The sequence below is a fragment of the Vibrio sp. B1FIG11 genome, assembly GCF_905175335.1.
GTDB classification, from domain to species: Bacteria; Pseudomonadota; Gammaproteobacteria; order Enterobacterales; family Vibrionaceae; genus Vibrio; species Vibrio campbellii.
The window spans coordinates 749,314-806,984 of record NZ_HG992752.1 but is presented as its reverse complement, the minus strand read 5'-3'; the positions used below and the strand labels follow the sequence as shown (position 1 = coordinate 806,984).

The 57,671-nt window shown below is 44.9% G+C and carries 49 protein-coding genes, 1 tRNA gene and 3 pseudogenes (1 of these 53 running past the window's edge); 28 read left to right on the top strand and 25 right to left on the bottom strand.

All coding sequences use genetic code 11. From position 1 onward, the window contains the following. Positions 1-77, top strand: partial view of a hydroxymethylglutaryl-CoA lyase gene (locus KHO06_RS20505; protein WP_212583270.1) — the 3' end only. It extends 820 nt beyond the left edge of the window; 77 of the gene's 897 nt are visible here — the last part of the coding sequence; its start codon lies off the left edge, out of view; its stop codon occupies positions 75-77. Positions 78-174: 97 nt separating this feature from the next. On the opposite strand, the gene KHO06_RS20500 is transcribed toward KHO06_RS20505, so the two are convergent. Then, the gene (locus KHO06_RS20500) at positions 175-792 is read right to left on the bottom strand and encodes a porin family protein (protein ID WP_212583269.1); all 618 of its coding nucleotides are present in this window, start codon (positions 790-792) and stop codon (positions 175-177) included. 303 nt (positions 793-1,095) lie between these two features. Between KHO06_RS20500 and KHO06_RS26835 the strand changes: the two are divergent. Both KHO06_RS26835 and KHO06_RS20490 read left to right on the top strand, forming a co-directional pair. After that, positions 1,096-1,924 (top strand): annotated as a pseudogene (locus KHO06_RS26835) (winged helix-turn-helix domain-containing protein). Beyond that, positions 1,912-2,391: a hypothetical protein gene (locus KHO06_RS20490; RefSeq protein ID WP_045382571.1), complete on the top strand. Its 480-nt coding sequence runs from the start codon at positions 1,912-1,914 to the stop codon at positions 2,389-2,391. Before KHO06_RS26835 ends, KHO06_RS20490 begins: the two are co-directional and overlap by 13 nt. 195 nt (positions 2,392-2,586) lie before the next feature. Here KHO06_RS20490 and KHO06_RS20485 read toward each other — a convergent pair whose 3' ends face one another. Both KHO06_RS20485 and KHO06_RS20480 read right to left on the bottom strand, forming a co-directional pair. Next, on the bottom strand, positions 2,587-2,886 hold the full coding sequence (locus KHO06_RS20485) for a hypothetical protein (protein ID WP_005532302.1): 300 nt from the start codon (positions 2,884-2,886) through the stop codon (positions 2,587-2,589). Positions 2,887-3,237: 351 nt separating this feature from the next. After that, a complete protein-coding gene (locus KHO06_RS20480; RefSeq protein ID WP_212583268.1) occupies positions 3,238-4,116 on the bottom strand; it encodes a DMT family transporter in 879 nt (292 codons plus the stop codon). 343 nt (positions 4,117-4,459) lie between these two features. Here KHO06_RS20480 and KHO06_RS20475 point away from each other — a divergent pair, with 343 nt between their 5' ends. The 5 genes and pseudogenes from KHO06_RS20475 to KHO06_RS20455 all read left to right on the top strand — a co-directional run bounded on the left by KHO06_RS20475 (position 4,460) and on the right by KHO06_RS20455 (position 9,595). Continuing rightward, positions 4,460-4,630, top strand: a complete 171-nt coding sequence (locus KHO06_RS20475) for a hypothetical protein (protein WP_179125583.1) — start codon at positions 4,460-4,462, stop codon at positions 4,628-4,630. Between the two features lie 385 nt (positions 4,631-5,015). After that, positions 5,016-5,405, top strand: coding sequence for a cytochrome c (locus KHO06_RS20470; RefSeq protein ID WP_045382574.1), 390 nt, complete (start codon positions 5,016-5,018; stop codon positions 5,403-5,405). 15 nt (positions 5,406-5,420) lie between these two features. Next, positions 5,421-6,829, top strand: a pseudogene (gene ccoN / locus KHO06_RS20465) (cytochrome-c oxidase, cbb3-type subunit I). Position 6,830: 1 nt separating this feature from the next. Continuing rightward, positions 6,831-7,442, top strand: a complete 612-nt coding sequence (locus KHO06_RS20460) for a cbb3-type cytochrome c oxidase subunit II (RefSeq protein ID WP_038892584.1) — start codon at positions 6,831-6,833, stop codon at positions 7,440-7,442. Then, positions 7,439-9,595: a c-type cytochrome gene (locus KHO06_RS20455; protein WP_212583267.1), complete on the top strand. Its 2,157-nt coding sequence runs from the start codon at positions 7,439-7,441 to the stop codon at positions 9,593-9,595. Before KHO06_RS20460 ends, KHO06_RS20455 begins: the two co-directional genes overlap by 4 nt. Before the next feature lie 163 nt (positions 9,596-9,758). Here the strand turns inward: KHO06_RS20455 and KHO06_RS20450 are convergent, their stop codons facing one another. After that, the gene (locus tag KHO06_RS20450; RefSeq protein ID WP_045373676.1) at positions 9,759-10,952 is read right to left on the bottom strand and encodes an acetate/propionate family kinase; all 1,194 of its coding nucleotides are present in this window, start codon (positions 10,950-10,952) and stop codon (positions 9,759-9,761) included. Positions 10,953-11,318: 366 nt separating this feature from the next. Here KHO06_RS20450 and KHO06_RS20445 point away from each other — a divergent pair, with 366 nt between their 5' ends. Continuing rightward, positions 11,319-12,857: a bifunctional diguanylate cyclase/phosphodiesterase gene (locus KHO06_RS20445; RefSeq protein ID WP_038892592.1), complete on the top strand. Its 1,539-nt coding sequence runs from the start codon at positions 11,319-11,321 to the stop codon at positions 12,855-12,857. A 50-nt stretch (positions 12,858-12,907) separates the two neighbouring features. On the opposite strand, the gene KHO06_RS20440 is transcribed toward KHO06_RS20445, so the two are convergent. Continuing rightward, the gene (locus KHO06_RS20440) at positions 12,908-14,815 is read right to left on the bottom strand and encodes a DEAD/DEAH box helicase (protein WP_212583266.1); all 1,908 of its coding nucleotides are present in this window, start codon (positions 14,813-14,815) and stop codon (positions 12,908-12,910) included. Positions 14,816-15,194: 379 nt separating this feature from the next. Between KHO06_RS20440 and rnb the strand changes: the two genes are divergently transcribed. Next, on the top strand, positions 15,195-17,198 hold the full coding sequence (rnb, locus tag KHO06_RS20435; RefSeq protein ID WP_212583265.1) for an exoribonuclease II: 2,004 nt from the start codon (positions 15,195-15,197) through the stop codon (positions 17,196-17,198). Between the two features lie 72 nt (positions 17,199-17,270). Further along, entirely contained in the window at positions 17,271-18,065 is a 795-nt protein-coding gene (locus KHO06_RS20430) for an AraC family transcriptional regulator (protein ID WP_005532315.1), read from the top strand. Positions 18,066-18,135: 70 nt separating this feature from the next. On the opposite strand, the gene KHO06_RS20425 is transcribed toward KHO06_RS20430, so the two are convergent. Next, on the bottom strand, positions 18,136-18,492 hold the full coding sequence (locus KHO06_RS20425; RefSeq protein ID WP_105066158.1) for a DUF3024 domain-containing protein: 357 nt from the start codon (positions 18,490-18,492) through the stop codon (positions 18,136-18,138). A gap of 299 nt (positions 18,493-18,791) precedes the next feature. Here KHO06_RS20425 and KHO06_RS20420 point away from each other — a divergent pair, with 299 nt between their 5' ends. Next, a complete protein-coding gene (locus KHO06_RS20420; protein ID WP_045454713.1) occupies positions 18,792-19,619 on the top strand; it encodes a phosphate ABC transporter substrate-binding protein in 828 nt (275 codons plus the stop codon). 64 nt (positions 19,620-19,683) lie between these two features. Here the strand turns inward: KHO06_RS20420 and KHO06_RS20415 are convergent, their stop codons facing one another. Continuing rightward, positions 19,684-20,364, bottom strand: coding sequence for a MaoC family dehydratase (locus tag KHO06_RS20415; RefSeq protein WP_045373688.1), 681 nt, complete (start codon positions 20,362-20,364; stop codon positions 19,684-19,686). A gap of 329 nt (positions 20,365-20,693) precedes the next feature. Between KHO06_RS20415 and KHO06_RS20410 the strand changes: the two genes are divergently transcribed. Further along, positions 20,694-20,784, top strand: a tRNA-Ser gene (locus tag KHO06_RS20410). A 168-nt stretch (positions 20,785-20,952) separates the two neighbouring features. Here KHO06_RS20410 and KHO06_RS20405 read toward each other — a convergent pair. From KHO06_RS20405 to dcuC, 3 genes are read right to left on the bottom strand one after another with little or no spacing between them, the layout of a single operon-like run. Further along, positions 20,953-22,632, bottom strand: a complete 1,680-nt coding sequence (locus KHO06_RS20405) for an NAD-dependent malic enzyme (RefSeq protein WP_212583264.1) — start codon at positions 22,630-22,632, stop codon at positions 20,953-20,955. Next, entirely contained in the window at positions 22,632-23,990 is a 1,359-nt protein-coding gene (locus KHO06_RS20400) for an adenylosuccinate lyase family protein (protein WP_212583263.1), read from the bottom strand. Before KHO06_RS20400 ends, KHO06_RS20405 begins: the two co-directional genes overlap by 1 nt. A 10-nt stretch (positions 23,991-24,000) precedes the next feature. Beyond that, a complete protein-coding gene (dcuC, locus tag KHO06_RS20395; RefSeq protein WP_212583262.1) occupies positions 24,001-25,362 on the bottom strand; it encodes a C4-dicarboxylate transporter DcuC in 1,362 nt (453 codons plus the stop codon). A 644-nt stretch (positions 25,363-26,006) separates the two neighbouring features. Between dcuC and KHO06_RS20390 the strand changes: the two genes are divergently transcribed. From KHO06_RS20390 to modF, 4 genes are all read left to right on the top strand, one after another. Beyond that, a complete protein-coding gene (locus KHO06_RS20390; RefSeq protein ID WP_212583261.1) occupies positions 26,007-27,050 on the top strand; it encodes a porin in 1,044 nt (347 codons plus the stop codon). Between the two features lie 9 nt (positions 27,051-27,059). Continuing rightward, positions 27,060-27,839, top strand: coding sequence for a DUF4886 domain-containing protein (locus tag KHO06_RS20385; protein ID WP_212583260.1), 780 nt, complete (start codon positions 27,060-27,062; stop codon positions 27,837-27,839). Between the two features lie 139 nt (positions 27,840-27,978). After that, a complete protein-coding gene (locus tag KHO06_RS20380; RefSeq protein WP_212583259.1) occupies positions 27,979-28,863 on the top strand; it encodes a MurR/RpiR family transcriptional regulator in 885 nt (294 codons plus the stop codon). A 189-nt stretch (positions 28,864-29,052) separates the two neighbouring features. Beyond that, positions 29,053-30,501, top strand: coding sequence for a molybdate ABC transporter ATP-binding protein ModF (gene modF, locus KHO06_RS20375; RefSeq protein WP_212583258.1), 1,449 nt, complete (start codon positions 29,053-29,055; stop codon positions 30,499-30,501). 4 nt (positions 30,502-30,505) lie between these two features. Here modF and KHO06_RS20370 read toward each other — a convergent pair whose 3' ends face one another. Beyond that, positions 30,506-31,975, bottom strand: a complete 1,470-nt coding sequence (locus KHO06_RS20370) for an EAL domain-containing protein (RefSeq protein WP_212583257.1) — start codon at positions 31,973-31,975, stop codon at positions 30,506-30,508. Between the two features lie 483 nt (positions 31,976-32,458). Here KHO06_RS20370 and KHO06_RS20365 point away from each other — a divergent pair, with 483 nt between their 5' ends. The 3 genes from KHO06_RS20365 (at position 32,459) to KHO06_RS20355 (ending at position 37,452) form a co-directional block, all read left to right on the top strand. Next, a complete protein-coding gene (locus KHO06_RS20365) occupies positions 32,459-33,193 on the top strand; it encodes an IclR family transcriptional regulator (protein ID WP_005442559.1) in 735 nt (244 codons plus the stop codon). Between the two features lie 6 nt (positions 33,194-33,199). After that, positions 33,200-34,039 carry an arginase gene (locus KHO06_RS20360; RefSeq protein WP_212583256.1) on the top strand — a complete coding sequence of 280 codons (840 nt, stop codon included), beginning with the start codon at positions 33,200-33,202 and terminating at the stop codon, positions 34,037-34,039. A gap of 308 nt (positions 34,040-34,347) precedes the next feature. Next, positions 34,348-37,452 carry a polymer-forming cytoskeletal protein gene (locus tag KHO06_RS20355; protein WP_212583255.1) on the top strand — a complete coding sequence of 1,035 codons (3,105 nt, stop codon included), beginning with the start codon at positions 34,348-34,350 and terminating at the stop codon, positions 37,450-37,452. 58 nt (positions 37,453-37,510) lie between these two features. Here the strand turns inward: KHO06_RS20355 and KHO06_RS20350 are convergent, their stop codons facing one another. The 5 genes from KHO06_RS20350 to pcp form a co-directional block, all read right to left on the bottom strand. Next, entirely contained in the window at positions 37,511-38,803 is a 1,293-nt protein-coding gene (locus tag KHO06_RS20350; protein WP_005433606.1) for a DEAD/DEAH box helicase, read from the bottom strand. Between the two features lie 165 nt (positions 38,804-38,968). Further along, a complete protein-coding gene (locus KHO06_RS20345) occupies positions 38,969-40,588 on the bottom strand; it encodes a sensor domain-containing diguanylate cyclase (protein WP_212583254.1) in 1,620 nt (539 codons plus the stop codon). 163 nt (positions 40,589-40,751) lie between these two features. Continuing rightward, a complete protein-coding gene (locus KHO06_RS20340; protein WP_005433589.1) occupies positions 40,752-41,738 on the bottom strand; it encodes a GTP-binding protein in 987 nt (328 codons plus the stop codon). 63 nt (positions 41,739-41,801) lie between these two features. Beyond that, the gene (locus KHO06_RS20335) at positions 41,802-42,065 is read right to left on the bottom strand and encodes a hypothetical protein (RefSeq protein WP_045454738.1); all 264 of its coding nucleotides are present in this window, start codon (positions 42,063-42,065) and stop codon (positions 41,802-41,804) included. Positions 42,066-42,240: 175 nt separating this feature from the next. Then, positions 42,241-42,879 (bottom strand): pyroglutamyl-peptidase I, encoded by a 639-nt coding sequence (gene pcp, locus KHO06_RS20330; RefSeq protein WP_212583253.1) that lies wholly within the window; start codon positions 42,877-42,879, stop codon positions 42,241-42,243. Between the two features lie 262 nt (positions 42,880-43,141). On the opposite strand from pcp, the gene KHO06_RS20325 reads away from it, so the two are divergent. Continuing rightward, positions 43,142-43,390 (top strand): hypothetical protein, encoded by a 249-nt coding sequence (locus KHO06_RS20325; protein WP_005433595.1) that lies wholly within the window; start codon positions 43,142-43,144, stop codon positions 43,388-43,390. A 629-nt stretch (positions 43,391-44,019) separates the two neighbouring features. Here KHO06_RS20325 and KHO06_RS20320 read toward each other — a convergent pair. The 4 genes from KHO06_RS20320 to KHO06_RS20305 form a co-directional block, all read right to left on the bottom strand. Then, entirely contained in the window at positions 44,020-44,304 is a 285-nt protein-coding gene (locus tag KHO06_RS20320; RefSeq protein WP_045420471.1) for a hypothetical protein, read from the bottom strand. Between the two features lie 428 nt (positions 44,305-44,732). Further along, positions 44,733-44,975 (bottom strand): hypothetical protein, encoded by a 243-nt coding sequence (locus tag KHO06_RS20315; RefSeq protein ID WP_005433603.1) that lies wholly within the window; start codon positions 44,973-44,975, stop codon positions 44,733-44,735. A gap of 41 nt (positions 44,976-45,016) precedes the next feature. Next, entirely contained in the window at positions 45,017-45,232 is a 216-nt protein-coding gene (locus KHO06_RS20310; protein ID WP_005433583.1) for a DUF3820 family protein, read from the bottom strand. Positions 45,233-45,244: 12 nt separating this feature from the next. Then, entirely contained in the window at positions 45,245-45,934 is a 690-nt protein-coding gene (locus tag KHO06_RS20305; RefSeq protein WP_045395538.1) for a DUF3313 domain-containing protein, read from the bottom strand. Between the two features lie 161 nt (positions 45,935-46,095). Between KHO06_RS20305 and KHO06_RS20300 the strand changes: the two genes are divergently transcribed. Continuing rightward, positions 46,096-46,404, top strand: coding sequence for a cysteine-rich CWC family protein (locus KHO06_RS20300; protein ID WP_212583252.1), 309 nt, complete (start codon positions 46,096-46,098; stop codon positions 46,402-46,404). 60 nt (positions 46,405-46,464) lie between these two features. Here KHO06_RS20300 and KHO06_RS20295 read toward each other — a convergent pair whose 3' ends face one another. Then, complete coding sequence (locus KHO06_RS20295) at positions 46,465-46,809, bottom strand: HopJ type III effector protein (protein ID WP_212583251.1); 345 nt, start codon at positions 46,807-46,809, stop codon at positions 46,465-46,467. 224 nt (positions 46,810-47,033) lie between these two features. Here KHO06_RS20295 and KHO06_RS20290 point away from each other — a divergent pair, with 224 nt between their 5' ends. Beyond that, positions 47,034-48,803 carry a choice-of-anchor I family protein gene (locus KHO06_RS20290; RefSeq protein WP_212583250.1) on the top strand — a complete coding sequence of 590 codons (1,770 nt, stop codon included), beginning with the start codon at positions 47,034-47,036 and terminating at the stop codon, positions 48,801-48,803. A gap of 275 nt (positions 48,804-49,078) precedes the next feature. Here the strand turns inward: KHO06_RS20290 and KHO06_RS20285 are convergent, their stop codons facing one another. Then, positions 49,079-49,417: a 4a-hydroxytetrahydrobiopterin dehydratase gene (locus tag KHO06_RS20285; protein WP_005433587.1), complete on the bottom strand. Its 339-nt coding sequence runs from the start codon at positions 49,415-49,417 to the stop codon at positions 49,079-49,081. Next, a complete protein-coding gene (gene phhA / locus KHO06_RS20280; RefSeq protein ID WP_212583249.1) occupies positions 49,407-50,201 on the bottom strand; it encodes a phenylalanine 4-monooxygenase in 795 nt (264 codons plus the stop codon). Before phhA ends, KHO06_RS20285 begins: the two co-directional genes overlap by 11 nt. A 221-nt stretch (positions 50,202-50,422) precedes the next feature. Here phhA and KHO06_RS20275 point away from each other — a divergent pair, with 221 nt between their 5' ends. Then, the gene (locus tag KHO06_RS20275; protein WP_212583248.1) at positions 50,423-52,393 is read left to right on the top strand and encodes an acetoacetate--CoA ligase; all 1,971 of its coding nucleotides are present in this window, start codon (positions 50,423-50,425) and stop codon (positions 52,391-52,393) included. 63 nt (positions 52,394-52,456) lie between these two features. On the opposite strand, the gene KHO06_RS20270 is transcribed toward KHO06_RS20275, so the two are convergent. Beyond that, entirely contained in the window at positions 52,457-53,155 is a 699-nt protein-coding gene (locus KHO06_RS20270; protein ID WP_212583247.1) for a class I SAM-dependent methyltransferase, read from the bottom strand. 49 nt (positions 53,156-53,204) lie between these two features. Here KHO06_RS20270 and KHO06_RS20265 point away from each other — a divergent pair, with 49 nt between their 5' ends. Then, a complete protein-coding gene (locus KHO06_RS20265; RefSeq protein WP_005453726.1) occupies positions 53,205-54,083 on the top strand; it encodes a LysR family transcriptional regulator in 879 nt (292 codons plus the stop codon). 175 nt (positions 54,084-54,258) lie between these two features. Beyond that, positions 54,259-55,151 (top strand): annotated as a pseudogene (locus tag KHO06_RS20260) (cation diffusion facilitator family transporter). 579 nt (positions 55,152-55,730) lie between these two features. Here the strand turns inward: KHO06_RS20260 and yddG are convergent. Next, the gene (yddG, locus tag KHO06_RS20255) at positions 55,731-56,633 is read right to left on the bottom strand and encodes an aromatic amino acid DMT transporter YddG (RefSeq protein WP_045373742.1); all 903 of its coding nucleotides are present in this window, start codon (positions 56,631-56,633) and stop codon (positions 55,731-55,733) included. A gap of 129 nt (positions 56,634-56,762) precedes the next feature. Between yddG and KHO06_RS20250 the strand changes: the two genes are divergently transcribed. Together KHO06_RS20250 and elbB are read left to right on the top strand one after the other, a co-directional pair. Further along, positions 56,763-56,909, top strand: a complete 147-nt coding sequence (locus tag KHO06_RS20250) for a hypothetical protein (RefSeq protein ID WP_196298168.1) — start codon at positions 56,763-56,765, stop codon at positions 56,907-56,909. Positions 56,910-56,921: 12 nt separating this feature from the next. Then, positions 56,922-57,572 (top strand): isoprenoid biosynthesis glyoxalase ElbB, encoded by a 651-nt coding sequence (elbB, locus tag KHO06_RS20245; RefSeq protein ID WP_212583246.1) that lies wholly within the window; start codon positions 56,922-56,924, stop codon positions 57,570-57,572. Positions 57,573-57,671 lie beyond the last annotated feature (99 nt).

The window sequence follows — 57,671 nt, the reverse complement described above, 5'->3', positions numbered from 1 at the left end:
AAGCCGGATGGATGATCAGTGAAGAGTTAAACCGTCAGCCGACATCGAAGGTATCGATGGCATTAAAGCAACGTTAATCATAAAACAAAAAGTTCGTTGTAAAACCAAAAGCTGCCTTGCTTAACAAGGCAGCTTTGTCATTTTTAAGTACGATGAGTTTTAAACAAAAAGGCGTTAAAACTTGTAAGTAGAACCAACGTACCAAGAACCAACCGACTGGTCGTAATCTTTAAATGCAGTTTCTAGCGTGTAATGGTCAACTTCATATCCTGCACGGAATGCAAGACCACCTAGCATTACCGGCGCATACTCCAAGCCAACACCTAAACGAACCGTGCCGCCACTCTCGCTTTCCTTAAAGTTGTTGCCCGTGATATTTTCTTTTACTTCGTAGCTGATTGAACCTAAACCAAGCGTTGCAAATGGGCGCAAGCCATTGTCGAACGTGTAGCCTACATTTGCGGCTACGGTAAACGTATCGTGGCTTAGCTTTAAAGCCGAAATATTTTGCACCTTAACATCAGTATCCGCATACTTAGTGTATTGTGCTTCAATAGCAACAATACGGTTGATTTGATAGCCAGCAATCAACTTGTATGCAGAGCCATCCGAATCTGAAGTTAGAGGAACGCTTGCCCCTGAGTGTCGAGCGATTGCGTGGCTTACATCATTCATGTAGCCTGCGTCATCAAAATCGGTATTACCGATGCCCGCACCAAGATAAAAGCCACTCATATCGTTAGCAGATGCAAAACTAGAAACCAGTGCAGTAAGAAGAAAAACCTTTTTCATTTTGAATTATCTTTGCCGTGTTGTTTGAGTCGGCACACTCTAAAATCTCACCCCTTAAATAACTAAACAGAAATCAAATTGTTTTCACATTTATATTTATGCCCTTACTTAAAGCAAGGCTTAAAAAGCCATGAAAAATATCAAAGCCCTGATTTTTAATGATTTATTTTCATTTAAACTGCCAACTTGATTTATAAATTAATCTCGGTAGACTGTGCCGCTTTCAAAATAAATTTAGGTTCCCATAACTTTTTAATCTCACCTAACGAGATAGAAGTTGCCTTCTAAAAAGCCAATTTAGCAATGAAATCGATCCAGTTTTCGAACTTAACTTTAGAATGTGCAACAAGGACGTTACGTAATCAAAACGGAAATAAAGTCGTTCTCAGGCCTCTTCCTTATGAGGTTCTTTTACTGCTCCTGCAAAAAAATGGACCAGTATCCCGAGAAGAACTTTTCAAGACCTGCTGGGAAGGGTTGGTCGTGACCGATCAAGCATTAACCAACGTGGTTTCTGGCCTACGTCGTAACCTGCTTTCTTTAAAAGCCCAAAACGCTGAAATCAAAACCATCAGTAAAGTCGGTTATTTTATTAAGGCCGAATCCATTAAGGCCATCACGCAACCAGTACCTCAAATTGAAGAAACGGGCTCAAAAGCTGTCTGCGATAATCAGAGCGATGAAGTAAGCCTCACCCATCCAATGCGACCGAAAACCAGTACTATCCTTCTAGCTGCGGTTTATGTTGTTGGCACCGTTGTAGCTTTGTTCACCCTTCTAAACTTAAAACCACTTTTCGAGAAGCCAAGCTATATAAAAAAAAGAAAACTATAAACACCTTGTCGTTGGACAAACCAACATCTATTTACATGACGCCACTCCAGGGTTTATTTCGGCCGACAATTTAAAACTGCTACTGAATAAATTACCCCAATCGCAATGTAATGCAGATGTGTACATACGCCTTTTCCCTTCGATCTATGAGGCAAATATGGTCGCTTTGACTATTTGGTTGCAAAAAACGGATGGGAATAAAAACCATATGTATCGCCACTTTAATGTTCAGAGAGAACAATTGGGCGAATATATTGCCGACTCATACTCTAGCAAGGAGGCGATATGCGCATTTTAGCAGTGGTGTTTGCAGCGATTACAACTGCATTTGCCATTTATTGCTGGCAATTTGAAAGTTACGATTTTAGCGGCACCCGATGGCGTTGTTCGGAAACAAAAGCGGGATTTACTTCAGCAGCGTATCGCCAATATCAAAGCATCGAAGAGTATACGACCATCTACTTTCCTTCCAATACCAGTGTGATTTACTACCAGTCAGGCATGCTCAATCATAAGTCGGGATTGAAAGAACCTTTCGAACTTGTGCTCACAGCAACAAATGAAGTCAATGGACAGCGAATCCAGCAAAAGTTTAACAGTGTCGATTGGAACCTGACTCCAACCGAGTCTCCCTTATTTACCAGAGATAAAGACAGCTTGGTCGGTTTTGAGTCTGATTTAAATTACTTTACCCAAGATGAGCATCTCTTCTTCTTTAACACAAACGAAAGCGAAGATGTGAACATTGCCTGCCACAAGGTTTAGGAATCGATGCAAGGTTGCATTTGGAGGAGCTCGGCAAACCGGACGGATGTACAGTAAGAGTTAAATCAGCTAGCCAACCACGAAAGGCACGCCTCTCTAAGGTGATAATGGCGACTTAATCAAAGCGCAGGCAGAAGTTCTTAATTGGGCGCTTATTCAAGCCCGAAAAGCAGACTTCTGCCCAAGCGAGATGCATCAATAATGGCCACCAATATTGATGATCTTAATGCTGTTTGATGACGGGTAGATAAAGGTTACTCGGTCCGTTTGATTCAAGCGTATCGAATAAATTGGATAGGTTTCAAACTTCTTCCCTTTCAACTGCTCATAATGGGAATCCCCCACAGCAGATGCCGCGTCTTTCGGCGAGTAGTTTTGATCAACGATCAATCTGCGCCAATCATGGTATTTCCGCATGCTACTCGGACTCACAGAAACGTGCTTACTTTTGTCGAAACGTGTTCTTTGATCACTGTCGTCAAATTCATAACTCATCGCATGAACTCCCTAAATATTCGTTTTTAATAATCATAGGTTTAGCGATCGCACCAAGTGCAACCTGCCATTTTAGGCAAATCGACCCTAACGCAATCGTACCTTGATGCATAATGACGAAATATAAGGCGAATCTGACGAGTCGAAATGACGAATACACGATACCTATCGGAAAAGAGAGTGTTTTTTAAGCAATGTGAATTTCAAAATAGGTAAGTTGCAAGTTTGAGCACGTAATTCACGTTCTACTTCTGTGAACAACTTCGCATTCATACCTATAAATTAACCGACAGAGACTAGAAAGGCAGAGCCAACGATAGTTATTTAGTTGGCTCTATAAAGTGAATTGAACTAAGCACGTTTTGGAAAACGGAGTTTGCCGCCAGTTCGGTAGATCACCAATGAAAACAAGATAAGTGCACAACCAACCAACTTATTAGCAGTCAAAACCTCACCGTACCAAAGCACACTGAGTATCACAGTCCACACGGGTTCGAGAATCATAATCAGCGCTGCGTTGCCCGCTTGAACAAACTTCTGTCCCATGGTTTGCATCACATAGCGTAAGCTCGTTGCCAAAAGCGTACTAAGAGCAAACCAAATCCAGATAGAAGTCGACACTTCTTCAGGCACCGTTTCCACTAAAGATGAAATCAGTAAACCTATCAAACCCGTGATAAACAGTTGAATACACGTCAGCAACAATACCGGCAATTTCTGCGAGTACTTACTGTTGACGTTGAAGTGCAAAGCGAGCATCAAAGCTGCACCCAAAAACCAAAGTTGGCTAGTAGATTGTTGCCAGCCACCTGCCAAAGACAAACACCCTAAGCCAAGAATCGCGATAGGCAGAGAGATCCAAAAAATTCGCTGTGGTCTTTGACGGAACATTACCCAAGCAACGATTGGCACAAACAGCATCGAAAGACTCATGATGAATGCGCCCTCGCCCAGCGTATCACTGATAGAAATCGCGTAGATCCAGCACATTAATGCGCCACCTAAAAGCACGCCAATCCCCGCAGCTGCAAAGATATCTTTCTTATTAGCGGCACGAAGCGGCTTAATGCATAAAGGCAGTAAGCATAGAGAAGCGATGGTAAATCGCAGACCGATGAATCCGAATGGTGGTAGACCTTGAATGGTTTCTTTAGAGAAAATCCACCCTAGAGCCGCGATCATCGTAGTTGCGACGAGCACGAATGCAGCTTTGCGTTCTGAGTTAAGCATAATTACTCACAAAAAATACCCGACGACGGAATCTTCAGGGTTTATATATCATTGATTTTAATGCGTGGTAGCTGGTTGTATTTTTATCGCAAATGCTGGACTAAATGTGTACTAAAACTGGGGAGTGCTAACGTTTGCGAAACGCTCACAGTATACATTGTGACTTAGCTCTCATCGAGGAAATTACTGTGAAACCCTGTCATTATTTCATGACGTGATGCAGCCAAAACACCCGCTGAACTCTTAGGCAAAAACTCAAACAAAGTAAGGAATAACCTCAATCTAAATTGAGAGCAAAATGCTACAATAACAACGAAGTAAAACAGACGTCAGGAGGTGCTTTATGAGACATTCAACCGTACTCTTTTTCATTCTGATAGCCCTAATTATCATCGCGCCAATCGCACTGGGCTCCCTGTTTAATCTTGTTACTTCCCTACGCTTAAGTTACCTCGAGGCCGACCCAATTTCTGTCACGCACATCTATGACATGATGATCTATCGCGGTCGATAGTTTGTTTCCCAAGCTCTCTTATTCTCTAACCGCTCTTGCTTAAAACCATGAGCGGTTTTCAATTTCTACTGTTCTTTTTAAAACACCCCAAAGACGAACAAATCATACAAAACCCACCATTTTTCAAACACCAAAAGCTAAGCATCTATTTTCACTTTAGTTTTATTGGCGCTGATTTTGTCCAATCCGCTGTGCCAGCACGTATTACTAATAAAATTCATAACTAAATCGGCTTGTACATAGCGATATTGCCAGTACCTGCTTACTCTTTAACTTACAAATATAAGAAACACGCCAGTTCATTCATCTCACAAATAAGAGCGAAGCGCTGGCTTTCATAGCCCAAGTTAGTGAAAAACGCATTCAATTTACTAGGGAAACAGTGATGAGATTAAAGAACACGCATTTCATGAGCACAGGTATAAAGGCGGCTCTCCTCGCCACGATGTGCTTCTCTCCTTTCACTTTCGCATCTGACGCCAAAGTCGACGAGCAATTTGAGGTTGGTAAAGAGAAAGCGAAAGTATGTATGACATGTCACGGTGCTGACGGGATCTCTACCATCGACGCCTATCCAAACCTACGCGGTCAGAAAAAAAGCTACCTGATCTCTTCTTTGAAAGATTACAAAGCGCGGGAGCGGACTAGTGGGTTGGCGGTACTCATGCAGCAGCAAGCCGACGCCCTGTCTGACCAAGATATAGAAGACATCGCGCACTATTATTCGCAGTTAGGGAACGAGCATTCACCGTCAGATAACGAGCCCCAGCCTTAAACGAGGAGCGTTCTTATGGAACAAACAACTACTCAATACAACACTCAAGTTGTGAAGTATTTTGTGTTGGCATCGTTGGTTTGGGCGATTGCGGGGATGATCATCGGTGTCATTCTAGCGGCGCAGTTGTACTGGCCCATTCTGAACTTTGATTCGCAATATTTCCAATTCGGTCTCTGAGACCTCTACACACATCTGGAGTGATATACGGCTTTGTCGTAAACATTTTAATGGGTACTTCGCTCTACATTGCCCAGCGTACTGGCCGTTGTAATTTGTTCAACCAGAGCCTGTCTTGGATGGTGTTCTGGGGATGGCAACTCGTTCTGCTCTTGGCGCTTATTACCCTTCCCGCAGGCTATACGACATCAAAAGAGTATGCGGAGTTGGAATGGCCAATCGACGTATTAATCGTCTTGGTTTGGGTGCTCTATGCCGTGCTGTTCTTTGGCACGATTGCCAAGCGCAAAGTAGACCATATCTTTGTAGCAAACTGGTTCTTTGCCGCCTTCATTATCGTAATTGCGATGATCTTCGTCGTAAACAATCTCGCAATGCCCGTCTCACTGATGAAATCCTATTCCGTCTTTGCTGGTGCACAAGATGCCATTGTCCAATGGTGGTGGGGTCATAACGCGGTAGGATTTTTGCTGACTGCGGGTGTGATTGGGATGAACTATTACTTCATTCCTAAAGCCGCTGATCGCCCTATCTACTCTTATCGTTTGTCTGTAATCCATTTTTGGGGCTTGGTTGGGTTTTACACTTGGGCGGGTACGCACCACTTGGTTTACTCTTCGGTACCGGTTTGGGTGCAAAACATCGGCATCATCATGTCACTCATTCTTTGGCTTCCGTCTTGGGCTGGCGCTTTCAACAGTGCGATGACGCTGCTGCAAAACAAAGAGAAGCTCAAATCTGACTATATTTGCTTGTTCTTCTTCTCAGCAATCCTTTACTACTGCTTAGCCACCTTCGAAGGGCCTCTGCTTGCCATTCGCTGGTTCAACATGTTGGCGCACAACACCGAATGGGTGATAGGTCACGTTCATTCGGGCGCATTAGGCTGGGTGGGCATGTCTGGCATTGCGGTGTTCTACTACTTCATCCCACGTCTGTGGAATAAAACGGAACTGTGGTCGAAGCGACTGATCAAATGGCACTTCTGGCTTGCCCATGCAGGTGTTGCCATCTATGCCATCGCACTTTGGGTTGCCGGTATTGGTGAGGGCTACATGTGGCTCACTCAAAACGAGAATGGTGAGCTAGTATACAGCTTTATCGAAGCCATGAACTTTAAAGCACCATGGTTGTTCTTGCGCTTCTTTGGTGGTGCGCTCTTTGTACTCGGCTTGTTCCTGATGGCATTCAACTTGTACAAGACCGTACGTTCTCCGTCTGTACTGGTAGCGAAGGAGGCATAAGATGAGCAAAGACTTTACGCATTCAGTGATCATCTTGATCATCACCACCGTTGTTGTGGCTTCGTTCTCTCTTGCAGTTTGGGTGGTGCCTAACATCCTGCGTACTGACGACATCGCCAAAGGCAGTTTAGCGAAGCCATTAACCGCGTTGGAGCTTGCTGGTCGCGATATCTACATCAGCGAAGGTTGCCATGTGTGCCACACGCAGATGGTTCGCCCGCTAGAACCCGAAATCAAACGTAACGGACGCGCTAACCAAGAGTCCGATGATATTTACGAGTTTCCTAACTTGTGGGGTTCCAAACGCACTGGCCCAGATCTAACCAATCTTGGACGTAAGTATTCGGACCAATGGCATGTGTTGCATCTTATCGACCCACGCCAAGTGGTTCCTACATCCATCATGCCCGCTTATCCTTGGTTGTTTGAGCAGACTTTGTCTGGTAACGCCATTGGTAACAAGATGGAAACGCTCCGTACGTTGGGCGTGCCCTACACCGACCAAGAGATCTCAGACGCGCGATTACAAATACGCGGTAAAACCAAAGGGGAAGCTCTGATTCGTTATCTTCAAAGCCTTGGTCAAGACACAGCACAGGAGGTGGCACAATGAGCACATTCTGGAACTGGTGGGCAATTGCCGCCACGATTGTCTTCTTCATATTGATGGTTTCTGTCATCGTCAAATATTGGCGTAGCAACCATAAAGCAGACCAAGACCATACCATCGCCTCCTTTGATGGCATTGATGAAAAAGACGCACCGCCACCCAAATTACTGTTTGCCAGTTACGCGGTCGCATTTCTGTTGTCAGCAGGATACCTAGTCTTATATCCGGGCTTGGGCGAATGGAAAGGTTTGGCAAATTACGATCAAAGTAACGATAAACTCAGCGCACCGTCAACGACGCTTGATGAACAATTTAGCCAAGTTACGGACATGTCGCTCGACGCATTGGCACAAAACAACGATATCGTCCGCTCTGGTCGAATCCTGTTTCAAACCCATTGCGCCGCTTGTCACCGAGACAACGCTCAGGGCCAAAAGCATTTCCCTAACCTGATCGACAAAGAATGGATGTATGGCGGCGATGACGATGCTCTAATTCACTCTATCGCCAAAGGTCGTAACGGCGCCATGCCGGGTTGGGTAGAGGTCATGAGGAAAGACGAAGTCGATAAGGTCGCCTATTACCTTGCATCCCTTAATCAACGTCACAGTGACGTACCAGAAGTGAAAGTTGAATTAGGTAAGAGTTTGTTCGTCGAATATTGCTCGTCATGTCATGGTGACGGCTCTATAGCAAATCAACAAACGGGCGTGCCTGACCTATCAGACAGTGTCTGGCTACATGGCGGGAGCATCGAGGAGATTCAACACACCATCAATTACGGTTTAAACAACTTAATGCCTGCGTTTGAAAGCCAACTTTCTGAGCACGAAATCCTCGCACTGGGAGCCTACATCCGTAAAGCGGGTGAAGAGCAAGAGCAGAAACTCGCAGCGCTTAATGCTGAGTCAGTGAAACGCGGTGAGTACCTTGCCCATGCAGGGGACTGTGTGGCTTGTCACAGTGCTGAAGGTGGCGAACCTTTTGCAGGCGGTCTGCCGTTCGTTACCCCATTCGGCACCATCTACTCCACTAATATCACGCCCCATGCCAGCGCAGGTATCGGTGAGTATGATTATGATGACTTCCGAGATGCTCTTGTGAAGGGGAAAGGCAAACATGGCTACCTGTACCCTGCTATGCCCTACACGTCTTATCAATACCTCACGGAACAAGATATGACGGATTTGTGGGAATTCATGCAATCTATCCCTGCGGTAGCTCGTCGTAACGATGAAAACCATATGATGTTCCCATCTAACATCCGTCTTGGTTTGCTGGGCTGGAATATTGTCTTTATGGATACCGACCCAATCGACTACAGCTTGCCTCAAGAACTTGAAGGACACGTGGAAGATGTTGAGAAGTGGCAGAAAGGCAAATATTGGGTAGCAGGCTTAGGACACTGCTCAGAGTGCCACACACCGCGCAACATTGCTCAAGCCCTAATTCCTGAGCGTATCTTCCAAGGTAACTTGATAGACGGCTGGAATGCGCCTGACATTACCTCAACAGAGTTGTACGTTGGCGGGTGGGATGAAAAGACGTTGACCGACTTCTTACACACTGGTCATTCAGACAAAGGCACCGTGTTTGCTGGGATGGCGGATGTCGTGAAGAACAGCTTGAGTTTAATGACGCGTGAAGACATTGAATCCATGTCCTACTACTTGCTCAGTGGCGATGTGAACAACTTTATTGCCGCCGACGCAGTACCACTAGAACCTAAAGGGTTCGATGACGACGCCTATCAAGATCCAATCTACACCGTCTACAAACAGACTTGTGGCGCTTGTCACGGCAACGATGGTAAAGGGCGAGATCCAATAGCGCCAACATTGCTAAATAACGGCATCATCATGCACAGCGACCCGTTCAACACCATTGCGGTAACGGTGCGAGGCTTGCAACCTACCTACATTGATCCAGAGCGTAATTTCATGCCGATGGCGAGCTTTGAGGACATCCTCTCCGACGCGCGTTTAGCAGAGTTAATTACCTTTGTGCGTAAACACCTCGGAGACCAACAAGAAGCAGTTACTGCCACTGACGTACAGGAAGTACGTGAGACGCTAGAAGCCGCTGGATACGCAGGAGGGCTGCATACAACGCCTGATATGTACGATAGACGCGATAACAACATCAATATCCGCTAGTTACTGTTGAGGTGAGTTGTTGCCGAAGAAAATTGTTGATGAAGCGCATTGTTGTTTAAACGACCTATTGCTGTTTAAACAAACTATTGTTGAATTTCGTCCACAAAAAAAGCCCTTTCCAACCGGAAAGGGCTTTGACTTAGTTCCCAAAATTTTTGCCGTTTTACAGCAGTTCCACCGACTGTTGAGCGATAACCCACTCTTCATTGGTAGGAATAACTAGCGCTTTCGCACCAAGTAACTCAGATGTAGCAACAACACCTGCGTTACCAAATCGTGCATCTTCGTTGCCTTTCACATCTTCAACGAAACCAAGCAGTTTTAGGTTGCTTAGGATTTCGCGACGGATTGGCATAGAGTTTTCACCGATACCGCCTGTGAAGATGATGCCGTCGAATGAATCAAGAGCAGCAAGGTAAGACGCAATGTATTTAGATACACGGTACGTGAACACTTGGAATGCTAGAGCAGCGCCTTCGTGGCCCTCTTCCATCGCTTCCAAAATACCGCGTGCATCGCTTGTTAGGCCAGACACACCTAAGAAGCCAGAAGCTTTGTTCAATGAGTTGAACACTTTCTCTTGAGACCAACCTTTCTTTAGAAGGTACTCAATGATGCCAGGGTCTAGGTCACCACAACGTGTGCCCATCATTAGACCAGACAGTGGCGTGAAGCCCATAGATGTATCTACAGATTCGCCGTTGTTGATTGCACAAACAGAAGCACCGTTACCTAGGTGAACAGAGATGAAGCTCGATTCTTCAACCGGCTTGTTAATCATCTTCGCAGCTTCGCGACTTACAAAGTAGTGGCTAGTGCCGTGGAAACCGTAACGACGGATACCGAAGTCTGTGTAAAGTTCTTTCGCGATTGCACCTGTGAATGCACGTTGAGGCATTGTTTGGTGGAACGCAGTATCAAACACAGCAAACTGAGGAAGGCTTGGAAACGCTTCAACAGCAGCACGGATACCGATAGCACCTGCAGGGTTATGTAGTGGAGCAAGATCCGCAAGTTTTTCGATTTCCGCAGTAACTTCTTCAGTGATACGCACAGTTTGAGTGAATTTCTCACCACCGTGAACGATACGGTGACCCACAGCAACGATGTCTTGAGCTAGACCTAACTCTTCGGTTAAACCAACCAGCTTACCAATAGCGATCTTGTGATGGCTATCGTCGCCTTCGATTGTAATTTCCTTTTTCTCACCGTTGAATTTCCAGCTCATACGAGCGTCTGATAGACCAAAGCATTCGCCCAGACCACTTAGCACAGCATCGCCTGATTGAGAGTCGATTACTGCAAATTTTAGTGATGAGCTACCTGAGTTGATCACCAGTACAAACGAATTAGACATGAAATAGTTTCCTGTTGTGGAGCAGAGGTTTTGTAATTGCGCTTCCGCGCTGCGTACTTCTTGTTTGTGCCTTCTATTATTCAATAATTTTTTAATCTTTCAACTATCTTTTAGTGTTAGTTATTTAGTTGGACATTTTTTTGTTGATCTATGACAAGTTTAGATTTTATTTGAAGACTAAAAAATATCTGTTGTTACAACAAATGTATGAATACTCATATTTGTACAAAACCAAAAGTATGAGCTACGTTGTTTATTGGGGATTCAGAAGTTACAAACATATCAATAATTCGGAATAATAACGTGCCCACATTTGCCTTTGTACTAGTTATCATAGGTCTACTTTTGCTCTGCTGGGGATGGCAGATGACAAAAAATATTTGCTCGAAAACCGACGTTCCGGGATGGATTGTACTGTTGGTTTTGATTACTGGGTTCATATTTGCCTATGCTGCTTTTCTTCACGAGATCATTAACAAGCCTGTTGCTACCTTGTTAGAAACGGGGCTTGCGCTACTGCTGCTAGGTGGCAGCATCTTTGTCGTGCTCGTTATCAAATGGAGTAATGATTCGATACACGAGCTACATGCAGTCGCGGAGCGAGAAAAACACAACGCTGTTCATGACGCCCTTACTGGCCTACCAAACCGAAAGTTTTGCTTTGAACAAATCGATAACCGAATCCAAGAAAGCGCCCCCTTCTCTGTCATACTTTTTGATGTAGTCAACTTCAAACAGATTAACGATGCCATGGGGCATTTCAGTGGGGACCAGCTACTCATCCAAATCGGTCAGAGATTACAAACTGAGTTGAGCGGAGATGACCAGATTTTCAGAGTCGGTGGCGACGAATTCGTGATTCTCACTTCGTGTGCTGAGTATGGTGCAGGTTCAAACTTAGTTGAGCGGTTAGATAGTGCGATGTCTCAACGCTTCAATCTCGGTGAATTTCAGGTCTCTTCTCGCGTGGTTTTTGGTTTGAGCACCTTTCCTTTTGATGCGGAGTCAAACGATCTTCTTATCAAGTGCGCTGACATCGCCATGTACCATGCAAAGCGTAATGGGCAGTTAATGGCGTTCTATAACGAAGACATGAACGTCGGTGCCAAATATCAGCTTGAGATTTCCTCTCGAATTCAATGCGCTTTAGAGAAAGAAGAATTCCAGCTATATTACCAACCCCTAATCGATGCCCATACCAGCCTTGCTGTAGGCTTTGAAGCGGTAATTCGATGGCGAGATGGTAATGGTAAAAACATCTCCCCTAACGACTTTATTCCAATCGCTGAGCGGAGTAATCAGGTACATAACATTACAATGTGGGTACTAGACCAAGTAGAGAGGGATTTACTGAGCTTAATCGAGCAAGGTATCCGACTGCCCGTACACGTTAACTTATCAGCCAAAGATCTCTCCTCAAACCTCCTTTTCTCAAGGCTTGAGCAGATGCTTAGCGACAACCCCAGCTTTGAGAACCTGATTAGCCTTGAGATCACAGAGACGATGGCGATTGATCGTGTCTTAGAACTCAACCCGCTTATCAACCAAATTAAGGGGCTGGGTATCAAGATTAGCTTGGATGATTTTGGTACCGGCTATTCTTCTCTCTCCCTATTGCGAGACTTACCTGTCGATCAGATCAAAATCGACCGTTCTTTCTTGAGCACTGCAAGCAAAACCGAAGGCACCCGCTCTATTGTCGAGAACACCATCGCCCTCGCCCACGGCTTAGGCTATTCGGTAGTCGCAGAAGGTGTACAAGATATGGATACATTGCATTTCTTGCGCAGCAGAGGCTGTGACATCATTCAAGGCTACCTATTTTGCCCTGCACTGCCGCTGAATGAAGTCATTAACTGGGTAAACAATCACGACGAAGAACAAACTCGTATTCGACGCGCATAAAAAAACCGAGCACTTGGCTCGGTTTTTAAATTCATCTAGCGATTAAGCAATTATGCTTCTTGTGAGCGACGACCACGGCCGTGACCACGTTCACCACGGTGTGCACCACGGTGATCACCACCACGGTTGCGGTCGAAACGACGTTCGCCATCTTCACGGTTACCACGGAAGCCACCTTCGCGACGACCGCCTTCACGACGACCACCTTCGCGGTTGCCATCACGGTTACCACGGTAACCGCCGCCATCACGACGACCGCCATCGCGACGACCACCGTCACGGCGACCACCACGAGACTCACGGAAGTCATCGAAGTCACATACTACAGCACCAACATCTTGTTGACGGATACGTAGCTTGCTTAGTTTGTTCGCAGCGTCTGAAGTCATTGCTTTAGGTAGCTGTACGAATGTGTGACCTTGCGCTAGCTTGATCGCACCGATAGAACCTTTGCCTAGACCTAGTTCGTTTGCTAGAGCGCCAACGATGTCTTTAACTTGAACGCCTTGCTCGCGACCAACTTGAAGCTGGTAAGTATCCCAGTCTTGGTTGTTGAAGTTACGACCGCCGTCACGACCACCTTCACGGCGCTCTTTACGACGTTGCTTGTCACGTTCAATCGCTTCTACCATTGGGTCTTCGCCAATGTAGAATAGAGGACGTTTACCTTGCTGACGCTTAAGAAGCATTGCAGCAAGCATCGCTGGATCGATTTCTAGAGAAGTTTGTAGTTTCTCTACAAGCTCAGCGAACTTGTCTAGTGCTTTGTGCTCTTTCTCTGCTTCCAGTTCAGCCGCTAGCTTGTTTAGACGAGCTTCTGCAACTTGGTCACGTAGAGGAAGTTGGATTTCTTCCATAGATGACTTAGTTACGCGTTCGATAGTGCGAAGCATACGGATTTGGTTAGTGCGAACTAGAAGGATCGCTTTACCTTTACGTCCAGCACGGCCAGTACGACCGATACGGTGGATGTAAGATTCAACATCGAATGGGATGTCGTAGTTAAATACGTGAGTAATACGTGGAACATCAAGACCACGAGCTACAACGTCAGTTGCAACTAGGATGTCGATAACACCTTGTTTGATGTGATCAACAGTACGCTCACGTAGAGACTGAGGAATATCACCGTGCAGTGCAGCAGCTTTAAAGCCACGTGCAGATAGCCAATCAGCTAGACGCTCAGTGTCTTGACGAGTACGTACGAATACGATTGACGCGTCAGTTTCTTCAGTTTCAAGAAGACGAGACATAGCTTCATCTTTCTCTACACCCTTCACTACCCAGAACTGTTGTTGAACTTTGTCAACAGTGTGGTTTTTACCAGCAACGTCTACCGTTACAGGATCACGTAGGAAGCGCTCAACAATGTTTTTCAGCATTGGAGGCATAGTTGCAGAGAACAGAACGCGTTGAGCTGATTCAGGAGCGTGCTCCATGATCGCAGTTACGTCGTCCACGAAACCCATGTTTAGCATTTCGTCCGCTTCATCAAGTACGAAAGTATTTACTTCGTCTAGATGTAGACGTTCACGGTTGATAAGGTCTTGAACACGGCCAGGAGTACCAACAACAACGTGAGCACCACTTTTTAGTGCACGCATTTGATCCACGATAGATGCACCACCGTAGATCTCTAGAACTTTAAGACCCTTGATGTTTTTACCAAGGTTTTTCATTTCAGCCGCAACCTGAATCGCTAGCTCACGTGTTGGAGCAAGTACGATTGCTTGTGGTTTGCGTTGGCCAAGATCTAGCTTGTTTAGAAGAGGCAGAGAGAATGCTGCCGTTTTACCTGTACCCGTCTGTGCTTTACCCAGCGCGTCAGCACCTTCCAACAGGTGTGGGATTGCCGCAGCCTGAATTGGAGTTGGTGACACGAAACCCATTCCGTCTAGAGCAGAAAGGATAGAATCATTCAGAGATAAATCGCTGAATTGAATAACAGAATCTTGCATTGGGATCCTACTTAATTAAACAAAAAAACAGTCCCATATGCTCTTCCAATTCGATACTGATCCATCCGTTTACTAAATCCGTTCAGACAGGAGCTAGTACAGTACACAACCGCGATAAGCCATTAGGGACGACTAAGGGAGGCGGATTATTCCTTAAATGCATAAAAAAAGCTAGAAAAAATTGAATTACATCACAATTTATTCTCACTAATGGTATTATTCGCATAAATTTCCACCTCTCCCCCCATTCTCCGGAGAGAAAAGCACCAGTACGCCGTTCAATTCATCAATAATTCACAGCGAATTTGTGTGCTTTAGGTAGTAATAATAGTGCGCAATGATTATAGTGTGCCCAATTCCATTGGTAAGTTAAGAAAAGATGTTTCAAGATAACCCGCTATTAGCTCAGCTTAAGCAGCAAATCCAAGAAAACCTGCCTAAAAAAGAAGGCTCAATCAAAGCAACCGATAAAGGCTTTGGCTTCCTGGAAGTGGACAGCAAAACCAGCTTCTTCATCCCACCAGCGTACATGAAAAAGTGCATGCACGGCGACAAAGTCGTTGCCATTATCCGCACTGAAAACGAACGTGAAGTCGCAGAACCACAAGAGCTGCTAGAACAAGCCGTAACTCGCTTTATTGGCCGAGTAAAAATATTCAAAGGCAAGCTAAACGTTGCACCTGATCACCCACAGCTTAAAAAGCTCTCTCTTAAAGCGAAACTAAAGAAAGGCCTAAAACCTGACGAGTTCGTAGAAGGTGATTGGGTTGTTGCGCATCTTATTCGCCACCCGCTTAAAGGCGATAACTCCTTCTTCGTAGAAATTTCTGAGAAGATTACCGATGCAAACGACAAGATTGCGCCTTGGTGGGTAACGCTAGCACAAAACGATCTACCAAACTCTGAGCCAGCAGGCATCGAGAACTGGGAACTAAAAGACGACGCGGATCTAGAACGCGTAGACATGACTCACGTTCCTTTCGTGACTATCGATGGTGAATCAACCAAAGATATGGACGATGCACTGTACGCGAAGAAAACAGAATCTGGCGACTTCGAACTCACTATCGCAATCGCAGACCCAACAGCGTACATCACACCTGAAGATGATATGGATAAAGTCGCGCGTGAACGTGGCTACACTATCTACCTACCAGGTCGTAACATCCCAATGCTGCCTCGCGATCTAGCGGACAACTTGTGCTCTCTAATCGAAGGTGAAATCCGCCCTGCTATCTGCTGTACAGTAACAGTAAATAAAGATGGTGTGATTGGTGATGACATTAACTTCTTCGCAGCCAACATCAAATCACATGCTCGTCTAGCATACGACAACGTATCTGACTGGCTAGAAAACGGCAGCTCGGATAAATGGCAACCGTCAGAAGAGATCGCGACTATCGTTCGTGACCTATACGATTTCTCTCGCGCCCGTGCTGAGTGGCGTGAAAAGAACGCAGTTGTGTTCCCAGACCGTCCTGACTACCGCTTCGAACTAAGCGAAGACAACGACGTTGTTGCGATCCACGCTGACATGCGTCGTAGCGCAAACCGCCTAGTTGAAGAGTCAATGATCACAGCAAACATCTGTGCGGGTCGTACACTACGCGAGAAATTTGAAACAGGCGTATTCAACACACACGCTGGCTTCAAAGCTGAGAAAATTGAAGAAGTGGTTGAACTGGTAAACCCAGAGGGCGCACTAGAGTTCACTGCTGAATCTATCGCAACACTAGAAGGCTTCGCAGCACTTCGTCGTTGGTTAGGTGAGCAAGAGACCTCATACTTAGATAACCGCATTCGCAAGTTCCAAACGTACAGCGAAGTGGGCAATCAACCTCTTCCTCATTACGCAATGGGTCTTGATATCTACGCGACTTGGACTTCACCAATCCGTAAATACGGTGACATGATCAACCACCGCATGCTAAAAGCCGTCATTTTGAACAAAGAACCTGTTCAAAAACCAGACGATGAAGTGGGCGAAGAGCTGGCTCTGCACCGTAAACATCACAAAATTGCCGAGCGAAACGTATCAGATTGGCTATACGCACGTACTCTTGCGGAAGAGCCAAGCAAACAAACGTGTTTCACAGGTGAGATTTTTGATATTAATCGTGCTGGTGCACGTGTTCGACTTCTCGAAAATGGCGCAGCGGCCTTTATTCCTGGTAGCTTGATTCTTGATAATAAAGAAAGAATTGAGTGTAACGGCGACAACGGTACCATTTCTATCGATAAAGAAGTGGTATACAAGTTAGGTGATACATTGGAAATCGTTCTAGCGGACGTGAACCAAGAGAACCGCAGCATCGTTGCAAAGCCAACCCAGGTATTTGCTGATAAACCAGCAACACAAGCAGAAGAAACTGTAAGTGAATAATACCGATTGAAGTTTAAAGGCGCTCAAGTGAGCGCCTTTTTTATACGTCATGCAAGAAAGATAAGAACGAATATGCCGAACATTGAGATCATTCGCTTTAATCACTTCACTGCTCGCAAAAGTGAACGCTACACCGCCACCCACAATGGCTTATATGTTGTTGAAGAAGGCTCACTCATCATTAACCAGCCAAGTGGTGAGCGAATTGAATTAAACGCCGGAGACTTCACCCTTTATAACTCCGCAGACCTACGCAGTGCCGAAGCCAAGCCCGGCGTGTTCAAGGCCGTAGCGCTAGTGTTTGATATTGGCTTGTTCAGCGAGTTTAAATCTGCCCATCCGGGCGTACAGTCAGAAACAGAAGAACGCCGCTTCTACCCTTTTTCTTCTGAAAACCAATCCTCGATTGCAAAGCTTAAAGACACGTTAATTGAGTTAGCGGACAATAAAGCACCGCAATACGCTCAAGGTCATATTGCGCTTTCACTACTATCACTGATGGTCGAATTACAGCCAGACATTCTATCTATCATTGATGACGCAAGCAGCCTCACCGCGTCTCAGAAGGCGATTAAGTACATTGAGAAGAACATCGAGAAAGACATCACATTAGAAGCGCTAGCAACGCACATGAGCATGTCTATCGCGACATTGAAACGCAGACTGGCAGCCGAAAACCTTTCTTTCTCGCACATATTGAAGGTGAAACGCATCAACCACGCAGCAACGCAACTGCGTGTGTCACAGAAGTCGATTACTCAAATTGCATTTGAATCCGGCTTTAAGAGTGCCGCACACTTTAGTACCGCGTTTAAATCGATATACAGCATTACGCCTAAAGAGTTTCGTAGCCAAATTGCGAAGTAACGCATGGCATGGCATGGCACGAAACGGTGACAGGGTTAACGGATAGAGGATTAACAGATAGAAACGGCTGTTAGTCCCAAAAACACGCTTGAGGATCGCTCTCTAATTCGGCGAGAAGCACCTCAAGCGTTTTACTCATAGGTAGCCTTTCATAAGGTACCCACACCAGATCTTCTCCACGATACGTTGGCACGTAGAAACACCAAAGCTGAGTGTTGGCATCAAACAGGATTTTAGCAATGGGAGACGTATATTCACTATGCTGTGAATCAAGCAAGAAGTGCGCATGATAAAGCTCAACACCGTTCTCTATGGGCTCGTACAAGCACTTGCCTAGCGCTTCTACCGGCAAATTGACATTGCGCCTAGCGCAGAGCGTTTGAACCAATTTGTGCAGACGACTGGTCGCCATTTGAGACACGGACATGAGCCTACTCCTGATATGTTGTTCTTAGTATATACCCAAGAACCTGAGAGAGGCAGAAATCACCATCGAGGCATGCGCTCGCTCAAGGCTAGAATAACACTCCATTTAACGACGAAAAGCTAACTGCGTCACCTCTTGTGTTTCAAATCGGTAAGAGCTGCCCTTCGCATATTATTGATAGCTATCCGTTTAAAGCGAGAGCAATCGATCATTCACTATGGATATCGATACACATTCACAAAAGTGTAACCTGAACGAAATATGATGAGCGCTGCTTTATACCGTATTTGGAGTTCAATATGTTACGTCTTTCTGTGGCGACCTTACTAGCCATGGCTCTGTCCCTTCCTTCTGCTATGGCAAAAGAAGTCAATATTTCCGGTTCTACCTCTGTTGCACGCGTAATGGATGTATTGGCTGAAGAATATAATAAAACGCATCCTGACGATTACATTGCCGTACAGGGCATTGGCTCAAGCGCTGGTATCACTATGGTGAACAAGGGCGTGGTTGAGATTGGAATGAGCTCGCGCTACTTAACAGAAAGAGAGAAAGGCGAAGACCTCAACGTATTCCCTATCGCTTACGATGGCCTTGCTGTTGTTGTTAACCGCACTAACTCTGTCACTAACCTTTCGGAACAACAACTGTTTGATATCTACAAAGGTAAAATCGACAACTGGAAACAAGTCGGCGGTGCAGACCAACCCATTGCCGTGGTAACACGTGAAGCATCTTCCGGCTCTCGCTACAGCTTTGAAAGCTTGCTAGGCCTTACTAAGATCATCAACGACCGTTTGGTATCGGACATCAACCCAAACAACCTAGTGGTAAACAGCAACAGCATGGTAAAAACCATTGTTAACCACAACCCGCACGCTATCGGCTTTATCTCCGTCGGCTCAGTGGATCGCTCAATAAAAGCGATTCAGTTTGAAGGTACCGATCCAACCGCAAGCAACATCGCCAACCACAAGTACAAACTGGCTCGCCCTTTCTTAGTTCTGTACAAAGTAGATGGTTTGGATAACGCAGGCAAAGCGTTCGTGAAGTTCCTGAAATCGGAACAAGGCCAAAAAGCGATTGCCGATTACGGCTACACACCAGTGAAAAGCTTTAATCAATAAAACGCAAACATAAAAAAAGAGAGCCAAATCCGGCTCTCTTTTTTGTTTGAATCTTTGAATTCGATTAGAAGTGCAATTGAATCACTGACACAACTACAGCACCAGGTCGACGCACACCTTCGATTTCTACTTTGATTTCACGCTCGATCTCAAGACCTTTCTTGATTGGCGTGATTTTAGTTAGCGTACTTGATGCACGAACGTTGTTACCCGCTTTCACTGGGTAAGGGAAACGCACTTGGTTCAGACCTAGGTTCACCACTAGCTTCGCCGTTGGGAACATTGGGTTTGATGGATCAACAGAGTCTGTCAGCTTAGGCAACAGCGCTAGTGTTAGGAAGCCGTGTGCGATCGTCGTTTTGAATGGAGACTCAGAAGCCGCACGCTCAGGATCCGTGTGAATCCATTGCATATCTTCAGTTACAGAACCGAATTGGTTAATACGCTCTTGAGATACATGAACCCAATCACCCACGTGGATCACTTCACCCACCTTGTCGCTTAGCTCATCAAATAGAACTTGCGCTTCTGGCTTAAGCACGATCGGCTCAGGTTGAGGGATCACTTCTTCGTTCACAGCAGGTTGCTGGTGATCGCGTACTTTAGAAAATAAGAAGCTGCTTTGTGCTCGACCTAAGAAGTCACTCCAGTAATCGCGTAGCGTTGGAGACATCCAATTCATAAACTCTGATTGGTGAGCAGAAATCGCACCAACTTTGTCTTTAAATAGATTAGTGACTTTCATAAAAACCCTTAGATAAATTCAGCACAACTGGCTATACCAGTTAATTTTGAATTAGTTCACAATATGTTGCAAACACTTTCGGGCGAACACATGTTTACTCAAAGTCATTTAGTTCTTACTTTTCATAAGGATAGCAATAAAACGCTATTTTATTAAGTAACTACAACATAAAGTAAATACTCTACAAAATGCTGTAACAATCGCCCTTTTGGGCATTCCATCGCACTGCCTCCGTCTTTAGGTGTGACCACAAAACAAGCAATCAGTTCTTTTTCATTAAAACAATGCTTTACAACGTTTCTGCCTCACCCTATTATACGTCCCGCAACGGAGAGATGGCTGAGTGGTTGAAAGCACCGGTCTTGAAAACCGGCATACGTTAATAGCGTATCTAGGGTTCAAATCCCTATCTCTCCGCCACATTTAGAAAGCCTGTTGAGAAATCAACAGGCTTTCGTCGTTTTAGCATTTGGAAAATACGGGATTTCTAAATCCCTAGTCGTGTGCGACCCCAGCACTCCGCCACATTTCAGTAAAAGGCCCGCTAAGAAATTAGCGGGCCTTTTCATATTTCAGAGGTTTAAAGGGTTACGATGCGATCCTACGATATTCACAATATTGAGCAGCCCAAAATTCTTCATTAATTCTTTCTTGCAACCGCTCCTCCGTCCTATCGCTAGCCTTACCCTGCTCGACTGCCTTTTTCGCCACCTCTAAGGCAATATTTCTCGAAACAGTTTGAATATCACTAAGCGGCGGCAATAATGAGTTTTTCCCTTTTAGCATGGGTGACATTGAGGCCAATGCAATGCTCGCTTGCTGTAGCATTTCATTTGTAACACGTTTGGCATTTGCACTGATCACACCAAGTCCTACGCCAGGGAAGATATAACTGTTGTTACATTGAGCGATAGGGTAACGCTTACCTTCGAATACCACATCAGCAAATGGGCTACCCGTCGCAACAATTGCTTTGCCTTTCGTCCACATGATGATATCACTTGGCTTCGCTTCTACTCGGCTGGTTGGGTTTGAAAGTGGCATCACAACAGGTTGCTCACACCCTTTTGCCATGCCTTCAATAACCGCTTGGTTAAACAGCCCTGGTACGCCTGTAACACCGATCAGAACATCCGGTTTGGCATGCTGAATTACGTTAAGCAAACTGATCTCATTATTTGCTTGAATTCCCCACGTTTTTCTAACGGAGACAGGTTGAGAGAGATTCTTCTGGAAAGCAAGTAATCCCGTCATGCCTTGCTCTAGCATTCCCCATCGGTCGACCATAAAAACTTGGCTACGCGCTTGTTGCTCTGTTATACCCTCAGCCATCATTTGAGCAACTACAGCTTCGGCAATGCCGCACCCCGCAGAACCAGCACCTGCAAATACTACTCTCTGTGCTGAGAGCTTTTTACCTGTGGCATTCGCCGCAGCGAGTAATGTCCCTACTGTGACAGATGCGGTTCCTTGTATGTCATCATTAAAGCAGCAGAACTTATCTTTATAGCGAGTGAGCAAAGGCATCGCGTTTGTTTGTGCGAAGTCCTCAAACTGAATCAGAGCATCAGGCCATCGCTGACGAATGGCTTTTAAACAATCATCAACAAACTCATAGTATTGCTCGCCAGAAATACGAGGATGACGCCATCCCATGTACATAGGGTCAGAAAGAAGAGCAGAATTATTAGTGCCCACATCCAACACAATTGGCAAAGTATGTTCGGGGTTGATGCCGCCACACGCTGTGTATAACGCTAACTTCCCAATAGGGATGCCCATACCTCCAATGCCTTGGTCACCTAACCCCAGAATGCGCTCTCCATCCGTAATGACGATAACTTTAACATCAGTATTCGGTGCATTGTTCAACAGCTCTTCAAGCTCACCTTGATCTTCATAACTCAAAAATAAACCTCTGTTACGACGGTAGATCTGAGAGAACTTTTGACATGCATCTCCCACAGTTGGCGTATATATGATAGGCATCATCTCTTCAATATGCTGATTGATGAGTTTGTAGTAGAGCGTCTCGTTCGTGTCTTGAATATTGCGTAGATAGATGTGTTTATCCATCGAAGAAACAAACAACGAGAACTGCTCATAAGCTCGACTAACCTGCTCATCAATACTCTCGATGTTGGCAGGTAAAAGCCCTGTAAGGTTAAAGCTCTTACGTTCTTCTAATGAAAAAGCACTACCCTTGTTTAGTAATGGTGTATTGAGTAGTGTATTGCCCGCTTGTCGTATAAAAAGTTTCTTTAACATTAGCCTGCCACCTTTCGGTATAATTCTATCGCTTCGTCTATTAGCGCTTCGTTACAGCCTAAGTAATGCTTAGGGTCGCACGCTGCATCAATTTCGTCTGAAGAAAGTATCGCTGAAATACCTTGGTCTCTCTTGAGGACATTTGCGAGTTCACCCTGCTCTGGCGCATTCGCAATAGCTGCTTTCACTTTGTTGTAGCCATCACCTCGACCCAACTTTTCTGCCACCTTCATCATTACCGCTTCAGACATAATGAAGTTGCGAGAAGCTGAGAAGTTCTCCAGCATTTTGCTTTCATTAACAATAAGGTTTGCCATCAGACGATCAGCTCTTTCTAATGATGTCGACAACGCAAGTGATGCCTCTGGAACTAAACTCCAGTTCAACACACGCATAGAAGCAGAACGAACATCTTGCTGATCCATTAGATTTGGTGCTCCCGAAGCGTACATCCACCCCATTCTAGATAGAGTTTGAATCATATTGGCTGCGCGCGGGTTAGCTTTGTGAGGCATAGTGCTAGAACCACCGCCCGCTTCGCCCTCACGGACTTCACCAATCGATGCCCTTCCCATGGTTTCGATATCATTCGCGATACGACACAAGGAGCCATGCACTAGTGCAAAGTACTGGATGAGCTCCGCGATATGATCTAGGCTCGCATTCCTAAGCCCTTTTGGCTCTGTTAGCTCCAATTTCGCAAACAAGCGCTTACGAACGTGAAGCCCCTCTTCTCCAATCGAAGACAAATTACCCACCGCTCCACCATACATTCCCGTTGTTGCTCTAGGGTAAATCTCATCAAGGCGGACTAGATGACGAGTGACCTCCTGAAGGTAACTGCTCACTTGAAGCCCCCAAGTTGTCGGCAACGCATCCATCGCATTGGTTCTTGCAACCATTACCGTTCGTTTGTGTGTTAACGCCATCAGTTTTAACTGATTGCCTAACGTGATTAATTGCCCACGAATAATGTCCAGAGTCTGCTTAACTCGCATTGCTAGACTTGTATCGAGCAAATCCTGCGTCGTACATCCCCAATGTAAGTACTTTTTGACGTCATCATCACCACGTTCAGCAAGTTGATCTACAAGCGGTTTGATTGCCATACCGACCTCTTGAGTCTCTAGCGCTAATCGTTCCCAATCTATATTTTGTAAATTACATATGCGCTCAATCGAGGCGACAGCAGAGCAAGGAATCAACCCTAACTCTGCTTGCACCTCAGCAATCGAAACCTCAAAAGTTAGCCAAGTACGAATCAAGTTTTCATCTGACCAAACTCGTTTCATTTCGATCTGTGTGAACAGTGGCGAGTAAAGTGTCGAGTCAAAGACGGAAGCGTTTGAACCATGCATATCTTCTTTCCTATGCGCCAATAAATGTAATTAGAAGAACAGTAATCAAACCGCCCATCATTGGAATCGCGGTACGTTTGACTAACTCTGTGGGAGGAATGCCCGCCACACCAGCACATGCAATCACAACGCCAGCAACAGGAGAGAAAGAACGGAAAATACCAGCGGACAGTTGCATTGGTAGTGCAAGAGCAGCAGTTGAAACACCAACGTGTGTCGCTACATCCGGAGCTAAATTGGAAAAACTGAAGAACGCCGCGTTACCTGAGCCCGACATCAATGCTGTAACACCGATGATAGCGACTAGCATAATCACCATCATGGTATAACCAAAACCAAGGTGCGTAGCGACACCCAGCATGCCGGAAATAAAGCCGATTGCTTTGAGTCCCACAACGAAAGTTTGCGCGGCGATAATTAGTGATACGACACCAGCAAACACATCGCCCATACCTTGTAAGTAAACCTTAAGTGAGGCCGCAACCGCCTTGCCATCTTTTGAATAAAGGTAATCGCACGCCATCGCAACCGCCAAGCTGATAAACATTGCTGTGACGACATCAATCTTAATTGAGGTAATCGCGAACTTGCTGAAGGTCAAAAGTAGTACCAGAGGGAGTACAGGCAAAACAGCAAACCATATTGGAGCTTCACGAGAAGTATCTTCTTTTGCTTGCAGCTCGTATGAGACACCATTAACTTCATCACGTTTATCAAACCATTTTTGACAAACAAAATGCAAAACAGCAATCACAAGTGCCGTACACACACCGACAAACAGCTGATGCTCCACAAAGTAAGAGGCGGCATCAATACCAATCACTTCTGCGGCTTTGTTGGACGCACCAGAAGCAGGCCCTAAGTCCAAACATGCGGTTGTGGCAAGCACAGCAGCTACCGATGCTGGAGTGCAGCCAATGCCCACCAAAACTGGATATAAGGCAACCAACAGCAACATAGCCAACCCAACGGCGCTTGGAATAAATACGTTCAAAAACTGGCCTAAAATATACGCAAGAGCGAGGATGATGTATGGGTTATTTATCACAGAGAGCGGTTTTGTCGTCACTTTAACCAGCGCATTTGCTGCACCGATGTATCCCATGTATTTGGAGAAACCACCTACCGCCATGATGATTAAACCAAGCTTGGCCAATGTTGAAGAAGAAATTGATTTAATCACCAAAAAGAAGTCAACCACGGTAGCCCCTGAAGAACTCACCCCTTTTGGTAAGAAATCAGGACCACCGGCAATGACCCCAACCAGCATCATTAAAATACCAGAGCCGAACAATACTGCTTGCGTATTGTACTTCTTGATGATTAGAAATCCTGCCCCGAAAACAATCGGCAGAGCGAGCAGAGCGACCATATGTTTCACCTTTTTTTTAAGTATTGAGTCACCGCTATCTTGCTTCTTAGGTGCCAGTAGCAACATGGGAAGTGCCCTTTCTCTAGAAAAAATGTGATTCAATTAAAACTCTCCTTCTTTACAGCTCGTTAAATCACCATTCATTCAAATAATTGTCTTCATTCACCTTTATGTCTCTATCCTTCGAACAACCTCGATCACAATTTAAATAAAAACGTATCGTTCAATTTTCCTTCAATATTCTTGATTAGCTCGAAATGAGAAATTGAATTTCCCATTATTCCCACCTTCCAGTAGCCTAATAAAGTAATGAATCATATTGAGTTTATTGTGCTCACTTCATACTCTTAGCATCCAGTAAATCAGTGGGAATTTTCATTTCTCATCACGAACGCATTTTGTTCACAACTTGTAACAATAGATTTAACTGGGTCACAATTTCGCCAAATTATTCGCGCTATCTCCTTACCTGTTCGTGTCTTTATAGATAGTTAGAGAGCCAAGCGGATGACTCACATAACAAATTCAAATTGAAATAAGAGATCTATCAATATTTAAATAGGGAAGCGGCAATTCCCTTATTTTTTAAGCAAGCCACTCATTACGATGCAAAGGTTTCCAATAACAAGCATGGAATGAGCATAATGATTAGAAATAAACCTCTCTTAACCCTTTTACCTACCCTCTGCCTCGCATCGTTCGCTCAGGCACAAAACGTTTATGATGATGAAACCAATAGACTAGACATATATGGTCGATTGGAAGGTCAAATCGCTAAAGGGGACGAAAGTTTTGCCAGCAAAGACGATTGGTCAGGAAGAATGAGTGGTCGCCTTGGTTTTAATATGAGCCGAGAGCTAAGCGCAATTGAAGACAGCCGTGTCATTGGTAAATTTGAATGGCAAGTTCGTACAGAAACGAATGATACTCGCCTTGATGAAGGTGAAGATTTAGAGGCTCGTTACAATTACTTAGGTATCGAGAATGACGATTGGGGCATGATGATCTTTGGTCGCACTAAAAACCCAATGTATCAGGTTATGAAGATGACCGATAAATACAAAAACTACACTCCCGGTATCTATAACTATGGCATTTCGTCCATTGATACTTCTTACAAGTACAACCGCCAAGACGCAACTTTACAGTACAACGGTTACTTTGGCATTCATGAAGTTCAAGCCGCTTACGTGATGGGAAATGGCGAGAATGACCGTCTTGATAACGGCATAATGGCCAGTTACCGAATGAACTATAAAGGCGAAGGCTTCAAATTATCCCCGGCAATCGCAATCAGTCAATTCAATCGTAACAAAAGCAACACTGAAACAAAGCGCGAGCAACATGATCAAATTATGGGTGGTATAGAGCTGTCTTTAAAAAGCTTCACGTTTGGCGTTACCGCTGATTACGTCAAGATAAATGAAGACGCCGGAAGTGAAGATAAATATTTCGGTATGGATTCTATCGTCGCATACAAATGGAATCGCTTCAAAGTGTTAGCAGGTTACAGCTTCCTAGACCAAAAGGATGAGGAGATTTACGAGAAAGAAGATTGGCGTGTAGAAGGCCAGTGGACATTAGCCCGACGCACTTACTTATCTTTAACCTATGACCGAGAACTCGCCTCCAAGAATAAAGACAGTGATGACGATGCAATCACACTTGGGCTGCGCTACGACTTTTAAGGACCTACGATGAAAAAACTACTTAAAACAAACCTGCTAATGACAGCTATAGCACTCAGCAGCTTTGTAGTTCATGCCGATACTGTTATCGCGCCATCACCAACAGCAAAGATGGACGGTGACAACAAAGTCATTGCGATTTACGGAAATTCGTATACACATTACAACAATAACTTAAATACTCGGCTACGTGATTTAACGCGATCTTTGTTGCCAAATAACGCAAAAGGTTACAGCTATCGAGGTATTACTATTTCAAGTGGTCGCTTAGGTTGGCATGAGCCAAACCTACGCTTTCAAAACACGTTGAAAGATTGGGATGTGGTCGTATTCCAAGGCAATTCAATGGAACCTATCACTAAAAAAGCGTCATCACGTGACTACTTTGAGAAATCGGCAAAAACCATGTCCGAAATCGCACATAATGCCGGCTCTAAAGTGGTTTATTTTATGACGTGGGCTCAACAATCCCGCCCAGAGCAGACAAGCGCGTTAGCAAATGCGTACCAAGATATCGCGAAAAAAACGGGGGGATATGTAGCGCCCGTAGGTTTGGCATTTGAACAAAGCATTAACCAATACCCAGAGATCAATCTTTATCATAGTGATGGTAAACATCCATCACTTGAAGGCACCTATCTAGCTGCATCAGTGTTCTTTGCAACGCTATACAATAAATCACCAGTGGGCGGCGCAATTCCAGTTGATACTGATATGTCTCCAGAAACCGCGAAAAAGTTGCAAACCATAGCATGGGAAACCGTTCAGAGGTTCCAAGATAACAAATAACGCCCTGATTGTGGTCTTCTGTCTACTCTGGCAGAAGACCATTTACCTTACAAAGATCACCTTTCAAACAGCAAAAAACAAAGCACTCATCCCCGTGTGTTAATCTTCTTATCAATACAACGAACTACGATTGAGCTTTATGAAAGACCATCTCGATTTGGACTCCTACAAACAATTGGCAGAGCAGCTTCAACCTTTTACTGACTCCGAAGCAGCGCTTAATACATTTATCATTGAGCACTTTGGTGAGTTGTCTTATTACGGCATCATCGACCTAGCTCAGAAAGCAAAAGTTAGCAAAGCGACGATAGGCCGCTATTTGAATAAGCTCGGATACACTGGTTATTCAGCATTTAAGCATGCATTAAAACAAGATTTAATCGCCCATGACATCGTTACACCAATCGATGCTAGCAAAGCCAAATCACAGGTTCAGGGCGCCAATACAAAAGAAGAAGCCTTGCGCTATATTTTCAATGTGAGCCAACTCATCGACCAGTTTGCTAAAGATTTGGACATTAACGAGCTTGAGAAACTCGCCAAATTGATCGCCGACAAAAGTCGCACCATTTATGTCGTCGGCCCTGCTTCATCGCGTGCGTTAGCGATTCACTTCTCAACACTATTGAAATACAACCGAACTGAAGTCATCTTATTGCCTCTCGATAAAGGCGAACTACCAAAAACACTGCTTGGCATAAAAGAAGAAGATGTCTTAATTGCCTTTTCTTACTATCGCTTTAACCCCGTTGTATTAGATATCACTAAATATTTCAATAGTAAAAATGCTCACGTTATCGTTATTACCAATACTCACTCGAATCCTTACGGTATCTATAGCAACGCACAATATGTGCTACCAAGTGACGTTGATTCAATCTTCCACAGTCGAACTATAGGCTTCTTGTTTGTTGAATTGCTCCTTTTTCTCGTACAACGTGAATCTAACGATGATGACAACTTTGAAGAGTTAGAGTCTCTGTTCAAATTCTTTGATGTATTCTCATCAATTGATCTTAAGTAGTGCTTTAAAGCTCGAGCTCTTCTCGGGATCAACAGGCTCCCCTCTCAATTAAATTGCTTTTAATATGAGCGCAGAGTTTAGCACTCATTTAAATTTAAACTTCTTTCTCTTCCTAAACATTAGTAATAGCCCGATAAAGCTTGTTATAACTAGACACAACATAACAATAAATCATGGAAGACAGACACAATGCCGATTCAATTTCATCATCTCACTGCCAACGCAAACACTTCTACCCTTTCTATTAATGATTGGCGGATTGAAACCGGGGAATCTTGGGGCATATTCAGCTCTGAAGGCGATATAGGTTCAATGCTTGGTGACTTGTTGTGTGGTGAGATAAAGCCTGAATCTGGTGAACTGAACATCGATGGTTACCGGATTGCTCAGGTATCTCTCTCCGAGCAACAACGACTGCTGGAACTAGAGATAGAAAAAGACGACACCGATTTTCTCGACCGTATTGACCAAGGGAGTTCCGTTTCTCGCTTGATTTATGAAGCGTGTAAAGATGAAGCACTCACGCAAGCTCTGATTGAAGACCTCGACTTATCGCATCTAGCAGAAAGCGGATTCAGAGTCCTATCAACGGGTGAAACACGGCGAGTCATGCTTGCAAGAGCACTCGCGGTAAAACCCGATCTGGTGTTGTTAGACAACCCGTTTACCGGTTTAGATGTCGAGCACCGTGCGTCATTAGCAACGTATCTCCAGACACTCTCTCAATCGGTACAAATGCTGATTACGTTTTCCCGTGAATCTGACATGCCCGACTGGATAGAACGTATTGCGCTGTTCAATGGTGGCAAGCTCGATAGCACCATGGACCGACAGAGCTGGGATCAGCACCCTATCATTGCACAGATAAAAGCGCAGTCAGAAAAACAAAGCGAGGAGATGATGGCGCTGATTCGTCAGCATCAGCACTCGACGCATTTCGACAACCCTATCTTTGAGTTAAAGAACGGTAAGGTGGATTACACTGAGAAAACCATTTTCACCGATTTGAATTGGCGTATCGATATAGGTCAACACTGGCAAGTTAAAGGCCCAAATGGCTGCGGAAAAAGCACATTACTAGGCCTGATTTTTGGTGATCATCCGCAATGTTACAGCAACGACATCCACATCTTTGGTAAAAAGCGTGGCAGTGGCGAGACCATTTGGGAAATTAAGCAGCACATTGGCATGGTATCTTCGGCGTTACACCTCCAGTACCGCGTGAACTGCAGTGCATTAGAAGTGATTCTGTCGGGCTTTTATGATTCCATTGGACTGTATTCTCAACCAAGCAAAAAAGAAATCAACATCGCGAAAGAGTGGCTGACGATTCTCCATATGGCGCAACACGAGAAGACCTCCTTTAAGCAACTAGAGTATAGTCAACAACGTTTATTGCTGATTGCTAGAGCAATAGTGAAACAGCCTACTCTGTTGATTTTGGACGAGCCTTATCAAGGCTTAGATTACTTAGGGCGAGTTCTTGTGAAAAATACACTAGAGCTAATCGCGAAAGAAAATCTAAGCCAACTTCTCTACGTTTCCCATTATCAAGAAGATGGCTTAGACAGTATTCAAAACTATCTTGAGTTTAAGTTCGATCAAGCGTCTCAATGTTACAAGGGGCACATCGAATAAACGTCTACTCTCTATTGTCAACCACTTCGGCATAAGGGAGTGGCTTGGCATAGAAGTAACCTTGATGAATGTTCACCCCTAGCGCTTTTAAGTGGTCCGCTTGCTCTTTTGTCTCTACGCCTTCTGCAACCAACTCAACACTTAAATCGCCAGCCAGCCTGACTATGGCGTGTAATACTGAGGAATTCACACTCTCAATCCCAATAGTATCGACAAAGCACTTATCGATTTTCAAGTAATCGACCTTCATGTGCTGCAATACGGCTAAGGCGGTTTGCCCTGTACCAAAATCATCGATAAGCACTTGAATACCGTGGACTCGCAGAGCAGCGATATGTTGAATGGCGTTACTGTCTATCAACTGCCTTTCGGTAATTTCAATCCCTAATTCGACGTTGTGTTGTTTTAAAGTACGATGAATGTTCTCAATTTTTCTTATCACATGGGAATCTGACAAATAACCAGGCGGTACGTTGACGCCCAAATGTATCGACTCTTCCAATTTAACTTTTGAGAAGTCTTCGCAGGCTTTATCCAACACAAAATCGGTTAGGCTTTCTACCAACCCACTCTCTTCTGCCACAGGTACAAATTCATCCGGTGAGATAAAACCTCTCAGTTTATGCGGCCATCGAATCAATGCCTCATAAACAAAAACTTTGCCTGTTTGAGCATCCACTTGAGGTTGATAGTAGAGCTTCAATTCACGCTTCCTGATTGCTTTTTTAAGCTCAGAGACCATGTTGCGCTGTGGATCGATAAAGCGACGGACGAGGAAAATGAGGAAATAGAAAACCAATAAAATAGGAATGGAAGAGAGTAAGTATGAGAAGCGTTGTTGCTCGACGTAATAGTCACTGGCCTCAATTAACCCTTCATAATCGAAACTGGTGGAGTGGTTGAGCGCAACTTCGTTCTCACCATCTTTCGTCGAATCCATTGGTGCAGACTCATCGCCAACAAAGATTGCAGTCCGCTTAAGTCTCAGGTCATTACGGTAGCCTATCGTGGCACCAAAATAGTCTCGGTCGACAATGGTGACCGCTTGATATTCTGGTTGAGCTTCACTCTTAGTGCTCAAGAACAAAACCTGATCTGGATAACCATTTACATGACCAAGTGACAGAGTCTCTGGGCGATACATTTGGATATAGTCATCCGCAGGACGGGATATCGCGCCTAGCTTTGATGAACAGATAATCTGATCGCCTTTTACAATCAGCATCTCATCGATGTTACGTTCGAACATCAAGTTTTGTTGTAACACTTCACAGCGCTCAGGACGCAGCAATGCTGTGCGATTCTCAGTTTCAATCTGATGAAAGATCTCATCTGCTACTTGGATGTTCTTATCGAGAATATGGTCAAGGTTTCGTTGAATACTTTGATGCGCTAAGTAGAGCACTTCTGCCGCAACTAACGGTATAGGCAGAAGAAAAATAATGGCTTTTTTCAAAAGCTCTTTCTTTATCATTTAAATATTGTCTCTTCTGAATAAAATTAGGTAGCGAAAGAGTAAGTAATGCTTTTCTATCAACTACTTATTAAGGCTCATTACTAAAAAGCACGACTACACCAATCCATTGATTGAGTATGGTTAACAAAACACAACGCAGCAAACATAACAATGACTTATTGATATGTGGCTCATTTCAGAGACGGAGTGTATCAACTTTCCTTACCCAAGCGCGATCCGTTAAGAGAAATTCACACAAAATTTTCCTATAGACTCTCTATTTTCAGCACTGCTGCTCGTCTGGTTCTAGCGTTTTTCGTATTGCGTAAACGCGAATGGCCTCATATCCCAAGACAGACGCGAACCTTTGGGCTGAGACAAACAAAATATTAATAGGCCACTTTCTCACTCTATGAGAATATCTATTTCTAATTATTTTCCTTTTCTCAGCTATTAAGAATTATAGTTGTTGCCTATCCATTATCACGTTACAACACGCTCATGACGACAAACAAAGCCAACGCTAACCAAGTCAACGAAAAGGCGCTGCAGTTGCTAATGCAAGTCGCAGTTAGTCAATTCCCAGTCTCTGCGAAAACGCTCAGTGAACAACTGAATGTGCCTTTAAGTAGTCTTTACCGGCACTTGAAGCTACTCAAAGAGTGGAACTTGATCGAAGAAAGCGTACACGACAAAACTTTTGTAGTTGGTCCTGCCGCCCTGCTGTTAATGCACAGCTATGAAACCGCTCAACACGGTTTGGATATGGTGGAAACCATTCTTGCTCGATTGGTTCAACAAACGGGTGAGATGGCGGCTTACATGGTGCCTTCTGGCTATCGTGCGCTTTGTGTCAGACAAAAAGAAAGTATGCAGGCGCTTCGATGCAGCTACGTCCAGGGTCAAAGTCAACCATTGCTTCGTGGCGCCTCATCTAAGGTGATGCTGGCTTTCATGCCTCAAAGCCGTTGCGAAAAAATCTTGCGTCATTTTGGACAAGATCATCGCCTCAGCGAGTGGGAACAAGAGCTTAGCACCATCCGTAAGAACGGATACGCTGTTAGTACATCAGAAATCGATCCTGGTGTATCTGGCATCAGTGCCCCAGTCATGAAAGGAAGTAAGTTGATTGGTGCGGTCTCGGTGATGGCTCCGGCTCACCGAGTCGAGAAGGATAAGCAGCGTATCATTTTGCATGTGTTGCAGGCAGCGAGGGCGTTGCCGCCAGAAAGGTAATTCACCATGTTGAGCTTTTTCAAACGTTACAAACTTCATCGAGCGAATAAATCAATCCATCACTACCCTTTTTCTTTTATGACGGTATGTGAACATTTAGCCCCGATGAGTCATGGAACGTTTGAATTAGCTGATCAAAGTCTTGAGAATGCCAGTGACTGGCTTTACCAACAGCATGACCAAGGCTCTGCTGCAAACCTTGGCCACTTTTCTCATCATCAAATTGAAACCGGCGATTTTCAAGAAGCATTGAGCTTGTCTCTCTCACGTCACTCAGTACCCGTCGTTTTGTCAAATTGCACCGAGGCGATGTTATCCATTCTGCCTGTTGTGGTCAGCAACAATGTCGAAGTTGGGATCATCCATATCGGTCACAAGATGAATCTTGACCCAACACTCGAGCCACGCGTCGGTTCTGCATTCCATTTTGCCCTCTCGCGATACCAAAATGTCCGTTTGTTCTTTGCAGGCACAAGCGAACAAGACACAAAACAAGAAGCATGGGAATACGCAGAAGATCAAGGCTGTGACTGGGTAACAGACCGTGAGTTTACATTCCGTTTCCGAAATCATTTGAAGCAGCAAGTCGGCAACTATCTTGATCACTGTGACCAAATCATAGTGTCGATTGATTTAGCGTCACTGCTTACTAAGAATCACCTTGATGGCACACCAGCGCTAGATATTCAGATGGTGCTGCGCATGATTCGCTTGTGTTTAGTATCAGGAAAAGTAAAAGCGATTCAATTAGTCGGAGACCGAGATCGCCTTGTGTATTCGAAGCAAACTAAAGCGATTCTTGAAGAGTTGTACCAAATTGCCCCCTTGATTGACCACGCGGCTTAACTTGTTTTTAAACGGATAAAGCCACAGACTCGTTGTGGCTTTGCCTTGAACACTCCAAATCACTCTTTTTACTTACTTTCTAACAAATTATTCCACCAAAAGTGTGACGCACTTCAGCCCAAGGTATTGAACTAAGATCACATTCAAGGTCTAATGCTTACATATGAACTTGGTACAACATACGAAATAAAAAACAACCATAGTTCAATAAGTAGGCGTGATAAAAAACATTCGCTAAATCATATTCTGTGAGTCCATTACTCACTTTCGCTTGGTGCCATTAAGTTCCACTAAATTTAGGACACTTGATGATGCGCTTTTTCAGCATTTTAAGTACAGCATTACTCTTCCCAGTAATGGCAGAGGCAAAAGTTTATGACCTGGCCGATATCGCCACTTTGAATGAAATCTGTGTGGGCGACACATTCAAAGTTCAGGGAACCACTTATACCTGCTCCAGTGCTATTCGTATCCCAGAAGGCGCTCATATTGAAAACTCAACTCAGCCTCAACAAACTGCAACCATCGTTGCCTATGGCAATGTCTTGCTCAAAGGGCAAAATAATATTGGCTCTGAAACAACGCCAATCAACATAAAGACAGAAGGCGCAAACCTAGAAATCGTCGTTGAAAATACAGGCCAACCGAGTCAGATAGTTGGTAATTTGACCTCACATGGTCTGCTTTCTATCGAAGATACGATTGTTTTTGGTGATATCAAGAGCTCTGGAGGCAGTATATCGCTTAAAGGGCAATCAAACTTTGTCTTCGGTGATATCCATGCCTTGAGAAAAGTTGAACTTGAGCAGACTCAGATAGAGGGCGACGTTTATGCAGGCTCTTCTAGCTCCAACATAGTAGACACTTCCCTATTAGCTAAAGACAGCGTCGTCAATGGCAACCTGACCAGCAATGGTAATATCAAGTTAGTTCAAGCAAAAGTTTGTGGTGACTTACAATCAATCGGCCAACACATCTCTTCAGAAGGTGGGCGAAACCTAATTGTTGGTAACACTAACGCATTCTCGACAGTAGACTTTAAGAATATAGATATCTTCGGAACCAAGAATTTAACGGACAGTGTTAAAGGTAATAAAGTCACCATTGATGCCATTAGTAACGTATACGCTCCGGAGTTGGCGGTAAATTCATTTCAGCAAGCCTCTCTCCAAGACACATCAATATGTGGCTTCATATACTCCGCAGTACCAGTCGCAACGGTCTCAAAAAACTATTGTGGCTTCGACGACTTAGACTGTACATATAGTAATCAGTTACCTAAACAGTGTCCTATGCCGGACGAGATTCCGATATGTGATATTACCCCCCCAACCGATGATGACTTCGACCTTGTCGTTACGCCGGCAGAGGATATGGCATTAATGTGTGGTGACGAATTGCCTCAGTTTACTGTAACCACAACCAATAATGGTGAAATGACAAGTGCTCACGTGTTGGCTTCTCTCTCTGATCCTAACCTATTCACCCTTGAGATGGTTGAAGGAAAGCAGAAGATTGATGACAATAACTTTATCTCAAAAGATGACGGTACGCTGATAGTCAAAGTCGTCCCTAACAACATTGATGCTATCGCTCTCGATGCAAACTATACCCTCACCTTTACCATGGTGGATGACACAAACAAAATGCAGACTGTGCAGTTTATGTTTACGCCATATATGTTCGAAGCCTACGCAGAGGACCTAAGTAGCCTTAAAGAAATCCACGTCATTGCTGGTAAATCACAGACCGTGGACACTCGCTTGTTGGCGTGTGCAACTACCGGTGAACAAGTCATTGCAACCAATTATGATGGCAAACCGCAAATCACTCATCCTCTGCTCAAACCCGCAGGTGGCAGCGAAGGTAACTTCAGTTATTCTGCAGATTTTAAAGACGGCCTCTCGAGTCACGGCTTAATCACGAATGAATCTGGATTGTTCTCGGTAAAAATGTCCGATAGGTTCGAGTGCTCAGGCTTCGCAGAATGTCCAGATGAAGGCTCCGTATACGTTGAAGGCACATTTGATGTGAAGTCTCGACCATGGACCCTAGCTATTTGTGACGGTTCAACCGCACTGGCTTCGGGTACCTCGAAAAGTGGCCCTGGTTTTATTGCCGCTGGAGAACACTTCTCACTGACCGTTAAACCCATCATCTGGCAAAGCGGTGGCTCTGTTACCGGTGAAGTTAATACAAAGAGTTATTGCAACGCAGACGTTACTCACAACTTTATGTTAGAAGACGCGCCCGCGGCGAGCATCGTCATCAGCAGTAAACAGAAGACACCGACCGAAACTGCAAACCAATCTGAGAAGTTACTGGAAAGTACCTTGGCACTCACTCGCAGCCACACCGAGAGTGAGAACTCTCAATACACCTTCTCCGGTTTGTACTGGGAGGAAGTTGGCAGCCTAAAGATCAAAGCCAGTTTAAGTGGCCAGTACCTTGATATGACGGTTAACACTGGCTTTCGAAATGTCGGTCGCTTCTACGCCAAATACTTTAAGGTGAGAGAAGCGGAATGGAAGTACCCGACGAAGCAAAACTTCATCTACATGAATCAACCATTTGAGGAGGTACGTTATGACGTGGTTGCCCTCAATGCGGAAAAACAAGACATCGAGAATTACGTCTATTTCAATGCCAGCCTCCGAGAGCATTTCCATTTGGGTGAATTGAGTGACTACGTCGATCGCTTCATTCCACCAGCAGCGCACTCGGTTGAGTGGAACTTGGTGGGCGACGCAAGTGTCGGCACGTTCACAATCAAAAAAGCCAGTGGTAATGCGACTTGCGACAATAGCCCGTGTTGGGAAAAGGATGAGACGGATGGTCAGTATCCAGATGGCCCATTCAACAAAGACTCCAATTCAACACAGAGTGAAATCGGCCTAACTCACACAAACGTCGTCGACGAAATACACTTCTTTGATGACCGACATATCTTAGAACAGCAACCGGATATCCGCTTTGGTAGGCTCAACTTTAAAGACGTTGGTGGCAACCAAGGCATGACAATTAAAGTTCCTCTGGATGTCGAAGTCTGGCAAAACGGCCGCTTTGTAACCCACTTTGAGGATAGCGCGACCAAAACAAATGGTGAGCACCATATTCGTACGCCAATTTGGTCCAACTCGGCCCCTAATAACACTTTGTTATCTGGCGAAGGTTCGATAATCGCAGGCAGAACCTACGGCATTATTGCCAGCCAAGTCGATTCGGCACGAGAGCAAGTTCGCTTCCATTTGGATTTGAGCAGTGCGGGGAATAACTTACCTTGGCTTAAGTACAACTGGGATAAGAGTGACGCAGACGAAGACAACCCACCAACAGTAGTAACCTTTGGTATCCATCGTGGTAATGACCGCATTATTTACCGCGGAGAACCGAATTTTATTGGGATGAATTAAAACCTTCGCCGCACAAAAAAACGCCCCTAACGTGAGGGGCGTTTTTTATTTTGTTCAATTATTTAGAAGAGCGACGCGCTTTCAAGCGTTTTACCATCGCTAAGCGACGCTCTGCAGAACCTTGGTCTGTTGCCGATTGGTTCGGGTTGTTACGACGGCCTTGGCGGTTCTTGAATGCAGGCTTTGAGTTTAGCTTCTCAATGTAAGATTCACGCTGTTTTGGCTCGTAACCCGCTAGCTCGATACGGCGAATGCGTTGCTGGATTAGGTTTTCAACCTGCACCACAGTTAGCTCTTCTTCGCGGTTAACAAACGATACGGCGTGACCTTGTTTACCAGCACGACCTGTACGACCGATGCGGTGAACGTAGTCTTCTGCGAGGAATGGCATATCGTAGTTCACTACGTGTGGTAGATCTTCAATATCCAGACCACGAGCAGCGACATCTGTTGCAACCATTACACGAGCTTTGCCTGTTTTGAATTCTTCTAACGCACGACGACGAGCGCTTTGTGCTCGGTCACCGTGACACACAACGGCTTTGATGCCATCTAGCTTAAGCTCTTTCACAACATCGTTCGCAGTTTCTTTGTAGTTTACGAACACTAAGACTTGCTTCCAGTTCTTGCGGCCGATTAGCTCAGAAAGAAGCTCTGTCTTGCGCTCTTGATCCACTGGGTAAAGTACGTGCGCAATAGTTTGTGCCGTTGTGTTTGCACGTTCTACTTCAATGCGCTTTGGCTTACGAAGGATGTCTTTCGCCAATAGGTTCAATTGGCTCGATGTTGTTGCTGAGAACATCATGATTTGTGGGTCTGTATCCACATCCATCATGATTTTACGTACAGCATGGATAAAGCCCATATCAAGAATACGGTCCGCTTCATCAAACACAAGAAACTCGATGTTCGCGACTGATACGTTACCTTGCTCGATGTGCTCTTCTAGACGACCAGGCGTCGCAACAAGAATATCCACACCACCTTCAAGCGCGGTAACTTGAGAAGACATCTTGCGCCCCCCAAAGATCGCCGCAACCGATAGGTCTGTGTACTTAGTGTATGCTTTGATATTGTCCGCGATTTGCTCTGCTAGCTCACGAGTAGGCGCCATGATCAGTGCACGTGCCGTTTTGCGAGATGCGCTGCGACCGGATTCCAATAACTGTTGAATCATAGGCAGAGAGAACGCAGCAGTTTTACCCGTACCCGTTTGTGCCGTTGCAAAAATATCATGACCTTTACGGGCCATTGGAATCGCCTTCTGTTGAATTGGCGTTAACTTCTCATAACCGCATTCTGCCAGAGCTTTAACCACTTCTGGCGCAAAACCTTGAGATGAAAATGACATTGAGCGTATTCCTTAAACAAATCACTAAATAGCTATAAAAATTTTAGCGGTGCACTATACCCGAATTCCAGTGATTTATCTCACTTTTCTCATGTGTTAGCGTAAAAACTCATGGAATTACGCACCACTCGATTCCGCATTCTTAATTTTACGCGTGCTTTTCCCTTATTGGATGAAGAAATACCGGTTTTTTCCCGACTTCTTCGCTTCATACATCGCCATATCCGCTTGATGCATTAACTCATCCAAGGTGCAGTTTGTCTCTTTGGCATAGCAACCACCAATTGAGGTCGTGACTTGATGGAACACATCAGGGCGAACCTCGATAGGGTCTTGAATCAGTTGAATCAAAGACGACGCGAAATGTTCTGGATCTTGCATATGTTCTTGACTGCTCAATAAAATAGCGAACTCATCGCCCCCTAATCGAGCAAGAAGCGCTTTACTGCCAAACACTCGCTGCATCACGGAAGCGACGTGTTGAAGGGTCTTATCGCCCGCCGCATGGCCGTATTCATCATTGATAAACTTAAAGCTATCAAGGTCAAGGTATATCAAGCACACCTCTCTACCCGCTTTCAAACATTGGGATAAAGTCTCCGATGCTTGGCTTTGAAAAGCGGCTCGGTTAACCAAACCAGTTAGACTGTCATGATGCGCTAAATAGTAAATGCGTTGGTTGTCCGAAAACGCGCGAAGCTGAAAGCGTGCGATGAAATAAGCCAGAACAATGCTCAGCACCACACCTACTTGCATTAACCACTTACGTTCATACTGCGAGTTACAGATCTGTTTTCTCTTACTAAAATCAACGTAAGAGACCAACTTCCAAGCTGTCGAGCTGTTTTCACTCACATGGTAATCCTGAAAACAGTATGGATTGATGCGATCCACTGCTCCAACCGATTCAATCGTTATGATGCCCTCATCTGTTTCAATTTGTCCGGATAGCGTATTTCGAATTTGATCGTCTAACTCTGGGTAATCAGCGTAAATGGTTTCGCCTTGTCGATCGTCGTACATGAACGCAAACTCAGCCTCGCGGTGCTCTTTATTGAACAGATAGAAACCATCTCGATTGAGAAGCATGTAGTTCGTGCCCCTATCAAGGTTGAACAATTGCATGCCTTCCATAAGATACTTCGCCAGGTAGTTCACCACCACGATACCGCGTTTATTGCCGCTTTCATCTAGCACGGGCGTAGCTAGCCGGATCATCGGCTTCACAGGCACTTCAATCTGCCCGTGTTCCATATTCAAATCCAGAGGCGAAACATAAATCCTGCGACAACCCAGTTGAAGCGCTTCTGAGAAATAGTAACGATGACGTTTATTTTGAAGTTGTCCTTCTGAGACCACTTGGGATTGGCCATGATTAAAGTTGATTCGCACAACTTCATTGCCTTCCAAATCAATGTAGCGCAACTGGTCGTAAACTTCTTTTCGTTGGCTTACTGCTTCTAGAATCGAGCTTAAACGAGAAAGCTGTGCACTGCGCTGCTCATCCAAAGGAAGATCGGTAATCTCATAAACTCGCTTTGCGGACATAATGTCAGCCAACAATGCAGTCTCGCGGACAACCGAACTCATCACCCACTCGATGTATTGCTTCTTACCCTGTAACAACGCTTTTTGTTGCACACGAATGTTGCTCTTTTCCGCTTCTTCAGACGCAGATGTATCGTAGTGAATGATGGCACCAAACACCGCGACCAGCAGGAAGAAGATCACAACAAAACGCAGGCAGAAGAACTTAAGTTTTGAGAAAGATAAGGCAGGATTCAAGCGCTCTCCGGTTTCTTATGCAGTAAGAAAACCAGCGATTATAGTGATACAAATCACATACAGATAGATTTGTGACGATGATAGTTTTCTATCGTCTCAATAATGAAAAGCAATCAAAAAGACCCGAGCATTTGCTCAGGCCTTGTTCAATCTTAGTGGGCGTCTATTCTGAGATACCACAAAGCTTAAGTAGAATCGCTTCCAACTGATCCCAAGGCATCAACTGAGAATCAATCACTTCAAGGCGTGATTCAAAGCCCTGCAGGCTCATTTCATTGACTGAAACCACACCATTAGCAACGTTAAACGCGTAGCAACCTTGGTCAGTGTTCATCACCGCTTTGACACGTTCAGCCGTTAGCTCAGATAGCATAGAGAACAGTTGATCAAAGTTGAACGAGTATTCCGCGCCAAACAACCAACCGCAGCTGAAGTAACCCTGACCTTTATTCTCTTTACGGATAAACGCTTCACCCGGTGGCAGTTGGAATTGAGGCTCTTGGTGAGCATGATCATGATGATGCGCTTCAATATGAGAAGAAGCACTGCCGTGCACACGTTCAATGTCCAACACTTCAATTGGCAAGTCACCGTCGTGAATCAGCTTGCTGAACACTTTCGAAGGCGTTTGATCAGTCACCCAGTCGTTGAACACATCGATATCGTGGCTTGTACACAGGTCAACTTTGCTACCAATGACCACGTCTGCGCTATCAAGCTGGTCGACAAAGTTTTTATTAGAAAGGTACTTCTCGTTACTTAGGTTACGCGGGTCCACAAGCGCAATCGTTGCCTTAAGATCCACGTACGGCTGGTACTGCTCAGAGGTTAGTGTCGCAACCACTTGCTTTGGATGGCCCAAGCCCGTTGGTTCAATAAGAAGACGATCTGGGTTCTGGCGCAGCAAAGCCGTGATACCAACAGACATAGGTACGCCTGCCGTGCAGCACATGCAGCCACCCGGTACTTCTTTGATCATTGCACCTTGGTCAGTCATCATCGCACCATCGATACCTATCTCACCAAACTCATTCACCAACACCGCCCAGTTTTCATTTTCTGGTTTGTTTTTCAGTAAGTTCAGGATAGTCGTAGTTTTACCGACGCCAAGAAATCCCGTCAGTATGTTAGTAGGTACTCGATGTGACATGCTCTTCTCCGACAAGCTTGTGCTTTAATGCTTGTCCAAAGTATACGGAGAATGTGAGATGCTTCAACGCTTTTTATCGCGAGGGTCTAAGCCTTTATGCAGCGCTTCCGCTTTTGTCTGTTGAGCTTGTTGGTAATAACCGAACGCATCGGCATTTTTGACACCAGAAAGGTGCATGCTGGTGTGAATCACACAAGTAAAGAACGCGACAATCGCTACAAGGATAGGAAGCAGTCCGAGGGTGTTTTCAAATTTTAAAGCGGCAATAGCCAAAGCGAAAACAACCGCAGAGGAAAGCGCAATGATCTTACTTCTATTGCTTTTCATGATAGTTCGCCTTATTTGAACGAGAGATCAAAGTGAGTCAGTATTACTTCTCCACTTCACGCCTCAATGCTACTCCTTTCATACTCCACAAAATTTGAGCGACTTAACAGATACAAAAACACCGAGCTCGTTCATCGCTCGGTGTTGGCGTAAAGACCTGAGCTTGTTGTACTGTTTAACAAATCTGTCCGGCAGTGACAGCTATGTCAGATTCGTTATCGATCACGGCTTGAGCTAACAACGCTAACCCTTCCACAATCACATCCAATGACATCGTTGGCTGACTACCGGAAACGTCTTGCTCGGGTAAAAGAGGAATATGCACAAAACCATGTCGAACCGATTTATCGCGTAAATAATGCTGAATGCCATAAAATAGGTGATTACACACAAATGTCCCTGCCGTGTTCGAGACTTGGCATGGAATATTTGCCTTGTGCAAAGCGCTCGTGATCGCCTTAATGGGTAGCGTGGTAAAGTACGCGTCTGGGCCATCTAGGATTACCGGCTCGTCAATGGGTTGATGGCCACCATTATCAGGAATGCGGAAATCATCCACATTGATCGCCACACGTTCCGGCGTAATTGCAGCACGCCCAGCTGCCTGCCCTACTGTAATCACAATGTCTGGCTGATATTGCTCAATCGCATTAACCACGGTATTAATAGATTCATAACGTGTTACGGGTACTTGGCAAATCATCACCTCACCACCATCGAGTTTTTTGCCATCAAGTCGCTTTACTGCTTCTAAAGCAGGGTTGATGGATTCACCACCAAATGGTTCAAAACCTGTCATTAACACTTTCTTCATCGGGCTATTTTCTCTTGATAGTAAAACTCAATGGTTGAGGCTCGAATTTACAATAACTTAGTGTCACAAAGCCAAGTATTATCGCATCGCGGCGGTGGTCTACCCAAACTTGTGACTCACATTTGGTGTAAAATTAGAGTCAGGCCCTATCTTGAACTTGCGAGGCCATGTTCTGCCGAGCAAATCCTCACTTGGTTTCTAATGGTAAGTTAGGTAGAGTACGCGACCATTGAACATCTGCAATTCAAAGAGATTGAAGACAATGAACATTGATAATCACGTTATCGAAACATTGGAAGAGCTAGAAGCTTTCCTACACCTAATTGAAAGTGGCGCGCTAGGTCTTGAAGGCGTCGCTGGCGTAGCATTAGCGACAACCAACACAGATGGTCGTCCATTTGTTGCAGTACTAGATGACAAGCATCAGCTAGTTCTTGGCCGTTGGGTTTCTCAACACGTTTACGAACACGGTAAAGACATCGTTCGTCACGGCCCACAGCGTAAGCACTAATCCTGCGTTTAATTGACAAAAAGCTCGCTTATATCGCGAGCTTTTTTGTACTATCTGTCAGGCATTTCAGCTCATTCCTACAATGCCCGCTGGCTTTCTAAGCTATTGTTCAAAAATAAAAAATAAGCTTGTCTGCATGGTAAGCAGTCGTGACATTTCGCTGACAAAGCAAGCTGGGAAATTCCTAGAATTTATCTCGGAGGCGATTTCTAATTGTCGTTTCCGGACACCATCGCAGAGCAGTTTTCCTACTCGCTCTGTTTGCCCCGTTTAGCCCGCTTGACAGCCTTGGGTTACACGGGGCTTTTTTATTTCTTACCGTGTAAATGGCAGTTGGGCAGAAACACGTTAGAGAAAGTATCTTTAAGCCATAGTCGTTTATTAATTCTTTGAGCCACTGAGTGCCTGAGGTCTATAACCTAGTGAACCTAAATAAACACCTTGCTCTAAAAGTAGTTTTTCAAAAAATGGTAATAGTGGTCCAAAATTTTCATTTAACGTGCTTTGAGAGCTTACGCCCTGTTAAAGTTTGAACAACGCAACACCGAAGATATCGAACATCACTCCACAAACAAAAACCTACGCATGGTGAAAATACCACGCGTTGCGAATCCCTCTTGAGCAATTTGTTATGTGTCTGACCTGAGTTCTTCGATGACTTTTCGGGCATCAATTAAAGAAGCGCCTGTTTCCTCTCGATAAAGCCGCATCGCTTTTAGCTTGTTACCTGATTTGACAGCATCTAACACCTGTACTGGCACACCGAAGTGTTTATCTACGGACAAACCAGAACGCTCAAGTAAGAAGTCTATCTTACGTTCCAGTAATTTATGCTTGTATTTCATCGCAGATAACTCTCCGTGACCGATGAATATCAACAACACAAAAAATACGATTAAAACTGACCACTCCACAATATCCCTCCTTAGATACTAATAATTCTAAATGGTGACTTCCCGCGTTGATGCATAACGCCTATTAGCCGAAACATTGTCACCTTTGGCTCTTACATAATGCACTTTTAAGCATATTGCCTCAATTAGTAATCAATAGGTTAAGAAACTTAAAGAATACTGGGCCGCAAATATCGACCAAGAACGGGATTGCTAATTTGTCAATTCAATCGGATAAGTTTGACTAGGCCAGAATCTGGTTAACAAGATATGAATAAGTAAAGTATGGGGAAAAATGAGGCAAAGCACATTGCTATAGTTTGAAAAGCTAAGTATCGCTGGTACGGCAAGGGACAAAAAGAGTCAGCCCGACAGCCTGACTCTTTTGTATGAAGGTAGTTGATATTGCTCAAAAGATTGAAGGGACTTTGGTCGGACCTATCCGTTTATTATTGAGGCTGGTGCCCGGTCTTTTTCACAAACTTTTGCATCGCCTCTGCAAACGTTGTTGTGCCGCCTTTGGCTTGAACCTGAATCACCTTGTACCCCATCTTTTCCAACGCTTGGCGTTCTGCCAAAACCGCTTTGTCATTTTGTTGGCTACCTTGCGCGGGCTGATGAAGGTAACACCCTTCTAGTTGGCCATCTTCAACCAATTGGTGGTGTTTCAGTGCATTGATATCAAAATTCATGTTCAATCTTTTATTTAAAAATGGGGAGTTGCTGGAGCAGGTTACATACGCTTTAAAGGCTTAACAACACTATCTAAGCCTTCAATTTTTAGTGCGAGGCAGAGTTTTAGCAGTTCGCCTAGCTCCCCTTCCGGAAAACCTTTTTTATCGAACCAGAGCAGGTACTCTTCTGGAAGATCAATAAGCACACGCCCAGCGTATTTGCCAAACGGCATTTGCATTCGAGCGAGTTTAATAAGGTTTTCTTTTTCTAACATATACTGCGGGGTCTATTGGGATAAATCTTGGCTAAGAGTAACACCCAAGCGATCGACCCACCAGTTAATTGCATCTTTGGCATCGTCTAAAGAATCAATCATGGTTGAGAAGTCTTTGTTTCCTGCTTGACGATCAATTGCAGCAAACAGCGGTGTATCACTTTCTGAATCACTCACAAGTAACTCCACTGTCGCGGAACCTACATTGGTGTGCTCCCCTGTCGTGATTTTTGATATGGTAGAAATCCCCAAGCCAACCGGCAGAATGCTTGAGGTAACCGCAAGAACAGGATTCGGCGTTTCTACATTACTAACGGCAATACTCAAACGAAGTGTTTTTTCACCGGGTTGGTCGACAATCTTTTTGACTGGTGAGATGCGCGCTTTTAGCTGATCGACCATGTATGTCGTCAATTCATTGATTTCTTCATCATCGAGCTCAGATTCTTGAACCACGACCATCACTCGATCAATCACTACGCTGTCGTATTCATCCATTTTCTCTTTCAAACGAGTAGCATCGCGCAAGCCTACTCTCGCCCAAACGAGATCGACCCCACCCTCTGGACCAGGACGAAAATCTTCATAACTGGTGAATTTCGTCGCACTGACGACAGGGCCACCAGCACATCCACTCAAGATGAAACCCAGAGATACAACTACCGTTGTCTTAAACAAGCGCTCAACCAATAACTTAAACATACCCACTCCTCAAACTTTGAATATACAGTTTATCATTCCATATAAAATTGACCAGTATTTATTCACCTAATGGGTATTTTGCTGAATCAAGGATAGAGCTCCCCGCTACACAATTTCATGTTAAAGTACGCCGCTTACTGGAAAGTACTACGAGAAAAATAATGAAGTCACCTTGCCGCGCGGCCTGTAAAAACAATGGCGGGATCTGTTCTGGTTGCCACCGAACTGTGGAAGAAATCGTTCAGTGGAAAAATAAGTCTGATGCTCAACGAGACGCCATCTTCGAACAATTGGTTGGGAATGATTCGACCCACTCTTGCCCTGAATGTGGCACGAATGCGCACTGCGATATTGCTGCGGGGAAAGAAACGTGTTGGTGCTTTGATATTGAGACCAGAGATTTACCAAAGCCAGAAGCGGGACAGCTTTGTTTGTGTCGTAAATGTTTGGAGAAAAAGCCAGTCGCCTAGCCCATCGAATACAGGACATAACGGACTGGCTATCATTGAAATGAAGGTAAGTTCAGCGAACTATTTCTGCGCTAACGCTTGGGATTCAAACTTCACGCCATCCCAACCCGTCACCATAAAGTTACGAATGTTTTGATGGTCGTTATTCTCTGGGTGCGCCAACACATCTTCTCGGTAGAAACGACCAAAACACGCCAACGTTGCCTCTTTGCTTAGATTATTCAGTTGACCAAAAGCAAAGATCTTGCATGAACCGTTGTTCTCACCTGCATTATTCTGCGTTTCACCATTAACAAAGGCCGCTGGCGTAAACTCGTAGTTCGCCTCTATCGCTGCCATTGTCGTTTCAAATTCTACTGTCTCTGGTGATGCCACTAGCGCATCCAAAAATTGTTTTAGTTCCATTATTCCTACTTCCTAGTGCCTTTACTTTCCCAAATAACATTGGATAAACAGTGACACATTTGTTTCATAAAAAGCCAATACAAGGGTCATAAATCATACATATATTCAGAGCCTTGTTTAATAACACTTCAATCAATGCGCTATTCCTCACTGTGTTGGTGAATGAATAGATATCTACTGTAGGTGCATTGAGTGACATTGTATCCGTTTAATAAGGAAATATCATGACCACCCCATTTAAGGCAATAGGCGTATTGGCACTATCTTCACTTGCCATCGCATGTTCATCTCAACCTGACGATTCTCTCTCTTCGTTTGCAGCCCAATGCAGAGCGTCGGTAGCACCTGTTGCGGGAGAGACATCCATCCAAGGTTTGGCCTTTATGGGGACGTCTATCGCTGACGCACCGTTCGATACATCAGCAGCTGAAATCGTTCAATATGATGCGTGTACTGACAAGCTTTACGTGGTCAACGCGCAAGCAAAGCGTGTCGATGTGCTTTCTATGGATGACAAAGGCGCACCAACACAAACCGCCTTCATTGATCTCAACAGCGCGGGCAAAGCGGCAGACGTTGAAATTGGTGCGGCAAACAGTGTTGCAGTCTTTAATGGTTTAGTCGCTGTTGCGATTGAAAACAGCGATAAACAAGCGAATGGTATTATTGGTTTGTACCGCTCGGATGATTTGTCGCTTATCACCACCTTCCTTACTGGTGCATTGCCAGACATGGTTGGCTTCTCAAAAGATGGTAGATACATTGCGACAGCAAACGAAGGTGAGCCAAATGGTGATTACAGTGTCGATCCAGAGGGCAGCGTCACATTGATCGATTTAAGCCAAGGCGTAAACCAAGCAGAAGTCACGCAGATTGGTTTCAATGAGTTTGATGGTGCACGTAAGCCTGAGTTACCTGCTGATGTTCGAATCTCAGGTCCAAATGCAACGGTAGCGCAAGATCTAGAACCGGAATACCTCACCTTTGCTGACAACGGAAAAATCTACGTTGCACTGCAAGAGAACAATGCAATGGCAATCGTAAACCCAGAAAGCAAATCGGTAGAGAAAATTGTCGGTCTAGGCGAGAAATCTTGGTCGGACTCAAAACTGGATGCTTCGAACAAAGACAAAATCATTGGCAACTTTAAGAGCTACCCTCAGCTGGTTGGTCTGTACATGCCAGATACCCTCGACAACTACTCGGTAGATGGCAAAACTTACATACTCTCTGCCAACGAAGGGGACGGTCGTGAATATGGCTTCAAAACAACACAAGCTCTGTGTGACCAAGCGGGCTTTAAGTGGGATGGAGACGATTACCTCGGTACAGATGAATATACTTCTGAGCAAGGCACCTGTTTAAGCCATGTTGATGAAGTGCGCGGTAAGAAGCTAAAAGTCGCAGCAGACCACCCATTGGCAGAAGCACTAAAAGACAACAAACAACTCGCGCGTCTAAAAGTGATTAAGCCTGAACAAACACTTTCTGCGCAAGACAACGTTCAAGCGTATGGTGCCCGTTCGTTCTCTATTTGGGATGAAAACGGTGAGTTGGTTTTCGATAGTGGTGACGATTTCGCGACCATCGCATTGATGAATGAAGGTAAGAACTTCAACAGCACTAACGATAGCAATGACAGCGGCGATGACCGCAGCGACGACAAAGGCATTGAGCCAGAAGCGATTGAAGTGGCACAAATCAATGGTCGTCAATACGCGTTTATCGGCTTGGAGCGTCAAGGCGGCATCATGATTTATGACATCACAGACCCGAAACAAGCGCAGTTCCTGCATTACGTAAACCGTCGTGATTACAGCCAACCAGTTTGTACAGAAGTGGAAGATGGAGAATGTGCGAACAACACTTACAATCCAAAAGCAGGTGATTTGGCGCCAGAGTCAATCAACTACTTTGCTCGTAACGGACAACACTTTATCGCGGTTGGTAGTGAAGTGTCGGGGACGACGTCTGTGTTTCGAATTGAGCTTTAATACCCACACTTCAAGAGAACAAACTTAAAAGTAAAGCGCCCGAACTTCAGTCCGGGCGTTTTTGTTTATAGTGAATGAGCATTGTTTGAGAGTGAGATTCCCGACTCGCTCCTTCGTCGCTCTCGAGAATGACGGAAACTAGCTTAGCAGTTCAGAACGATACTAGCCTACAAAGTGGAAAAGCTCTCTTCCAGCTCCAAGTAGTTCCATCACAACCAACGTCATTCCGGAATCGAGGAACGAGATGTCCGGAATCTATCTTTAATCACTCAGCTTTACTCTTCAATCGCCAATGCATCACACTTCGAAGCGCAGATAAAGTCGTTCTTATGCAGACCTTTAATAGAATGACTCCACCACGTGATGGTTACTTTGCCCCACTCCAACAAGATAGATGGGTGATGGAATTCATCTTCTGCAAGCTCGGCAATCTTGTTGCTAAACGCCCACGCTTGTTTGAAGTTCTTAAACTTGTAGACCTTCTCAAGTTGAGGAATCTCATCTCTCTCAATGATCTGCCAATCAGACAATTGCAGCAGCAGAGACTGTTGTTCCTCTTTACTAAGTGCAATGGCATCGATACTACAAGCTTCGCATTTTTGTTCATTCAACATGAGCAGGTTCCTTTGGTTCAAAAAGTGGTGGAAGCAATCCGGCTTCAATCGCTAGATCGGCTTGTTTCAATAAATTCAGTTGGCTGATTTGGAAAAGCTGGGACAAACCTTCAATCACGTAGTATTTCGGCTGCATGATATCGATGCGATAAGGGGTTCTTAGCACAGTTTGCAGATCGAATTCGCCTCTAATCGCGATGTCACTTTCCAATGAATAGATGGTTTCTCCCGGAGATGAAAGGATACCGCCACCGTAGATTTTGGTTTGATTACCTTCTCGGACCAAGCCGAACTCGACTGTAAACCAATATAGACGGGCAAGGTACCCTCGCTGCTTTGGTGTCGCAGCTTGTCCAAGCTGTCCGTAGTGCTCGGTAAAGGCGGCAAAATCAGGGTTGGTGAGCATGGCGCAATGACCAAAAATCTCATGGAAGAAATCCGGCTCTTGTAGGTAATCAAACTCTTCTCGCGTTCTCAAAAACGTCGCGACTGGGAAGCGTTTGTTGCCAAGCAGATTGAAGAAACGATCAAAGTCGATCAATGCTGGCACTGGCTCCACTTGCCAGCCCGTGGTTTCCATCAAAACACGATTGATTTCGGGCAGTTGTGGCACTCGGTCCTGGGGTAAATCAAGCAGCTTAAGTCCATGCAGATACGCGTCGCATGCACGGTCTTGAATCACGCTCATTTGTCTGGTTACCAAGTCTCGCCAAATGGCATCCTCTTCATGGCTCCATTCTACCCTTCCATCCTGATCGACGGGTTTTGAATGATACTGAGTCATTGCACATCTCCGTTAACAAATCCTTTACATTAAGCCTATCTATACTCTTTTCACCTTCCAATCCCCTGACGATTTTTCAATCAAAATTCAGGTGTAACATTTTCTTTACATCAACACTTAACACCTTGATATAACTGGAAAGCCACATTCACTCATTGGTTTGACTTTGTTGAAGATCCACTTCAGACTGAAAACGTTAAAACTTTGTTATAGAGGGAACTATGCGCGAGAGCAACAGAGTCTGGAAGCCGACGGAAGATCGAATCGAGCAAGCCAATATCACGCAGTTTATCGAACATATTAATCGACAGGGTTTCGAGCTCAAAAACTACTCTGATTTGCACCAATGGTCTTTGGAACACAACGAGCATTTTTGGAAAGAGGTTTGGCAGTTTTGTGACTTGATTGGAACGCAAGGAAATACAATCAAAACGCAAGGTGAGAGCCGCTGGCAATCGCCTATGTCAAACCGTGATACCGTGTGGTTCCCTCAAGCACAAGTTAACTATGCAGAGAATCTACTCAGCTTGGCAGAGAAACAAGCCGATGAGCTGGCAATTTGGTTCGAAAATGAACGTGGTGACAAACAGACCTACACATGGAAACAGCTGTGTGATGAGGTCTCGAGCGTTCAGCAATGGTTGGTAGAATGCGGCATCAAGCACGGCGATGTGGTTGCAGGCTATTTACCGCATATGCCACAAACCGTTATTGCAATGCTAGCCACCACCAGCTTAGGCGCGACTTGGACGTCTACCTCTCCTGATTTTGGCGTAGAAAGCGTTATTGAGCGCTTCGGGCAAGTGAAGCCGAAAGTCCTGTTCACCTGCGATGGTTATACCTTCAATGGCAAGACCTTCGATATGTCGGAGAAGAACCATCACATCGCAGATAATCTTGATGGGCTAAAACAAGTGTGTCAGATCGGTTATCTCAAACCGAATGTATTTGAGTGCGACGTTTGTACTCACGATTGGCAAAACATCATTAATCAGTATTCCCCTGCTCCATTGCATTTCACTCGCGTGGAATTCAATAGCCCGCTGTTTGTGCTTTATTCCTCCGGCACGACGGGCAAGCCTAAGTGCATCGTGCACTCTATTGGCGGCACGATTCTTAATCACCTAAAGGAGCATCAACTCCATTCAGATATCCAGCCTAAAGATCGTGTTTTTTATTACACCACTTGTGGTTGGATGATGTGGAACTGGCACGTGTCTGCCCTTGCAAGTGGCGCCTGCTTGGTGATTTTCGATGGTAGCCCTGTTTATCCGACATCTAATGTGTTGTGGGATTTAGCGCAGCGTGCAGAAGTAAGTCTCTTCGGAACTGCCGCCAAGTATCTAGAAGCCATAGAAAAAACCGGACTGTCGCCAATCAAAGATTACTCACTCCCTGCTTTAAAAACGTTGTGCTCTACTGGCTCAGTGCTTTATCCAGAGCAGTTTGATTACGTGTATCAACACATCAAGCAAGACCTCCATTTGGCTTCCATCTCAGGCGGCACAGACATCTGTGGTTGCTTTGTATTAGGCAACCCTATCTCGCCTGTTTATCGTGGTGAATGCCAGTACGCGGGCTTGGGCATTGATGTTCAAGTGTTCGACTCACGTGGTCAAAGTGTTAATGAACAGCGCGGAGAGCTCGTCTGCACCAACTCCATGCCTAACTTCCCTGTCAGCTTTTGGAACGATACAGGTGAACGCTACCACAGTGCCTATTGGGACAAGTTCGATAATATCTGGCACCACGGTGATGATGTAGAACGCAGCGCGAACGGTGGCCTCATTTTCTATGGTCGCAGCGATGCATTGTTGAACCCTGGCGGTGTACGCATCGGCACTGCGGAAATTTATCAACAAGTGAATGCTATTGAAGGCGTTGTCGATTCTATCGCTGTAGGTAAAGAAGTCGATCGTAATGAGCAAATCTGGCTGTTTGTGCAGACCGCTTCGGGTGTCACTTTAGATGACGGATTAGTATCAGAGATTAAGTCGCGCCTTAAAACGTCCTGCTCACCAAGGCATGTACCAAGCCAAATATTCGCTATCAGCGACATTCCAAAAACGCGCTCAGGAAAGTTGGTAGAACTTGCGGTCAAACAAGTCATAAATGGTAAGGAAGTCGAGAACTTAGGTGCGATTGCTAATCCAGACGTGTTAGAAGAAATTCGACAACTCACGTTTGTCTAGCGAATAAAAGGAAACAAAAAAGCGAGCTAAATAGCTCGCTTTTCTTATGTTCTTTGTCGGGGGTTAACGGCGACCTACGCCCATTAATACTGACATTGTGTGACTGTCTGATGTGATTTCGAAGACTTTCTTCGTTTCTACCTCAGTAAAGCCTGCTTTGATAAGAGCGCTCTCTGACTTCGCCAGCGTGAAACCTTCTTTTGCTGAATCTGCGATCCAGTCAAAATGCACGAAGTGACCACCAGCGTTGAGTAACGAATGAGCAATCTCTAGAGACGCTTCGTAGTCTTCGATAAAAGCCAGCACTGAAGAAGCAACGACTAGGTCAAACTGACCACGGAATGCTGGGTGCTGAGCGACTAGACCACGCGTCAATGCGTCAACAACCGGTTCTACATTCTCTAGCTCTTTCTTATCAAGCTCTTCAATCATGGCTTCAGATGCATCCAGCGCCACAATCTCTTTTGCGGATGGCGACAATAGTTGGCTTAACTGCCCTGTCCCACATCCAAAGTCCAATACTTTAATGCCATCAAGCTGAGTAAGCTGTTGTAACTGTGCAAACACCGACTGAGCAAATTGATCTGTTGCTGGGTTAGATTCCCAGTTCTTTGCTAAGCCGTCCCAATCTTGTGCCATCGTGGCCTCCATGTTCACTTCTTGTAACCCCCATAGATTACCGCAAAAACGCCAAAACACCATAGACTTATCTGGCGAATCCGTGTTTTTTTCGATAATCTTTCTAAGCGTTAGTTCGTTCATTCGTCTACGCTATCGATTCTCATCATTTCAGTTTAGGTCTTTTTTAATCATGAACTTAACTCAAGTCGAAGCTTTTTGTACCATCGCCGAATATGGCTCCGTATCGGAGGCTGCGCGTCAACTCGATTGCAACCGCACCAAACTCAGTATGGCAATTAAAGCGCTTGAGAAAGACTTAGACGTCGAGCTATTCACTCGCACAGGCAATCAACTAACGCTCTCGGAAGCGGGGAAAGCCATCTTCAAAGACTGCGAAAACCTGCTCGTAACCGCACAACGAATCAAAAAGACCTGCGCTCAAGTTTCTGACGGCTTCAACGCTGAGGTCTGGGTGGCACGTGATGACTCGCTGCCAGACGAACTTTGGCAAGAGCTCTCGCATACTCTAAACAATCGCTTCCCTTCCACCACATTCAACCTGATTCTCGCTTCCAGTGGTGACTTAGCTAATTTGGTCAGTACTCAACAGGTCGATTTTGCATTTGGTGTTGATTACGAGCGCGTGGATGACCCACACATCGTTTACAATCCACTTGGTAAAATTCGTATGATGTCGGTCTGTAGCTTCGATCACCAACTCAGCAAAATGCGTCGCGTCACCGATGAAGATTTGCGTAACCAGATGCAAGCTTTGATGGTGTATTTGAATGAGAAAGACAACCCCGAGCTACAACCCTTTTCTACTCGATACATTGGCTTCTCCAGTTTTGACTACATGCTGAACACTATTTTAGAAGAAGATGCATGGGGCGTATTACCAGAGCCATTGATCCGACATTACTTGAGACATCAGAAACTTGCGGTGATCAAACACACCTATGGTTTGACGCAAGAAGACTACTGTATGTTCGTTCCAAACGGACAAACAGAGCACCCTGCAATGAGTTGGCTGGCTGATAAATTAAGCGAGTATTTATTCGACTTCTAAACATATTACAGTGAGCGTCAATTATATTGACGGCGCAATTTTAGCGTAAGCCATTGAAAAATAATAACATACATCAGAATTTGCATTTTATCGTTTAAATGTCACACAGTTTTCATTTGCTTAAATTTGCCCTAAGGAGAAGAATGTAAGGGTGTAATAATTTAAGGCATCTTTTATGTGTGACAGGACAAGCAAAAATGAAAACAGTATCTTAACCTTCTCAGCCCTTTTAGCATCAGGGTTTGCTGTCGGAGGCATGGTACTTGGCTTGCTTGTTGGGTCGATCGTCATTGTATTTGACGGTGTTTATTCTCTAGTCAGTCTGCTGTTAACTTTATTGTCGCTGGCAGCATCTTACTACATCAGCAAGCCATCAAAATCTATTTTCCCTTTCGGCAAAGCTGTACTTGAACCTATCGTTATCGCTATCAAAGCAGCGGTTATTTTAGTTGTTGTAGCTTTCTCATTATTCTCTGCGGTAACGGCGTTGATGACAGGCGGTCGCGAGGTAGACGCTTCAATCGCAACCATCTTCGGTGTCGTTAACGTGATTGGTTGTGGTTACGCTTGGTGGTTTATGGCGAAGAAAAGCCGTCGTTTTTCATCTGGTTTAATCGAAGCCGAGAAAAAGCAATGGCAAATGGATACGCTATTGAGTGTTGCTGTAACCCTTGGTTTTATCGCTGCATGGTTAGTATCGCTAACACCATACGCGTACTACGCGGTCTATGCAGACCCTATGATGATGGTTTTGATGGGCTTCTACTTCCTTAAAGTACCCTTGATATGCTAGTTGGTGCCCTACGTGAACTGCTAATGATGACACCTAGCAAAGAGTTGTGTCAGAGCGTTGGTAAAGATGTTCTTGAGATTGAAAAAGTGACTGAGCACCAATTGAAACTGGCTGGCGTTACTAAAGTTGGTCAGGAACTGCGAGTAAATGTGGACGTGCATGTAGATGACGACACACTAGAGCTTGATACGCTAGAGCACACTCGTAAGCAACTTACTAAGCGACTATCGAAGCACAGATTCAAGCTTCAGTTACAATTGAACGTCGCTTATTAGAGCGCCACCAAGAATCATTAGAACTCAAAACAAAAGCTCCCATCCTCGGGAGCTTTTTTCATTTCTTCAATTAATGCACTTGCAGCCCCTCCAACTTCCCCTTTTATCGACTAACACTGCCTTGCATTTGAATAAGGAGTTCAAGGGGGAGAACTATTCTTTGCTAACTTCAGCTCGCCGTTCTTCTACTGATCCGGCGAATGCGAACAATGAGCACTGAATTATTCTCGAATGCAGGACCAGTCCCTCCCCTTTGGCTCAGAGTGTTGAGAGCTTAGATGCCAAATACAAGGGGAGGTTAGGAGGGGTTGGTACATTGAACAGTGGCTTGTGCACTTGCAGTCCCCTCCAACTTCCCCTTTTCTTGACTAGCGTTGCTTCGCATTTGAATACGGTGCTCAAGGGGGAGAGCTATTCTTTGCTAACTTCAGCTCGCCGTTCTTCTACTGATCCGGCGAATGCTAACAATGTGCACTGAATTATTCTCAAATGCAGGACCAGTCCCTCCCCTTTGACTCGGAGTGTTGAGAGCTTAGGTGCCAAATACAAGGGGAGGTTAGGAGGGGTTGGTACATTGAATTACCCAGCCGCTTCGCGCTTCTCTTTGGTAACTAGCCAACACATCAATGAACCAACCGTTACCATTACGACCCCTTGCCAGAAGCTGTGACTTAGAGTGACACCTAGAATAATAGAAGAAAACAGAGCAGAAAAAATCGGCGTAAAGTAAGACAAGGTGGCGAGAAACACCATATTGCCGCCAACAATCGCGATATTCCACAATCCATAGCCACCAGCCATTAAAGCCGCAGACGCAATTAAGTACCCCATTGCTTCCCAACTGAATGCCATTGGCGGCTCATCAGTAAAGGCGTATTTGATCCACAAAGAAATGGCTGTCGCGATAAAGAATAAAGTGATCGCATTGTGCTTCGATTGCTGTCTTTGAGTCAGATTGCAATACACCGCCCAGATGACTGCGCCTGCAAATGCCATGAAGTAAACAATCGGATTGCTACTAATATTAGCCACTAACTGCGTTGGTGATAAACCGCTATCACCACTGACCGTCCAAGCCACACCAATAAACGCCAACGTTACCGCAGGGTACAATAACCAGTTTGGCTTTTTATTACTTCCCAACACAGCAAACAATACAGTCAGTGCTGGCCAAAGATAATTGACGATCGAGACTTCAATCGCTTGAGAACGAGAATTGGAGTAACCCAATGCCAGCGCGAGGAAGATCTCGTAGCAGACAAACATCGCTCCACCCAGAACTAAATACTTGGGTGAGAAATACGACAGTTTTGGGATGCCAACCACAATCAACAGAAAAATGGCGCTCAGCGAGTACAGCATGGCTGAGCCCCCTACTGGCCCCAAGCTTTCGGTCACCAATCTTGCGATGCCGAGTAAACAGCTCCAAGAAAGAATGGCGATACAACCGTAGAGGGTGAAACGAAATTGATAGGATTGCATATTATCTATGTGACCTAGTGCTCATGAATGCCAAAGGAAACTGCAGCTTAACTCAAAAATGATCCGCTTCAACGTACTCTTTTTCCAAAATTGGTATAAAAACCACTCTATTAAGCGGTTGGAGTCGATATGAAACATTTTCTGCCTTCGAGTGTCATGCTGACACCGTTTGTTGTGCGCTACTATGATGAAGACGACGAGAGTGAAAACGTTGAAACACATTCGGAAACGCGTGGTCTAGATAGTGAAGAACAATCTAAGGAACGCTCAGAGTAAAGGAATCCAATCATGAAAAAAGTCGCAGTTATTTTAAGTGGCTCAGGCGTTTACGACGGTTCTGAGATCCACGAAGCAGTATTGGCGCTCTACGCCATCGAGAAAGCAGGGGCAACTTGGCACTGCTTTGCACCTAACATTGACCAACTCCACGTCATCAACCACCTAACTGGTGACGAAATGGATGAAACACGCAACGTCTTGACCGAATCGGCTCGTATCGCTCGCGGTAACATTGATGATGTCGCCAAACTCAACGTTGATGAATACGATGCCCTACTGCTTCCGGGTGGATTTGGTGCCGCGAAAAACTTAACCGACTTCGCCGTCTCAGGAGCGGAATGTTCGATTAATACTCATGTAGCCCAAGCGTGTCGTGCATTCGCTCAAGCGGGCAAACCTGCGGGCTATTTATGCATCGCGCCAACCATTATCCCTCTGATTTACGACCAAGGCGTACAAGGCACAATTGGTAACGATGAAGCAACGGCTGCTGCATTTGGTCATATGGGTGGAGAGCACGTAAACTGTCAGGTAGATGAGATACACTTCGACGAGAAACACAACGTACTTTCAACTCCAGCTTATATGTTAGCGGAGAATATCTCTCAAGCTGCGTCAGGCATTGAAAAACTGGTTGATAAGTTAGTCAAAATCGCCTAAATCGAAAACGTTTGCTTAAATCCCACTATTCCAATCCCCGTTGATAAAGAACATATTAATGGGGAATTTTTTATACTTTCGCCTCACTTAATCTAGAAA

Coding starts and splice junctions, on each gene's coding strand:
- elbB (WP_212583246.1), top strand. CDS start 56,922: ATGAAAAAAGTCGCAGTTATTTTAAGTGGCTCAGGCGTTTACGACGGT.
- KHO06_RS20385 (WP_212583260.1), top strand. CDS start 27,060: ATGAAAAAACTACTTAAAACAAACCTGCTAATGACAGCTATAGCACTC.
- KHO06_RS20340 (WP_005433589.1), bottom strand. CDS start 41,738: ATGTCACATCGAGTACCTACTAACATACTGACGGGATTTCTTGGCGTC.
- KHO06_RS20275 (WP_212583248.1), top strand. CDS start 50,423: ATGCGCGAGAGCAACAGAGTCTGGAAGCCGACGGAAGATCGAATCGAG.
- KHO06_RS20365 (WP_005442559.1), top strand. CDS start 32,459: ATGACGACAAACAAAGCCAACGCTAACCAAGTCAACGAAAAGGCGCTG.
- KHO06_RS20300 (WP_212583252.1), top strand. CDS start 46,096: ATGAAGTCACCTTGCCGCGCGGCCTGTAAAAACAATGGCGGGATCTGT.
- phhA (WP_212583249.1), bottom strand. CDS start 50,201: ATGACTCAGTATCATTCAAAACCCGTCGATCAGGATGGAAGGGTAGAA.
- KHO06_RS20450 (WP_045373676.1), bottom strand. CDS start 10,952: ATGTCTAATTCGTTTGTACTGGTGATCAACTCAGGTAGCTCATCACTA.
- KHO06_RS20355 (WP_212583255.1), top strand. CDS start 34,348: ATGATGCGCTTTTTCAGCATTTTAAGTACAGCATTACTCTTCCCAGTA.
- modF (WP_212583258.1), top strand. CDS start 29,053: ATGCCGATTCAATTTCATCATCTCACTGCCAACGCAAACACTTCTACC.
- pcp (WP_212583253.1), bottom strand. CDS start 42,879: ATGAAGAAAGTGTTAATGACAGGTTTTGAACCATTTGGTGGTGAATCC.
- KHO06_RS20295 (WP_212583251.1), bottom strand. CDS start 46,809: ATGGAACTAAAACAATTTTTGGATGCGCTAGTGGCATCACCAGAGACA.
- KHO06_RS20380 (WP_212583259.1), top strand. CDS start 27,979: ATGAAAGACCATCTCGATTTGGACTCCTACAAACAATTGGCAGAGCAG.
- KHO06_RS20325 (WP_005433595.1), top strand. CDS start 43,142: ATGAACATTGATAATCACGTTATCGAAACATTGGAAGAGCTAGAAGCT.
- KHO06_RS20250 (WP_196298168.1), top strand. CDS start 56,763: ATGAAACATTTTCTGCCTTCGAGTGTCATGCTGACACCGTTTGTTGTG.
- KHO06_RS20265 (WP_005453726.1), top strand. CDS start 53,205: ATGAACTTAACTCAAGTCGAAGCTTTTTGTACCATCGCCGAATATGGC.
- KHO06_RS20315 (WP_005433603.1), bottom strand. CDS start 44,975: ATGAATTTTGATATCAATGCACTGAAACACCACCAATTGGTTGAAGAT.
- KHO06_RS20480 (WP_212583268.1), bottom strand. CDS start 4,116: ATGCTTAACTCAGAACGCAAAGCTGCATTCGTGCTCGTCGCAACTACG.
- KHO06_RS20370 (WP_212583257.1), bottom strand. CDS start 31,975: ATGATAAAGAAAGAGCTTTTGAAAAAAGCCATTATTTTTCTTCTGCCT.
- KHO06_RS20360 (WP_212583256.1), top strand. CDS start 33,200: ATGTTGAGCTTTTTCAAACGTTACAAACTTCATCGAGCGAATAAATCA.
- dcuC (WP_212583262.1), bottom strand. CDS start 25,362: ATGGTCGCTCTGCTCGCTCTGCCGATTGTTTTCGGGGCAGGATTTCTA.
- KHO06_RS20405 (WP_212583264.1), bottom strand. CDS start 22,632: ATGTTAAAGAAACTTTTTATACGACAAGCGGGCAATACACTACTCAAT.
- KHO06_RS20425 (WP_105066158.1), bottom strand. CDS start 18,492: ATGTCCGTGTCTCAAATGGCGACCAGTCGTCTGCACAAATTGGTTCAA.
- rnb (WP_212583265.1), top strand. CDS start 15,195: ATGTTTCAAGATAACCCGCTATTAGCTCAGCTTAAGCAGCAAATCCAA.
- KHO06_RS20485 (WP_005532302.1), bottom strand. CDS start 2,886: ATGAGTTATGAATTTGACGACAGTGATCAAAGAACACGTTTCGACAAA.
- yddG (WP_045373742.1), bottom strand. CDS start 56,633: ATGCAATCCTATCAATTTCGTTTCACCCTCTACGGTTGTATCGCCATT.
- KHO06_RS20460 (WP_038892584.1), top strand. CDS start 6,831: ATGAGCAAAGACTTTACGCATTCAGTGATCATCTTGATCATCACCACC.
- KHO06_RS20390 (WP_212583261.1), top strand. CDS start 26,007: ATGATTAGAAATAAACCTCTCTTAACCCTTTTACCTACCCTCTGCCTC.
- KHO06_RS20475 (WP_179125583.1), top strand. CDS start 4,460: ATGAGACATTCAACCGTACTCTTTTTCATTCTGATAGCCCTAATTATC.
- KHO06_RS20500 (WP_212583269.1), bottom strand. CDS start 792: ATGAAAAAGGTTTTTCTTCTTACTGCACTGGTTTCTAGTTTTGCATCT.
- KHO06_RS20310 (WP_005433583.1), bottom strand. CDS start 45,232: ATGTTAGAAAAAGAAAACCTTATTAAACTCGCTCGAATGCAAATGCCG.
- KHO06_RS20415 (WP_045373688.1), bottom strand. CDS start 20,364: ATGAAAGTCACTAATCTATTTAAAGACAAAGTTGGTGCGATTTCTGCT.
- KHO06_RS20335 (WP_045454738.1), bottom strand. CDS start 42,065: ATGAAAAGCAATAGAAGTAAGATCATTGCGCTTTCCTCTGCGGTTGTT.
- KHO06_RS20285 (WP_005433587.1), bottom strand. CDS start 49,417: ATGTTGAATGAACAAAAATGCGAAGCTTGTAGTATCGATGCCATTGCA.
- KHO06_RS20470 (WP_045382574.1), top strand. CDS start 5,016: ATGAGATTAAAGAACACGCATTTCATGAGCACAGGTATAAAGGCGGCT.
- KHO06_RS20440 (WP_212583266.1), bottom strand. CDS start 14,815: ATGCAAGATTCTGTTATTCAATTCAGCGATTTATCTCTGAATGATTCT.
- KHO06_RS20420 (WP_045454713.1), top strand. CDS start 18,792: ATGTTACGTCTTTCTGTGGCGACCTTACTAGCCATGGCTCTGTCCCTT.
- KHO06_RS20350 (WP_005433606.1), bottom strand. CDS start 38,803: ATGTCATTTTCATCTCAAGGTTTTGCGCCAGAAGTGGTTAAAGCTCTG.
- KHO06_RS20490 (WP_045382571.1), top strand. CDS start 1,912: ATGCGCATTTTAGCAGTGGTGTTTGCAGCGATTACAACTGCATTTGCC.
- KHO06_RS20430 (WP_005532315.1), top strand. CDS start 17,271: ATGCCGAACATTGAGATCATTCGCTTTAATCACTTCACTGCTCGCAAA.
- KHO06_RS20270 (WP_212583247.1), bottom strand. CDS start 53,155: ATGAACGAACTAACGCTTAGAAAGATTATCGAAAAAAACACGGATTCG.
- KHO06_RS20400 (WP_212583263.1), bottom strand. CDS start 23,990: ATGCATGGTTCAAACGCTTCCGTCTTTGACTCGACACTTTACTCGCCA.
- KHO06_RS20305 (WP_045395538.1), bottom strand. CDS start 45,934: ATGTTTAAGTTATTGGTTGAGCGCTTGTTTAAGACAACGGTAGTTGTA.
- KHO06_RS20445 (WP_038892592.1), top strand. CDS start 11,319: ATGACAAAAAATATTTGCTCGAAAACCGACGTTCCGGGATGGATTGTA.
- KHO06_RS20455 (WP_212583267.1), top strand. CDS start 7,439: ATGAGCACATTCTGGAACTGGTGGGCAATTGCCGCCACGATTGTCTTC.
- KHO06_RS20290 (WP_212583250.1), top strand. CDS start 47,034: ATGACCACCCCATTTAAGGCAATAGGCGTATTGGCACTATCTTCACTT.